This window comes from Cobetia sp. 5-25-4-2, assembly GCF_013374075.1.
GTDB classification, from domain to species: Bacteria; Pseudomonadota; Gammaproteobacteria; order Pseudomonadales; family Halomonadaceae; genus Cobetia; species Cobetia marina.
Window position 1 is genome coordinate 1 of sequence record NZ_BLWK01000009.1, and the last position, 56467, is coordinate 56467.

Here is a 56467-nt window from a genome sequence, read left to right on the forward strand (position 1 = left end):
CGAACTCGGAAGTGAAACCGCTTAGCGCCGATGGTAGTGTGGAGTTTCTCCATGTGAGAGTAGGTCATCGTCAGGCACTTATACTGAACCGCCCCTGCAGCCCAGCTGCAGGGGCGGTTCTCTTTGTGCGTAGGAAAAAGTGGTGCGCAGGAAAGTGATATGCAGATCGGGGTGGCGTGCACCCCGCTGAGTCATCCATACGAGAGTTCTGTCCCTGTCGCCTCGACGTGAAGCCCGATTCCTCCTGGAGTCGGGCTTTTTCGTGGGTTGACCTTGATTGTGCAAAGACGGTGCTTTGCCCCTCGTGGCATGAGCCGACGATCAAAATGCCGTAGTCTTTAGGCATATCTTTTTGATGACAGGGAAGGCAATGGACGAGTTGATCGTGGTCGGTGCCGTGTTTGCGGTTCTGGTCATCGGTGGGGCGCTGACGGGTTGGCTCAGTCTGCTCAAGATCAAGGGGCTGGAGCAGCGTGTTCTCAAGCTGGAAGCACAGCTGCGAGAGGTCGGGCCACAGCTTATACACAGCACCTCCAGGCGTCAGGGTGTGGATAAGTCGAATGATGGCTCTACCACGACTGACGATGCCGAGGGGGGCTTGTCACCTGATGGGAAGAAGGCCGCAGCGAGCCGAAGTCCTATTGACGAGGCATCCTCTCATCAGACGGATGCGGATGCAGGCGCCGCTCCCGTGAAGCTGCTCGAGTCGCTATGGACACGCTTGCTGCATGGCGCGTCTGGCAGGCCCAGGGGTGAGGGGCGTGAGACCGGCAGCACGGAGCGCGCCGGTGGCACCCCCATGGCGCGGAGCTTCGCGGTAATGCGCGAGCACTGGATGATACTTGTCGGTGCCCTGTCTCTGGTCATGGCGGGCGTGATGCTGGTGGGTTACTCCCTTGAGCAGGGGCTGCTGGGGCCGGGCATGCGACTGGCGCTGGGACTGGGCTTCGGTATCGGCATGATCGTGCTGGCTGAATGGCTACGTTGGCGCACGACGCAATCTCCCAGCTTGACCGGAGCCGTGAGCGGTGCGGGAAGTCTGGTCACCGCAGCAAGTCTATTGGCCGGTCACTACCTGCTGTCGTTGGCTTCTCCACTCGTCACCTTCGTGCTGTTGGCTCTGCTGAGTCTGTGGACGCTGGAGCGTGCCCGCCATCATGGCCCATGGCTGGCCGCGCTGGGCATGCTAGGTGGTTACGCCCTCCCGCTTGCCTTGCCCCTTCAGGCACAGTTGGGAGGAGCCGCCAGCCTGATGCTGCTGGGGCATCTAGGGGTCATCGCCCTGGCATGCCGCCTTCTGCACCGGAAGATCGGACTGAACTGGCTGTATTGGGGGGGATTGTGCGGTGCCTTGCTATGGTGGATGGCGCTGCTCCCCCTGGAGGCGGGAACTGTTGACCTGCGACCTGTCTCAGGCGAGCTGGAGCGCGGTCTTGCGGCTCTCTGGTTGTGCCTGTTGGCTATTGCGTACCTCCATACCTGGCGAGACGAGTCTGGACGATCCGAAGGCCAGGTGGTGGCAGATGGCGCGCAGGGTGGCGTGAGTGCCACGGGGGAGGCCATGCCCTGGTGGCCATGGCGTGCCTCCCCGCAGGTGCAGCGTCATTGGATCGCGGGTCTGCTGCTGGGGGCCGTCAATGCCATGAGCCTGTTGCTGCCCCATGTAGGGGGGCTGGAGGCTGCCAATGACATCGCGCCCGGTGACTGGTTGCCGAGTGTCCTGCTGCTGTGGGTCACGGGATGGACCGCACGACACATGGCGGCTAGCTGGTCGATGATGGTGGGGGCGGTAGCGTTCTGGTTGTTGGCATGGGGATGGGGCCCACTGACGGCGAGCGGGATCTGGGTGATGACAGGGCCGATGGCGCTGTGTGTTGGATTGGTTGGCCTTGCCTGCTGGAAACCGCAGGCCTCGCAGGCACCTGCCAAGCAGGCGCACATGCTGTCTGCCTGCTGGTGGGCCATGGCGACTCTGGTACCGCTGGTCGCGTGGGGGCTGGCCGTCTGGAACGGCACCATCCCTGTCGAGGCGGGGGGTGGAGCGGCCCCATGGCTGAACACCGCCATGCCACCCTTGATCTGGGGGCTGGTATGTTGGGTTGGCGCCAACCGTTTCCATTCGCGAGAAGGAGTGCGTCTGGCTGCCGGCTTGTGGCTGCCCGCTCAATTCGGGATTGCGCTGGCGCTGGTGATCGCGCTTGATGGACCATCGCTGACATTGGCGTTGGCATTGCAACTGCTTGGGTTGACGGGGTGTGAGTGGCGTTGGTGGCGACTCCAGGCTGATGAGGATGGCGCCGGACGCTCCCTGTTTGCCGAGTTGGCGCGCCTGCTTGCCTGGGGGGTGGCCCTGCGTCTGGCCTGGGGTGTCGTCACTGGCACGTATGACGACATCAGTCACTGGCCGTTGCAGGTCTTTCTGCCGGTGCTTGTCTGTGTCGCCCTCAGCAGTCATGGCATGCGACACCGCAAGTCTATCCAGCGCTGGCTGGAAGGGGTCGTGGTTCAGCTTGCGCTCGCCACGACAGTGCTGGAGATTCGTTATCTGCTGACAGACGGTCAGCCTTTCTCCGGCCCTCTTTCACTGGCGGAACTCTCCCTGCAGGTGTTGGCGCTCGCTGGTGTGGCGGCGGGCTATGCCTGGCGCGGGCGTGGTTCGGCGACGAATGTCGCGCTATACCGCCTGCTGGCCTCCGTCGTGGGCGGCCTGGCAGGAATCATCTGGCTTGCCGGCATCGTGCTGGCATTCAATCCGCTGTGGCAGGACGGTGATGTCGGTCGCTGGCCATTGTTGAACTGGCTATTGCCCGCTTATGCGCTGCCGGCGCTGGGAGCCGCCCTGGTATGGCGTCTTTCGCGGCATGCTGCCTTGCTGCGTCGTCTCTGCGAGGTGGTGGGGCTGCTGGCTGTCGGGCTATGGATCGGGCTCAGCTTGCGCCATGTCTGGCATGGTGGGGCGCTCGGGCTCTGGCACGGGGTCGAGCAGGCGGAGCTTTATGCCTATAGTCTCGCCTTGCTGGCCATTGCGGCGAGTCTCGTGATCGGCGGTGCCAGAATGGGGCAACCGCACTGGCAGCGCGTCGGACAGGGGCTGTTGGTCGTGACGATTCTCAAGGTCGGACTCTGGGACACGGCGACTCTGGATGGCCTGTGGCGAGTGGGGTCATGGCTCGGGCTTGGAACCGTGCTGATGCTGCTGTCAGCGTTATTCAAGCGCCTGGCAGGGGCCGGTACGCGAAGGGAGGAGCAGGAATGAGTGAAAAGCCCCCGAACTTTGGTCGTTGTTCTTGGCTCGCAAGCCCATGAATCCGATAGAATGTGCCCTTTTGCACAGGGACGCTCCCCGCATGACCATCCGTGATCTCATTCGCCTGCTCGGAGATGGTGACTACCACTCCGGAGAGGCCCTGGGCGAAGAGCTCGGGGTGTCGCGTACGGCGGTCTGGAAGCAGCTCAAGAAACTTGAGGCGCTTGATATCCCGCTTGAGGCTGTGAAGGGGTTGGGCTATCGACTGGCCAACCCTATCGAGTTGCTTGATGGACAGCGGATCATCGAAGCGCTGCCACGCGAGACTCGCAAGCATCTGAAGCGCCTGTTCATCGAGGAATCGCTGGATTCCACCAATACCTTCATCCGTGAGCGCTTTCGCCAGGGAGCGGGTCATGCAGAGGTCTGCCTGGCTGAGGTGCAGTCTGCCGGGCGGGGTCGTCGTGGTCGCGAGTGGCAGACGCCATGGGGCCGCAGCCTGGTCTTCTCACTTGGTTGGCGCTTCGAGTCAGGTGCCGCGTCACTGGAAGGCTTGAGCCTGGCGATCGGCGTGGTAGTCGCCGAGGTGCTGGAGGCGGATGGGTTGCCTGCGCGCCTGAAGTGGCCGAATGACGTCCTGCTTCAGATACAGAAGGACCAGCCGAAGATTGCCGGCATTCTGGTCGAGGTGACAGGTGATGTCTCCGGGCCTTGTGATGTCGTGATCGGTATCGGGTTGAACATCGAGTTGCCGGCGAGTCATCGCGAGGATATCGGGCAATCGGTCGCGGCGGTACGTGACATCATCCCGGGCGCTTCACGCAACGCTTATGCGGCTCGCCTGATGGAGTCGCTGCTGGCCCTGTTGCCTGAGTTCGAAGCTGAAGGGTTCTCTGCCTGGCAGCAGCGCTGGAATGAGCGCAATGCGTTCAAGGGGCGCGATGTGGTGATTCTGCGAGGCGACAAGCGGGAGGAAGCCATCGCTGAAGGTGTGGATATCAACGGAAATCTCGAGGTGCGCATGAATGGCGAAACCATCACACTCGCCGGTGGCGAGATCAGTCTGCGCGCTGTCTCATGATTCTGGATCTTGATATCGGCAACACCTTGTCCAAGTGGCGTCTCAAGGACACTGTCTCCAGCGAGATCCGCTCACGCGGCGCAGTATGGACACGTGAAGAGTGGCGTCCAGGGGAGGATATTCCCGATCTGGACGTCGTCACGGCAGTGCGCATTTCCAGCGTGGCGCGCAAGCAGGTATTGGATGAGACCGTCGAGCTGCTGCGCAAGCAGGTCGGGGCAGTGCATGTGGCACGCTCGACACGTGAGGCGCTGGGGGTCACCTGCGGGTATGAAGAGCCGCAGCGATTGGGGGTGGATCGCTGGCTTGGCGCGCTTGCCGGGCATCATCTGACCGGCGGATGTTGCAGTGTGGACTGTGGAAGCGCCATTACCGTGGACTTCGTGTTGCCGGGCGGGAAGCATCTCGGGGGCTATATCATTCCCGGGCTGCGCCTGATGAAGGAGAGTCTCAAGCTGGGGACGCGCAACGTGGCCATCGACCCGGACAGTGAGGTGGACAGCCTGCTGGCGCCGGGACGCAATACGGTGGAGGCGGTCAATCACGGGATCTACATGGCGGCGGTCAGTGCCGTCAATCGGTTGTATGCCGAGGTGTGTGATCGTGAGGGGGTCGCGCTGCCGCTGTTGCTGACCGGAGGGGATGCACGCGTGGTAGCGAGAGGCCTGCGGGTTCCTCATGCATTATGGCCGGACATGGTCTATGCCGGTCTCGAGGCGCTTTTCCCGCTGACAGCGGCGGAGCGTGCCGGACGCCTGTCAGGCGCGCCGGAGCAGCCGCGCGTTGCTGATCTGGAAAAACTTCGCTCAGGGCTTGCACTTACCCAGATGCTTTGACATACTACGCCCCGTTCTGAGGAGATACATTCCCTCAAGCGCTTGAAGTCAAAAGAAATCAAGCACTTGACAGCGTATCCCAAGCGACGTAAGATTTGTCGCCATAGAAGAGGTGGGGTTCCCGAGTGGCCAAAGGGAGCAGACTGTAAATCTGCCGCGAAAGCTTCGAAGGTTCGAATCCTTCCCCCACCACCAGATTCGCTCATGATGGCATGTTCATCTGGGCAGCAAGAGTTGGAAAGCGGGCATAGTTTAATGGTAGAACCTCAGCCTTCCAAGCTGATGACGCGGGTTCGATTCCCGCTGCCCGCTCCAGTTCATCTCGTCTGACGAGATTGCGCAAAGGTTTTGCTCGTGTAGCTCAGGGGTAGAGCACACCCTTGGTAAGGGTGAGGTCGGCGGTTCAAATCCGCCCACGAGCTCCATACAACGGAAAGGCGAGTCGCAGTTTGGCTCGTCTTTTTCGTTTCCGACGACCTCCCAGGTCGCGGTCAAAGATAAGGCTTGTCAGTATGGGTTGTCTCAGCTATGATGGCGCCCGCTGTTAATTCAGCCTTGTTTTTAGTCTCTGGAACACGCAAGTGTTACAGGCCAGTAGCTCAATTGGCAGAGCAGCGGTCTCCAAAACCGCAGGTTGGGGGTTCGATTCCCTCCTGGCCTGCCATCCTTCCCCAGGATGGTATTCGACTTCTTACCGATTCTCGATTCTAGCGATCGCTGCACCCTTGAGGAGTCTCTTTGATGAAACAGAACGCCGAGGTGCAGGAAGCGCGCCACGACGGATTCAAGTGGTCGGTCGTTGTCATTCTTCTTGTGCTGGCTGTTGCCGGCAACGCCTATTTTGCTGACCAAGCGCTGCTTTATCGCGTGCTTGGCGTCGTCGTGCTTGGCGTTGCAGCGGCTGCTCTGGCCATCACGACCAACAAGGGTCGTGATGTCGTCGAGCTGGCAAGCAGTGCGCGCCGCGAGATCCAGCGCGTCGTTTGGCCGACCCGACAGGAAACTGTCCAGACAACTGCCATCGTGCTGGGTGCCGTGCTTATCGTGGGCCTGTTGCTATGGCTCATCGATACCACCCTCGGCTGGCTGATGTCCGGCATCGTCAGTTAACGGAGTTTCCATGTCCAAGCGTTGGTACGTCATACACGCCTATTCCGGTTTCGAAAAGCAGGTCATGCGCTCCCTGAATGAGCGTGTGAAGCTGTATGCCATGGAAGAACACTTCGGTGAGATCCTGGTGCCTGTGGAAGAAATCGTCGAGATGCGTGACGGCAAGCGCCGCAAGAGTGAGCGCAAGTTCTATCCAGGCTACGTGCTGGTCGAGATGGACATGAATGATCAGTCCTGGCACCTGGTGAATGAAACCCCGCGCGTCATGGGGTTCATCGGTGGCACGCCGGAGAAGCCGGCTGCGATCACCCAGAAAGAAGCCGACGCCATGTTGCGTCGCGTTCAGGACGGTACTGACAAGCCGCGTCCGAAGACTCTCTTCGAGCCGGGCGAGACAGTGCGCGTCACCGACGGTCCTTTCGCCGATTTCAATGGCGTCGTCGAAGAAGTGAATTACGAAAAGAGCCGTCTGCAGGTCAGCGTGCTGATCTTCGGGCGTGCCACGCCAGTGGAGCTCGAGTTCTCGCAGGTCGAGAAGGACTGATCTCTGGATCACCTTTCCTGTCTGGATACGAGCATCACGGCAACACGACGGGTCGCCTGAGGCGGCCCGGTTTCACGGGGAGCCGCAAGGCGCTACCACCCAAAATGGAGTCCTATCATGGCCAAGAAAGTACAGGCTTACATCAAGCTGCAGGTCGCAGCCGGTAAAGCTAACCCGAGCCCGCCCGTGGGTCCTGCCCTCGGTCAGCACGGTGTCAACATCATGGAGTTCTGTAAAGCGTTCAACGCCGCTACCCAGAACGTCGAGCCGGGCCTCCCGACTCCTGTGGTCATCACCGTGTATTCCGACCGCAGCTTCACCTTCGTCACCAAGACGCCGCCTGCCGCCGTCCTGCTGCTGAAGGCTGCTGGTCTGAAGTCCGGTTCTGGCGAGCCGAACAAGAAGAAGGTCGGTACCGTGACTCGCGCTCAGCTCGAAGAGATCGCGACCACCAAGGAACCGGATCTGACAGCTTCCAATCTGGACGCTGCTGTTCGCACCATCGCCGGTACTGCCCGTAGCATGGGCCTGAACGTGGAGGGTCTTTGATCATGGCCAAGATTTCAAAGCGCGCCCAGGCGATCAACGCAAAAGTCGAAACCGGCAAGGTCTACAGCGTCGAAGAAGCTGTCGCCCTGCTGTCCGAGCTGTCCACCGTCAAGTTCAAGGAGACTGTTGAAGTCTCTCTGAACCTGGGTGTCGATCCGCGTAAATCCGACCAGGTCGTTCGCGGCGCTACCGTCATGCCGAACGGCACCGGTAACGACGTGCGTGTCGCTGTCTTCACCCAGGGCGCCAACGCTGAAGCAGCGAAGGAAGCCGGTGCAGACGTCGTCGGCATGGACGATCTTGCTGAGCAGGTCAAGAAAGGCGTGATGGACTTCGACGTCGTCATCGCTTCTCCGGACGCCATGCGCGTCGTCGGTCAGCTGGGTCAGATCCTCGGCCCGCGCGGCCTGATGCCGAACCCGAAAGTCGGTACCGTGACGCCGGACGTCGCGACTGCCGTGAAGAATGCCAAGGCAGGTCAGGTGCGTTTCCGTACTGACAAGAACGGTATCATTCACGCCGGTATCGGCAAGATCGACTTCAGTGCAGACGCGATTCAGGGTAACATCGACGCCCTGGTCGCCGAAGTGAAGAAGCTGAAGCCGAGCACTTCCAAAGGTATCTACCTGAAGAAGATCACCCTGTCCAGCACCATGGGCCCGGGTCTGACCGTCGATCACGCCAAGTACGCGTAAGGCAGTCACAGAATGTTTCACTTTGCGGTCCCCGTGCTCAGCCGCGGGGCGCCGTCAAAGACCGCAGGTGCCAGCCTTGTCGCTTCGGTGGCAGGGCTGGCTTAATCGTGACGTGATGCCTGCATCGCGCGCAGCCTGCGCAGATGGTGTCCCAGCCTCGCTGGTGGCAGCCATCCTCCAAGACTCTCCCGCGCAGTTCAGGTGAGAGAGATGGTAAACCACTGGGGAATTCGTTCCCCGGCACGAAATGGAGTCAACACCGTGGCTTTAGGTCTCGAAGACAAGAAGGCAATTGTTGCTGAGGTCAGCGAAACCGCCAAGGGTGCTCTCTCCGTAGTCGCTGCCGACTCTCGTGGTGTAACTGTTGGCGCAATGACCGAATTGCGCAAGCAGTGCCGCGAAGCGGGCGTCCAGCTGCGTGTTGTTCGCAACACCCTGGCTCGCCGTGCGCTGTCCGGTACCTCTTATGAGGTGCTGAACGAGTCCTTCGTCGGCCCGACCCTGCTTGCATTCTCCATGGAACACCCGGGCGCTGGCGCTCGTCTGTTCAAGGAATTTGCCAAGAAGGTCGAGGCATTCGAAGTCAAGGCACTGGCCTACGAAGGCGAGTTCATCCCGGCGGCCAACATCGACCGTCTGGCATCTCTGCCGACCCGCGACGAAGCACTGTCCAAGCTGCTGTCTGTCATGAAGGAAGCTTCTGCAGGCAAGCTGGTCCGTACTATCGCAGCACTGCGCGATCAGAAGCAGGAAGCCGAAGCCGCCGCGTAAGCGTCGCTTCTTCCTCCTGGCTGTCTCGTGCAGCCTGAATCGATTTCCGTTTGACCGAGCATCTTTGCTCCGCAAAGTTTAGGATTGCTAAAATGGCACTGACCAAAGAAGACATCATCAACGCCGTCGCTGACATGACCGTCATGGAAGTGGCTGAGCTGATCGAAGCAATGGAAGAGAAGTTCGGCGTTTCTGCCGCTGCCGCCGTCGTTGCTGGCCCGGCCGCTGCAGGTGAAGCCGCTGAAGAACAGACCGAGTTCGACATCGTTCTGACTGCTGCTGGTGACAAGAAAGTCAACGTCATCAAGGCTGTTCGCGAACTGACTGGCCTGGGCCTGAAAGAAGCCAAGGCAGCTGTTGACGGCGCTCCGGCCACCCTGAAAGAAGGCGTGAGCAAGGAAGACGCTGAAGAAGCGAAGAAGAAGCTGGAAGAAGCTGGCGCGTCCGTGGAACTCAAGTAACTCGTGTTCCAGGCTACGCACGCTGCGTAAGCTTCCTGGCTGGTGGCGGACTCCGCCACCAGCCTTTTTCTGTTGCAAGACGAATTATGACGGCGAGCCAGCCCGCAAGGGAGGCTTGCCGTCCGCGCCTGATGGACATCGCCGCGCCATCAGGTATGAGCCGACCACGCATCGGTCACCCAAGGTGAACAAGCTGGGGAATACAGATGGCTTACTCATACACTGAGAAAAAACGCATCCGCAAGGATTTTGGCAAACTGCCCCAAGTGATGGATGTGCCTTACCTGCTGGCCATCCAGCTTGATTCCTACCACGACTTTCTCCAGCAGGACAGGGCGCCAGAACAGCGCCTGGAAGTCGGCCTTCACGCTGCCTTCAAGTCCGTGTTCCCGATTGCCAGTTTCTCTGGCAACGCAGCGCTCGAGTATGTCAGCTACCGTTTCGGTACGCCGGCGTTCGACGTAAAGGAATGTCAGCTGCGCGGAGTGACCTACTCTGCACCGCTGCGCGTGAAAGTGCGCCTGATGATCTACGACAAGGAATCGTCCAACAAGGCGATCAAGGACATCAAGGAGCAGGAAGTCTACATGGGGGAAATCCCCCTGATGACAGAGAACGGTACCTTCGTCATCAATGGTACTGAACGTGTCATCGTGTCTCAGCTGCATCGCTCGCCGGGTGTGTTCTTCGATCACGACAAGGGCAAGAGCCACTCGTCCGGCAAGTTGCTGTACTCCGCACGTGTGATTCCTTACCGCGGTTCCTGGCTGGACTTCGAGTTTGACCCGAAGGACAACGTCTACGTCCGTATCGACCGTCGTCGCAAGCTGCCGGCCTCCGTGCTGCTGCGTGCCATGGGCATGACCAGCGAAGAGATCCTCGGTACCTTCTTCGATACCACCATGTACCACATCGAGCGCAGCGGCTTCTCCGTTGAGCTGGTGCCGTCACGCCTGCGTGGCGAGACTGCCGCCTTCGACATCAAGGATGCCGATGGCAGCGTGATCGTGGAAGAAGGTCGTCGCATCACCCAGAAGCACGTCCGTCAGATGGAAAACTCCGGCCTCGAGCGTCTCGAAGTGCCGATGGAGTACCTCTACGGCAAGGTGCTGGCCAAGGATCAGATCGATCCGGCCACCGGTGAGCTGGTGTGCGAATGCAACAGCGAGATCACCCCGGAACTGCTGGAGAAGATGGCTCAGGCCAAGATCACCCAGTTCGAGGTCATCTACACCAACGATCTGGATTGCGGTCCGTTCGTGTCTGACACATTGAAGCTGGATACCACGCGTAACCAGCTCGAGGCACTGGTCGAGATCTACCGCATGATGCGTCCGGGCGAGCCGCCCACCAAGGACGCGGCAGAATCACTGTTCCAGAACCTGTTCTTCAGCGAAGACCGCTACGACCTGTCGGGCGTGGGTCGCATGAAGTTCAACCGTCGCCTGCGTCGCGAAAGCGATACCGGCAGCGGCGTGCTCGATCAGGACGATATCCTGACCGTCATGCAGGAACTGATCAGCATCCGTAACGGCAATGGCGATGTCGATGACATCGACCACCTGGGCAACCGTCGTATTCGCTCTGTGGGCGAAATGGCGGAAAACCAGTTCCGTGTCGGTCTGGTCCGTGTCGAGCGTGCGGTCAAGGAGCGTCTCTCCATGGCCGAGAGCGAAGGCCTGATGCCGCAGGATCTCATCAACGCCAAGCCGGTTGCGGCGGCGGTGAAGGAATTCTTCGGTTCCAGCCAGCTCTCCCAGTTCATGGATCAGAACAACCCGCTGTCCGAAGTGACGCACAAGCGCCGTGTCTCCGCGCTTGGTCCGGGTGGTCTGACCCGTGAGCGCGCCGGCTTCGAAGTTCGTGACGTTCACGCCACGCACTACGGCCGTCTGTGCCCGATCGAGACGCCGGAAGGCCCGAACATCGGTCTGATCAACTCCTTGGCGACCTACTCCAAGACCAACAGCTATGGCTTCCTCGAGACGCCGTACCGCAAGGTCGTGGATTGTCAGGTCACCGACGACGTCGTCGATCTGTCCGCGATCGAGGAAGGCGATTTCATCATCGCCCAGGCCTCCGCGACCGTCGACGAGAACAACCGTCTGGTCGACGACCTGGTTCAGGTACGTCACCGCGGCGAGACTACCTTCATGGCGCCGGAAAAGGTCACCATGATGGACGTGTCTCCGCGTCAGGTCGTCTCCGTCGCTGCGGCATTGATCCCGTTCCTCGAGCACGATGATGCCAACCGCGCCCTGATGGGTGCGAACATGCAGCGTCAGGCCGTTCCGACCCTGAAGGCTGACAAGCCGCTGGTCGGTACCGGCATGGAGCGCTTCGTGGCGCGTGACTCCGGCGTCTGCGCCGTGGCACGTCGTGGCGGCGTCATCGACTCCGTCGATGCCAAGCGTATCGTCGTGCGTGTGCGGGAAGAAGAGATCATCGGCGGTGAAGCCGGCGTTGATATCTACAACCTGACCAAGTACGTCCGCTCGAACCAGAACACCTGTCAGAACCAGCGTCCGATCGTGCGCCCGGGCGACGAAGTCGCCATCGGCGATATCCTGGCCGACGGCCCGTCCGTCGACATGGGGGATCTGGCACTGGGTCAGAACATGCGTCTGGCGTTCATGCCCTGGAACGGCTTCAACTTCGAGGACTCCATCCTGTTCTCGGAGCGTGTGGTGCAGGAAGATCGCTTCACCACCATCCACATCCAGGAACTGACCTGTGTCGCGCGTGACACCAAGCTCGGGCCGGAAGAAATCACGTCCGATATCCCGAACGTCGGCGAGTCCGCACTCTCCAAGCTGGATGAGTCCGGTGTCGTCTACATCGGTGCCGAGCTGAACCCGGGCGACATCCTGGTCGGCAAGGTCACGCCGAAGGGCGAGACCCAGCTGACGCCGGAAGAGAAGCTGCTGCGTGCCATCTTCGGCGAGAAGGCGTCCGACGTGAAGGACACCTCTCTGCGTGCCCCGACCGGCATGAAGGCTACCGTCATCGACGTTCAGGTCTTCACCCGTGACGGCGTCGAGAAGGATCAGCGTGCGCTTTCCATCGAGCAGATGCAGCTGGCCGAGGTCCGCAAGGACCTGCAGGAAACCTACCGCATCGCGGAAGAGGCGACCTTCGAGCGTCTGCAGCGCAACCTGGTCGGTCAGGCGGTCAACGGTGGTCCGAAGCTCAAGAAGGGCGACGTGCTGACCGATGACTACCTCGAGGCCCTGCCGCGTCAGGAGTGGTTCAAGCTGCGTCTGCAGGACGAATCTCTCAATGAGCTGCTAGCCCAGGCCGATGAGCAGCTCGAGATCCGTCGTCGCGAGATGGACGAGCGCTTCGAAGACAAGAAGCGCAAGCTCACCCAGGGCGATGATCTGGCACCGGGCGTGCTCAAGATCGTCAAGGTATACGTCGCCGTGAAGCGCCGTATCCAGCCGGGTGACAAGATGGCCGGTCGTCACGGTAACAAGGGTGTCATCTCCGCGATCATGCCGGTGGAAGACATGCCGTTCGATGGTTACGGCGAGCCGGTAGATGTCGTGCTGAACCCGCTGGGTGTTCCGTCGCGCATGAACGTCGGTCAGATCCTCGAGACCCACCTCGGCATGGCCGCGCGTGGTCTGGGCGTGAAGATCGAGCACATGCTGCGCGAAGAGCGTGCCGAGCAGGTCAAGCAGATCCGCGAGTTCCTCGACAAGGTGTACAACACCGTCGGTGGCCGTCAGGAAGACCTCTCCGTGCTCAGCGATGACGAGATCATCACCATGGCGCACAACCTGAAGAAGGGCGTGCCGATGGCGACGCCGGTCTTCGATGGCGCCAAGGAACACGAGATCAAGCAGTTGCTCACGCTGGCCGGTATCCCCGATTCCGGACAGATGGACCTCTACGATGGCCGCACCGGCGAGAAGTTCGATCGCAAGGTGACCGTCGGTTACATGTACATGCTCAAGCTCAACCACCTGGTGGATGACAAGATGCATGCGCGTTCGACCGGCTCCTACTCCCTCGTCACGCAGCAGCCGCTGGGTGGTAAGGCGCAGTTTGGTGGTCAGCGCTTCGGTGAGATGGAGGTCTGGGCCCTCGAGGCGTACGGCGCTGCCTACACCCTCCAGGAGATGCTCACGGTCAAGTCCGATGACGTGGAAGGCCGTACCAAGATGTACAAGAGCATCGTAGATGGCGATCACACCATGCAGGCGGGCATGCCCGAATCCTTCAACGTGCTGGTGAAGGAAATCCGCTCGCTGGGTATCGACATGGAGCTGGAAGGCTGACGCCGAAAAGCCACAAGTATTGACGGTCCGCAAAGCCTGGTGTCAGCAGCCAGGCTTTGCCCATGACAACTCCGCAACGGAGCGACCCATGAAAGATTTGGTGAAAGTTCTCAAATCGCAGGCGCAGTCCGAAGAATTCGACGCCATCAAGATTACCCTGGCGTCTCCGGACATGATTCGCTCGTGGTCTTTTGGTGAAGTGAAGAAGCCTGAAACCATCAACTACCGGACATTCAAGCCGGAACGTGATGGTCTTTTCTGTGCCAAGATCTTTGGCCCGGTGAAGGACTACGAGTGCCTGTGTGGCAAGTACAAGCGGATGAAGCATCGTGGCATCATCTGTGAGAAGTGTGGCGTTGAAGTGACCAAGGCGGCAGTGCGTCGTGAGCGTATGGCTCACATCGAACTGGCCAGCCCGGTCGCGCACATCTGGTTCCTGAAGTCGCTGCCGTCCCGTATCGGCATGCTGCTCGACATGACTCTGCGTGATATCGAGCGTGTGCTGTACTTCGAAAGCTTCGTGGTCATCGATCCGGGCATGACGACCCTCGAGAAGGGTCATCTGCTCAACGATGAGCAGTACTTCGAGGCGCTGGAAGAATTCGGCGATGACTTCGATGCCCGCATGGGTGCCGAGGCCATCAAGGCGCTGCTCGAGGACATCGAGCTGGAAGAAGAGGTCGAGCGCCTGCGCGAAGAGATTCCGCAGACCAACTCCGAGACCAAGATCAAGAAGCTGTCCAAGCGCCTCAAGCTGCTGGAAGCCTTCTACTATTCCGGCAACAAGCCGGGCTGGATGATCATGGAAGTGCTGCCAGTGCTGCCGCCGGACCTGCGTCCGCTGGTACCGCTGGACGGCGGCCGCTTCGCGACCTCGGATCTGAACGATCTGTATCGCCGCGTGATCAACCGCAACAACCGCCTCAAGCGTCTGCTCGACCTCAATGCGCCGGACATCATCGTGCGCAACGAGAAGCGCATGCTTCAGGAATCCGTGGATGCTCTGCTCGACAACGGTCGTCGCGGTCGCGCCATCACCGGTTCCAACAAGCGTCCGCTGAAGTCACTGGCCGACATGATCAAGGGCAAGCAGGGTCGTTTCCGTCAGAACCTGCTGGGCAAGCGTGTCGACTACTCCGGTCGTTCCGTCATCACCGTCGGCCCGACCCTGCGTCTGCACCAGTGTGGTCTGCCGAAGAAGATGGCGCTTGAGCTGTTCAAGCCGTTCATCTACGCCAAGCTGCAGGCCTCCGGTCACGCCAGCACCATCAAGGCCGCCAAGAAGATGGTCGAGCGTGAAGCCCCGGAAGTCTGGGATTTCCTCGCCGACGTCATCCGCGAGCACCCGGTGCTGCTGAACCGTGCCCCGACTCTGCACCGTCTGGGTATCCAGGCGTTCGAGCCGCTGCTGATCGAAGGCAAGGCCATCCAGCTGCACCCGCTGGTCTGCGCGGCGTACAACGCCGACTTCGATGGTGACCAGATGGCCGTCCACGTACCGCTGACGCTGGAAGCCCAGCTGGAAGCGCGTGCGTTGATGATGTCGACCAACAACGTGCTGTCGCCGGCCAACGGCGAGCCGATCATCGTGCCGTCCCAGGACGTCGTGCTGGGTCTGTACTACATGACCCGCGAGAAGATCGGTGCCAAGGGTGAGGGCATGGCCTTCGCGAACCTGGGTGAAGTCGAGCGCGCCTTCGGCACGCACAGCGCTCACCTGCACGCGATGGTCAAGGTCCGTCTGACCGAGACGCTCAAGGATGAAGAATCCGGCGAGCTGTACGAGAAGACGTCCCTGCACGACACCACCATCGGTCGCGCATTGCTGTTCCGCATTCTGCCGAAGGGCATGCCGTTCGAGCTGATCAACCAGGTGATGAAGAAGAAAGCCATCTCCGGTCTGATCAACGAGGCGTACCGTCGCGTCGGTCTGAAGGACACCGTCATCTTCGCTGACCAGCTGATGTACACCGGCTTCCGTCTCGCGACCTGGTCCGGCGCCTCCATCGGCGTCAACGACTTCGTCATTCCGGACGCGAAGAAGGTCATCATCGACGCGGCCGAAGACGAAGTGAAAGAGATCGAAGACCAGTTCTCCTCCGGTCTCGTGACCGCGGGCGAGAAATACAACAAGGTCATCGATATCTGGGCGCGTGCCAACGACCGTGTCGCCAAGGAGATGATGGCGGGTATCTCGAAAGAGACCGTCGTCAACTGGAAGGGCGAAGTGGTCAACGGCGAAGACGGCAAGCCGATGGAGCAGGAGTCGTTCAACAGCGTCTTCATCATGGCTGACTCCGGTGCTCGTGGTTCCGCGGCCCAGATTCGTCAGCTGGCCGGCATGCGTGGCCTGATGGCCAAGCCGGATGGCTCGATCATCGAGACGCCGATCACCGCCAACTTCCGTGAAGGTCTGAACGTACTCCAGTACTTCATCTCCACCCACGGTGCCCGTAAGGGTCTGGCGGATACGGCACTGAAGACCGCCAACTCCGGTTACCTGACGCGTCGTCTGGTCGATGTTGCCCAGGATCTGGTCATCACCGAAGCGGATTGTGGCACTCAGGAAGGTCTGATCCTGCACCCGGTCATCGAAGGCGGTGACATCATCGTCCCGCTGTCTCAGCGTGTGTTGGGTCGTGTCGTGGCACAGGATGTCGTCGATCCGGTCTCTGATGAGGTCCTGATCGCACGCGGCACCCTGCTGGATGAAGCCTGGTGTGCACAGCTCGATACCATGGGCGTCGATGAGATCATCGTGCGTACCACCATCGGCTGTGAAACCGTGCACGGTGTCTGCTCGGCCTGTTATGGCCGTGATCTGGCGCGTGGCCATCAGGTCAACGTCGGTGAAGCCATCGGTGTCATCGCGGCACAGTCCATCGGTGAGCCGGGTACCCAGCTGACCATGCGTACCTTCCACATCGGTGGTGCCGCCTCGCGTGCTTCTGCCGTGGATAGCGTCCAGGTCAAGCACGGCGGCCACGTGCGTCTGCACAACATCAAGTCGGTCGAGCGCGCGGATGGCAAGCTGATCGTCGTCTCGCGTTCCAGTGCGCTGGCTGTCGCTGACGATCACGGTCGTGAGCGTGAGTTCTACAAGCTGCCGTATGGTGCCGAGCTGTCCGTACGTGACGGTGACAAGGTCGAGTCCGGTCAGTCCGTCGCCAAGTGGGATCCGCACACTCACCCGATCGTCGCCGAAGTGGCGGGTCAGGTGCAGTTCACGGACATGGAAGATGGTCAGACCATCAACCGTACCACCGACGAGATGACAGGCCTGTCCTCCATCGAAGTCATCGAGAGCGCCTCGCGTCCGTCCGCGGCACGTGACAAGCGCCCGATGATCATGCTGGTGGATTCCAGTGGCAAGCACGTGACACTGCCGGGCTCCAACACGCCGGTCCAGTACCTGCTGCCGGGCAATGCCGTCGTGTCCGCCGAGAATGGCGCAGCCGTCGGTGTGGGTGACGTCATCGCACGTATCCCGATGGAAGCGTCCGGTAACAAGGACATCACCGGTGGTCTGCCGCGCGTTGCCGACCTGTTCGAAGCACGTCGTCCGAAGGAACCGGCCATCCTGGCCGAGATCTCCGGTACCGTGACCTTCGGCAAGGAAACCAAGGGCAAGCGTCGCCTGACCATCACGCCGGCCGAAGGTGACCCGTTCGAGCTGTTGATCCCGAAATGGCGCCAGATCAGCGTCTTCGAAGGGGAAACGGTCGAGAAGGGTGAGGTCATCTCCGATGGCCCGAGCAATCCGCACGATATCCTGCGTCTGCTCGGCGTCGCGGAAATGACCAAGTACATCACCACCGAAGTCCAGGAGGTCTATCGCCTCCAGGGTGTCGGCATCAACGACAAGCACATCGAAGTCATCGTGCGTCAGATGCTGCGCAAGGTGGAGATCACCGATTCCGGCGATTCCAGCTTCATCACCGGCGACCAGGTGGAATACGCCCGTGTCGTCGAAGAGAACATGCGTCTCGAGGCCGAAGGCAAGTTCCCGGCCAAGTTCGACCGCATCCTGCTCGGTATCACCAAGGCGAGCCTGGCGACAGAATCGTTCATCTCGGCGGCCTCCTTCCAGGAGACCACACGAGTTCTGACCGAAGCCTCTGTCACCGGCAAGCGCGATTATCTCCGTGGTCTGAAGGAGAACGTCGTGGTGGGTCGCCTGATCCCGGCGGGTACTGGCCTGGCTTATCACGATGAGCGTCGCCGCCGTCGTGATGGCCTGCCGCTCGCACCGGCCCCGTCGGCACAGGACGTCGAGCAGGAGCTGGGTGCCCAGCTGACCGCTCTCGACGCGGACGACGACGACCTCTGAGGTCTTGAGCCCCGCCGTCAGCGACGGCGGGGTTGACGCCCTTGTGGCCCAAGCCCTAGAATATGCAGCCTTTAACAGTAGGGCAGGTGCATCCTGTCCGATTGTTGGAAGGCAGTACAACCCATTGGAGCAAGCAAATGGCAACCGTAAACCAGCTCGTGCGCAAGCCGCGCAAGCGTCAGGCGTCCAAGAGTGACGTCCCTGCGCTGCAGGCATGCCCGCAGAAGCGTGGCGTGTGTACTCGCGTATACACCACTACCCCGAAGAAGCCGAACTCCGCACTCCGTAAGGTCTGCCGTGTTCGCCTGACCAACGGCTTCGAAGTCTCTTCCTACATCGGCGGTGAAGGTCACAACCTTCAGGAACACTCTGTTGTTCTGATCCGTGGCGGTCGTGTGAAGGATTTGCCGGGTGTCCGTTACCACACCGTTCGTGGTGCACTGGATACCTCTGGCGTGCAGAACCGTAAGCAGGGCCGTTCCAAGTACGGCGCCAAGCGTCCGAAGGCGTAATTCAAAGTTTAATATCGGTCTGATAAGAGTAAGGTCGGGTGTCGCGTTCATCGCGAGGCATCCCGGGTTTACCTGAAGGACCCTTCTACTGAGGGCTTATCATGCCTAGAAGACGTGTAGCAGCTAAGCGCGAAATCCTGCCGGATCCGAAGTTCGGAAGCGAGCGCCTGGCCAAGTTCATGAACCACCTGATGATCAGCGGCAAGAAGTCTGCAGCCGAGCGCATCGTTTACGGTGCCCTCGACCGTGTTGCCGAACGCTCCAATGATGAGCCGCTGGATCTCTTCGACAAGGCGTTGGAAGCCATCCAGCCGATGGTTGAGGTGAAGTCCCGTCGTGTCGGTGGTGCTACCTACCAGGTGCCGGTCGAAGTTCGTCCGTCCCGTCGCCAGGCACTGGCCATGCGTTGGCTGGTGGACGCTGCGCGCAAGCGCGGCGAAAAGACCATGGTGCAGCGCCTCTCTGGCGAGATCCTGGATGCCGCTGAAGGCAAGGGTTCTGCTGTGAAGAAGCGTGAAGACGTGCACCGCATGGCAGAAGCCAACAAGGCCTTCTCCCACTACCGCTTCTAAACAACGGGGATACTCACCGTGGCACGCAAGACTCCACTTAAGCGTTACCGCAACATCGGTATCTGTGCCCACGTCGACGCCGGTAAGACTACCACTACCGAGCGCGTCCTGTTCTACACCGGCCTGTCCCACAAGGTCGGCGAAGTCCACGATGGTGCTGCCACCATGGACTGGATGGAGCAGGAACAGGAACGTGGCATCACGATCACCTCTGCGGCGACCACCTGCTTCTGGCAGGGCATGAACAAGCAGTTCGACGAGCACCGTATCAACATCATCGATACTCCGGGGCACGTTGACTTCACTGTTGAAGTCGAGCGTTCACTGCGTGTTCTCGATGGCGCGGTCGTGGTGCTGTGTGGTTCTTCCGGTGTCCAGCCGCAGACAGAGACTGTCTGGCGTCAGGCCAACCGTTACGAAGTTCCGCGCATGATCTTCGTCAACAAGATGGACCGCGCTGGCGCGGACTTCTTCATGGTCGTCGAACAGGTGCGCAAGCGCCTGGGCGCGAACGCCGTGCCGATCCAGATCAACTGGGGCGCGGAAGACGAGTTCAAGGGCGTCATCGACCTGATCAAGATGAAGGCGATCGTCTGGGACGAAGACAATCACGGCATGAACTATGAGCTGATCGACATTCCGGCTGAGCTGCAAGACACAGCTGCCGAATGGCGTGAGCACATGCTCGAGTCTGCTGCTGAAGCGTCCGAAGAACTGATGGACAAGTACCTTGAAGAAGGCGACCTGACCGAGGAAGAAGTCAAGGCTGCGCTGCGTCAGCGTACCCTGGCCAACGAAATCTGCCTCGTGACCTGTGGTTCTGCCTTCAAGAACAAGGGTGTCCAGGCGGTTCTGGATGCGGTCATCGAATACATGCCGTCTCCGCTTGAAGTCAAGGCCATCGAAGGTGAGCTTGACGACAAGGACGGTACCATCGAGACCCGCGAAGCTGACGACAAGGCTCCGTTCGCGGCGCTGGCGTTCAAGATCGCGACCGACCCGTTCGTGGGTACCCTGACCTTCATCCGCGTCTACTCGGGCGTGCTGAAGTCTGGCGATGGCGTCTTCAACTCCGTCAAGAGCAAGAAGGAGCGTGTCGGTCGTATCGTCCAGATGCACTCCAACTCTCGTGAGGAGATCAAGGAAGTCTATGCTGGCGATATCGCCGCATGTATCGGTCTGAAAGACGTGACCACCGGGGATACCCTGTGTGATCCGGACAACAAGATCGTGCTTGAGCGCATGGAATTCCCTGAGCCGGTCATCTCCGTCGCCGTCGAGCCGAAGTCCAAGGCCGACCAGGAAAAGATGGGTGTCGCACTGGGCAAGCTGGCCCAGGAAGATCCGTCCTTCCGCGTCGAGACCGACGAAGAGTCTGGCCAGACCATCATCTCCGGTATGGGTGAGCTTCACCTGGACATCCTCGTTGACCGCATGCGTCGCGAGTTCAATGTCGAGGCGAACATCGGCAAGCCGCAGGTGGCTTACCGTGAGACCATCCGCACCAAGGTCGAGCAGGAAGGCAAGTTCGTTCGTCAGTCCGGTGGTCGTGGTCAGTTCGGTCACGTCTGGCTTCGCATTGAGCCTCTGACTGCAGAGGACAAGGGCGACGACGAAGAAATGACCTTCAAGTTCGAGTCCGAGATCGTCGGTGGTGCGGTTCCGAAGGAATACGTGCCGGCCGTCGAGAAGGGTGCCGCTGAGCAGCTCAAGAATGGTGTCATCGCCGGTTATCCGATGATCGACGTCAAGGTCACGCTGTTCGATGGTTCCTACCACGACGTCGACTCCAACGAGACCGCGTTCAAGGTTGCCTCTTCCATGGCGATCAAGGCCGGTGCCCCGAAAGCGGGTGCAGTGCTGCTTGAGCCGCTCATGAAAGTCGAAGTCGTCACGCCTGAAGATTTCATGGGTGACGTCATGGGCGACCTGAACCGTCGTCGTGGCCTCGTTCAGGGCATGGATGATTCTTCCACTGGCAAGATCATCAATGCACTGGTGCCGCTGGGTGAGATGTTCGGTTATGCGACCGACCTGCGCTCACAGACCCAGGGCCGCGCAAGCTACTCCATGGAGTTTGCGAAATACGACGAAGCGCCGAACAGCATCGTCGAAGCCGTCATCAACCAGAAGTAACCGATTAGCTAACGAAAGAGGTTATAGCAGTGGCTAAGGAAAAATTTGAGCGTTCGAAGCCGCACGTCAACGTCGGCACCATTGGTCACGTCGATCACGGCAAGACCACTCTGACTGCGGCACTGACTCGTGTCTCTGCAGAAGTTTTCGGTGGTGACGCGCGTGCGTTTGACTCCATCGATAACGCCCCGGAAGAGCGTGAGCGTGGTATCACCATCTCCACCGCTCACGTGGAATACCAGTCCGAAGTGCGTCACTACGCGCACGTCGACTGCCCGGGTCACGCTGACTACGTCAAGAACATGATCACCGGTGCTGCCCAGATGGACGGCGCTATCCTGGTCTGTTCCGCAGCTGACGGCCCCATGCCGCAGACTCGCGAGCACATCCTGCTGTCCCGTCAGGTCGGCGTTCCGTTCATCGTTGTCTTCCTGAACAAGGCTGACATGGTCGATGACGAAGAACTGCTCGAGCTGGTCGAGATGGAAGTGCGCGAACTCCTGAGCGAGTACGACTTCCCGGGTGACGACACTCCGATCGTCATCGGTTCTGCTCTGATGGCTCTGGAAGGCAAGGACGACAACGGCATGGGTACTACCGCCGTTGCCAACCTGATCAAGGCCCTGGATGCGTACATCCCGGAGCCGGAGCGTGCTATCGACCAGCCGTTCCTGATGCCGATCGAAGACGTCTTCTCCATCTCTGGCCGTGGTACCGTCGTGACTGGCCGCATCGAGCGTGGTCTGGTCAAGACTGGCGAAGAGATCGAGATCATCGGCGTGCGTGACACCACCAAGACTACCGTTACCGGTGTCGAGATGTTCCGCAAGCTGTTGGACGAAGGTCGTGCTGGTGAGAACGTCGGCGCTCTGCTGCGTGGCACCAAGCGTGATGACGTCGAGCGTGGCCAGGTTCTGGCCAAGCCGGGCTCCATCAAGCCGCACACCAAGTTCGAAGCAGAAGTCTACGTTCTGTCCAAGGAAGAAGGCGGTCGTCACACTCCGTTCTTCAAGGGCTATCGTCCGCAGTTCTACTTCCGTACCACTGACATCACTGGTACCTGTGAGCTGCCGGAAGGCGTCGAGATGGTCATGCCGGGCGACAACGTCCAGATGGTCGTGTCTCTGATCGCTCCGATCGCCATGGAAGATGGTCTGCGCTTCGCTATCCGTGAAGGCGGTCGTACCGTCGGCGCTGGCGTCGTGGCCAAGATTGTCGAGTAAGGTTCTCCTTACCTGACACAGAAGGGGGCCCTGTTGGGCCCCCTTTTCTCGCATGTTTGACACCTGATGTCAGTCTGCCTATAATGCGCATCCTTTGAATGCGTGGGTGACGGCCTACGCCGTCGACATCCATTGGAGTTTTGGGCAATGCAAAACCAGAAGATTCGCATCCGGTTGAAAGCATTCGACCACCGTCTGATCGACCAGTCCTCTGCAGAGATCGTTGAAACTGCAAAGCGTACCGGTGCTCAGGTTCGTGGCCCGATCCCGCTGCCGACCCGTCGCGAGCGTTACACCATCCTGGTCTCTCCGCACGTCAACAAGGACGCGCGTGACCAGTATGAGATTCGTACCCACAAGCGCGTTCTCGACATCGTCGAGCCGACAGAGAAGACTGTCGACGCGCTGATGAAGCTTGACCTGGCCGCCGGTGTGGACGTCCAGATCAAGGTTGACTGATACCTCACTAGTCACTGCGGCCCAGCGCTCTCAATGATGGAGCAGCAGCCGCCACGCCGGGATGGCGTCATACAATGTGCTAGTGGAATGCTCTGGAAAGGGCAGCCATAGCGGGTGACAGCCCCGTACACTAAAGGAGACTGAACATGTCTATCGGTTTAGTCGGTAAGAAGGCCGGGATGACCCGCGTCTTCACCGAAGCTGGCGCATCCGTGCCGGTTACCGTGATTGAAGTTGAGCCGAACCGCATCGTGACCATCAAGTCCGTCGAGACTGATGGCTACAATGCGATTCAGGTGACAACTGGTTCCCGCAAGGCCAAGCACCTCACCAAGGCAACTGCTGGTCAGTATGCCAAGGCGGGTGTTGAGGCTGGTCGTTCCCTGATGGAGTTCCGCCTGGAAGAAGGCGATGAAGCTCCTGCAGTGGGCGGCGAACTCACCGTATCCCTCTTTGAAGCTGGTCAGAAGATTGACGTGACTGGCACCTCCAAGGGTAAAGGTTTCCAGGGCGCAGTTAAGCGCTGGAACTTCCGCACCCAAGACGCTACCCACGGTAACTCACTGTCGCACCGCGCGCCGGGTTCCATCGGTAACTGTCAGACCCCGGGCCGCGTCTTCAAAGGTAAGAAGATGGCTGGCCAGATGGGCAACGTCCGTTCCACCGTCCAGAGCCTGGAAGTGGTCCGCGTCGACGCTGAGCGCAATCTTCTGTTGGTCAAGGGTGCCGTTCCAGGTGCTCCGGGCGGCGAAGTGATCGTGCGTTCCGCTGTGAAAGCTCGCTGAGGGGAATTAACCGATGAATCTTAATCTTGCAGGTGCAGGCGGCGCAGTAGACGTCTCCGATGCTACCTTTGGTAAGGACTTCAACGAGGCTCTGGTTCACCAGGTCGTCACCGCCTATCTGGCTGGTGCGCGTCAGGGTACCGTGGCTCAGAAGACCCGTTCTGACGTGTCCGGCGGTGGCAAGAAGCCGTGGCGTCAGAAAGGTACTGGCCGCGCTCGTGCCGGTACCATCCGTTCCCCGCTGTGGCGTTCTGGCGGTGTGACCTTTGCAGCGCGTCCGCAGGACCACTCGCACAAGGTCAACCGCAAGATGTATCGCGCTGCCATGCGTTCCATCCTGTCCGAGCTGGTCCGTCAGGATCGCCTGGTCGCGGTCGACGCAATCACTGTCGATGCTCCGAAGACCAAGCTGCTGATCGCCAAGCTCCAGGAACTGGGCCTTGAGAAAGCGCTGATCGTCACAGAAGAGCAGGACGTCAATCTGTACCTGGCTGCGCGCAACATCCCGTATGTTGACGTCGTCAATGTCGCTGGCGCTGACCCGGTCAGCCTCGTCGGTTACGACAAGGTGCTGATGACTGTCGCTGCCCTGCGCAAGTTCGAGGAGAACCTGGGATGAATCAGGAACGCGTATTCAAGGTCCTGCTTGGTCCTCACATGACCGAGAAGGCCGCGGTCGCTGCCGAGAACAACCAGTACGTGTTCAAGGTTGCCAGCGACGCGACAAAGCCCGAAATCAAGAAAGCCGTCGAAGAGCTGTTTGGCAAGAAAGTCGATCGTGTTCAGGTTCTGAACATGAAAGGCAAGACCAAGCGCACCGCTCGCGGTGTTGGTCGTCGCGCTGGTTATCGCAAGGCCTATGTAACTCTGGCCGCCGGCGAGACCATCGAAGACTTCTCTGGCGCCGAGTAAGGCAGGAGTACGGAACATGGCAATTGTTAAGACAAAACCTACCTCCGCCGGTCGCCGCCACCTGGTAAAAGTCGTCAATGACGAACTTTTCAAAGGTCGCGCGTACGCTCCGCTGCTTGAAAAGCAGTCAAAGTCCGGTGGTCGTAACAATAATGGTCGCATCACTACTCGCCACATCGGCGGTGGTCATCGTCACCATTACCGTCTGGTCGACTTCAAGCGCAACAAGGATGGCATTCCGGCCATCGTCGAGCGCCTGGAATACGATCCGAACCGTAGCGCGAACATCGCGCTGGTGAAGTACCTCGACGGCGAACGTCGCTACATCATTGCACCGAAAGGTGTCTCTGCTGGCGACCGTCTCGAGTCCGGTGTCAACGCACCGATCAAGAAAGGCAACGCTCTGCCGCTGCGCAATGTCCCGGTGGGTTCCACCGTTCACTGTGTAGAGCTGAAGCCGGGCAAGGGCGCTCAGATCGCTCGTAGTGCAGGTACCAGTGCCCAGGTCGTGGCACGTGACGGTAACTACACCACGCTGCGTCTGCGCTCTGGCGAGATGCGTAAGGTGCTGTCCGAATGCCGTGCAACACTCGGCGAAGTGGGCAACTCCGAGCACAGCCTCCGTCAACTGGGCAAGGCCGGTGCTAAGCGTTGGAGAGGCGTGCGCCCGACCGTTCGCGGTGTCGCGATGAACCCTGTCGATCACCCGCATGGTGGTGGTGAAGGTCGTACCTCTGGTGGCCGTCACCCGGTCAGCCCGTGGGGCGTCCCGACCAAGGGTCACAAGACTCGCAAGAACAAGCGCACCGATAAGCTTATCGTCCGTCGCCGCAAGGCCAAGTAACAGATATTGAGAGGTAACGGCTGTGCCACGTTCACTGAAGAAAGGTCCATTTATTGACCTTCATCTGCTGAAGAAGGTTGAGACAGCAGTGGAAAAGAACGACCGCAAACCGATCAAGACCTGGTCGCGTCGTTCCATGATCCTGCCGAACATGGTCGGGCTCACCATTGCCGTCCATAACGGTCGCCAGCATGTCCCGGTTCTCGTTTCTGAGGAAATGGTCGGTCACAAGCTCGGCGAGTTTGCTGCCACCCGCACATACCGCGGGCACGCTGCAGATAAAAAAGCCAAACGGTAAGCCAGAGAGGATTTAAGAGATGGAAGTAGCTGCTAAGCTGCGCGGCGCTCGTTTATCCGCCCAGAAGGCCCGTTTGGTGGCTGACCAGGTGCGCGGTAAGCCGGTCGCCGAGGCGCTGAATCTGCTCGCTTTCTCACCGAAGAAGGCCGCGAAGATTGTTCGCAAGGTTCTGCAGTCCGCGATCGCGAATGCGGAAGAAAACAACGGCATGGACATTGACGAGCTTCGCGTCTCGACTATCTGTGTCGACGAGGGCATGACGCTCAAGCGCATCCAGCCACGTGCCAAAGGCCGTGCGGATCGCATCTTGAAGCGCACTTGTCATATCACCGTCAAGGTAGCCGAGAAGTAGGAGACGACCAATGGGTCAGAAAGTTAATCCGACAGGTTTCCGACTGGGTATTGTCAAGGATCATACCTCTGTCTGGTACGCCGAAGGCGCTACCTATGCCGACAAACTGAACAACGATCTGCAGGTGCGTGGATTCCTGGAAGAGCGTCTGAAAAGCGCTTCCGTGAGCCGCATCAGCATCGAGCGTCCGGCAAACAACGCCCGTATTACCATTCACACTGCCCGTCCGGGTATCGTGATCGGTAAGAAAGGTGAAGATGTCGATCGCCTTCGTCGTGAAGTTTCCGAGATGATGGGCGTTCCCGTCCACATCAACATCGAGGAGATTCGCAAGCCGGAACTCGATGCCAAGCTGGTCGCTGCCAATGTGGCAGGTCAGCTCGAGCGTCGTGTCATGTTCCGTCGTGCGATGAAGCGTGCTGTGCAGAACGCAATGCGTCTGGGCGCCAAGGGCATCAAGATTCAGCTCTCCGGTCGTCTCGGCGGTGCCGAAATCGCCCGTACCGAATGGTACCGCGAAGGCCGCGTTCCGCTTCACACCCTGCGTGCTGACATTGATTACTCCACCTTCGAAGCTCACACCACCTACGGCATCATTGGTGTCAAGGTCTGGATCTTCAAAGGCGAGATCCTCGGTGGCATCGAAGAGGTGCGAGCCAAGGCGAAGCAGCCCGCGTCCGCACCCAAGAAGAAAGGCAAGTAAGGGGGTAATCGATGTTACAGCCCAAGCGTATGAAATTCCGCAAGATGCAGAAAGGTCGCAATCGTGGCCTGGCGCATCGCGGAAGCAAGGTAAGCTTTGGTGAGTTTGGCCTGAAAGCCACCGGCCGTGGTCGTATCACCGCTCGTCAGATCGAAGCTGGCCGTCGTGCCATCACTCGTCACGTCAAGCGTGGCGGTAAGATCTGGATCCGCGTCTTCCCAGACAAGCCGATTTCCAACAAGCCGTTGGAAGTTCGTATGGGTAAAGGTAAGGGTTCTGTCGAGTACTGGGTCGCACAGATCCAGCCCGGCAAGGTCCTTTACGAGATCGAAGGTGTATCCGAAGAGCTGGCCCGTGAAGCATTCAGTCTGGCCGCTATGAAGATGCCGATCTCCACCACCTTTGTTAAGCGGACGGTGATGTGATGAAAGCCCAAGAACTCCGTGAAAAGTCAGTCGAGGCGCTCCAGGAGCAGTTGTTCGAACTGCTGCGTGAGCAATTCAATCTGCGCATGCAGAAGGCTACCGGTCAGCTGAGCCAGGTTCACCTGCTCAAGCAGACTCGTCGCCAAATTGCTCAGGTTAAGACTGTGCTCAACCAGAAGTCAGGTGAGTAAAATGGCCGAAGAAACTAAAGCACGCACACTCACCGGCAAGGTGGTGAGTGACAAGATGGAAAAATCCATCGTTGTCATGGTCGAGCGCCGTGAGCGTCACCCGATCTATGGCAAGTACCTGAGACGCTCCACCAAGCTGCACGCCCATGATGAGGCGAATCAGGCTCGGATCGGTGACACCGTCTCTATCGCCGAGACTCGTCCGCTGTCCAAGAAGAAAGCCTGGACCCTGGTCGAGGTGGTTGAACAGGCCAAGGGTTGATCCCTAGGCCAGTTCCCACCAGGCAGTCAGATTAGGTTTGGAGAAAACCGATGATTCAGACTCAGACAATGCTGGATGTCGCCGACAACAGTGGCGCGCGCCGGGTGCAATGCATCAAGGTGCTGGGTGGTTCACACCGCCGTTACGCTCGTGTTGGAGACATCATCAAGGTCACCGTCAAAGAAGCTATCCCGCGTGGCAAGGTCAAGAAAGGCCAAGTCATGAAGGCAGTGGTCGTTCGTACCAAAGCCGGTGTCCGTCGTAATGACGGTTCCGTGATCCGCTTCGACGGTAATGCGGCCGTTCTGTTGAATAACACCAACGAACAGCCGATCGGTACCCGTATCTTCGGCCCGGTTACCCGTGAACTTCGCAGTGAGAAGTTCATGAAGATCATTTCCCTGGCGCCCGAAGTGCTGTAAGGAGCGGAAGCGGATATGCAAAAGATCAAACGTGACGATGAAGTCATCGTCATCGCCGGGAAGGACAAGGGCAAGCGCGGTACCATCAGCAAGGTGCTGAAAGGTGAGCGTCTGCTAGTGTCCGGTGTGAACATGATCAAGCGTCACACCAAGCCCAACCCGATGCTGGGCACCCAGGGGGGTATCGTCGAGCGCGAGGCTCCGATTCACGCGTCCAACGTGGCCATCTTCAACCAGGAGACCGGCAAGGCGGATCGTGTCGGTATCCAGGTTCAGGAAGACGGTACTAAGGTACGCATCTTTAAGTCGACTCAGAAGCTGATCGACGCCTAACGCGAGTCGGGTACAACATGGCGAACTTGAAAGAACGTTATCAGAACGAAGTGGCCGCCCAGCTTAAAGAGCAGTTCGGCTACGCCAACGTGATGCAGGTGCCGCGTATCACCAAGGTGACCCTGAACATGGGCATCGGTGAAGCCACCGCTGACAAGAAGCTGATCGACAACGCGTTTGCCGATCTCCAGATGCTGTCTGGTCAGAAGCCGATCATCACCAAGGCACGCAAGTCCATCGCTGGCTTCAAGGTCCGCGAAGGATGGCCGATCGGTGTCAAGGTGACCCTGCGCAGCGATCGTATGTGGGACTTCCTGGACCGTCTCGTGAACGTGGCTATCCCGCGCGTTCGTGACTTCCGCGGTCTGAACCCGAAGTCCTTCGATGGCCGTGGAAACTACTCCATGGGTGTGCGTGAGCAGATCATCTTCCCGGAGATCGAGTATGATAAGATCGACCGGATTCGTGGCCTGGACATCACCATCACCACTAGCGCCAACACCGATGATGAAGGTCGTGCGTTGCTGGGCGCGCTGAACTTCCCGTTCAAGAAATAAGGGTGGATCATGGCAAAGAAAAGCATGGTTGAGCGTGAGCTCAAGCGCACCAAGCTGGTCGCAAAGTACGCCGCCAAGCGCGACGCACTGAAGACCATCATCAATGACGTCAACGCTTCTGAAGAAGAGCGCTTCGACGCACAGCTGAAACTGCAGCAGCTGCCGCGTGATGCCAGCCCGGTCCGTCAGCGTAACCGCTGCCGTATCACTGGCCGTCCGCACGGCTACTACAACAAGTTCGGCCTGAGCCGCAACAAGCTGCGTGAAGCCGCTATGCGTGGTGACGTGCCTGGTCTGACCAAGTCCAGCTGGTAACACCACTGCAAGAATTCAGGAGCGCAACGTAAATGAGCATGCAAGACACTCTGGCGGATATGTTCACTCGTATCCGCAATGCGCAGATGGCCACCAAGGAGACGGTTACCATGCCGTCTTCCAAGCTCAAGGTTGAAGTGGCCCGCGTATTGAAGGAAGAGGGTTACATTTCCGAGTTTGCTGTCGCAGAAGGCGCGAAGCCGGAACTGACCGTGACCCTCAAGTACTTTGAAGGCAAGGCGGTTATCGAGAACATCAAGCGTGTTTCCAAGCCGTCCCTGCGCCAGTACAAAGGCAAGGGCGAGCTGCCGAAAGTCGCAGATGGCCTGGGTATTGCGATCGTTTCCACCTCCCGGGGCGTGATGACCGATCGTGCGGCCCGTCAAGCTGGTGTCGGCGGCGAAGTCCTCTGCACCGTATTCTAGGAGTTTGGAATGTCCCGCGTAGCCAAGTATCCGGTTAAATTGCCGAACGGCGTCGAGGCAAAACTCGATGGCGACAAGCTGACCGTGAAGGGCAGCAATGGCCAGCTGGAACTGACCGTCCACCAGGACGTGGTCATCAACCTGGAAGAAGGTCAGATGACCTTCGCCCCGGCTGAGACTGCCAAGAACTGGGCAATGGTTGGTACCACACGTGCTCTGGTCAACAACATGGTGTCTGGTGTTTCCGAAGGCTTCACCAAGTCTCTGGAAATCAATGGTGTGGGTTATCGTGCCCAGGCCAAAGGCCAGACAATCAACCTGACACTGGGCTTCTCACACCCGGTCGACTATGAACTGCCGGCAAGTGTTACGGCTGAAACGCCGAAGAACACTCAGATCGTCCTGAAATCTGCTGACAAGCAGGCTTTGGGTCAGGTCGCCGCAGAGATTCGCGCGTTCCGTCCGCCGGAGCCCTACAAGGGCAAAGGTATTCGGTACAGCGACGAAGTCGTCCGTCGTAAAGAAGCCAAGAAGAAGTAAGGCAGGGTTATGAACGCGAAGAAAGAATCTCGTCTCCGTCGTGCCCGCCGCGCTCGTGCGAAAATCCGCGAGCTGGGCGTGTTTCGCCTGTGCGTGAACCGCACCCCGCGTCACATCTACGCGCAGATCATCTCGCCGGATGGCGGCCAGGTCCTGGCCACCGCATCCACGCTCGACAAGAGCCTGCGCGAAGGTTCTACCGGTAACTCGGACTCCGCCGCCAAGGTGGGTGCTCTGATTGCCGAGCGCGCGAAGGAAGCGGGTATCAAGCAAGTGGCTTTCGATCGCTCCGGGTACAAGTACCACGGTCGCGTGAAGGCCCTGGCCGATGCCGCACGTGAAGGCGGCCTGGAATTCTAAAGGGTTTTACGATGGCGAATATCGAACAGAAGGGCGGTGACCTGCAAGAGAAGCTCGTGCAGATCAACCGCGTCGCCAAGGTAGTCAAGGGCGGCCGTATCTTCGGTTTCACCGCTCTGACTGTCGTTGGTGACGGCAATGGTCGTGTTGGCTTCGGTCGTGGCAAGGCGCGTGAAGTGCCGGTCGCGATCCAGAAGGCAATGGACCAAGCTCGTCGCAACATGATCAAGGTTGACCTGAAGGGCCACACCCTGCAGTACCCGGTGAAGGCTCGTCACGGCGCATCCAAGATCTACATGCAGCCAGCATCCGAAGGTACCGGCATCATTGCCGGCGGTGCGATGCGTTCCGTGCTCGAACTGGCAGGCGTCCATGACGTCCTGGCCAAGTGCTACGGTTCCACCAATCCGGTCAACGTGGTGCGCGCGACCATCAACGGTCTCGCTGCCATGAAATCTCCGGAAGACATCGCCGCCAAGCGTGGCCTGTCTGTCGACAAGATTGCGGGGTAAGGCACCATGGCAGCTAAGATCACGGTAACCCAGATCCGCAGCACCATCGGCGTCCTCGAAAAGCACAAGGCCACCATGAAAGGCCTTGGGCTGCGTCGCATCGGTCACACTGTCGAGCTGGAAGACACCCCCGCGGTACGCGGCATGATCAACAAGGTTCATTACCTTGTCCGTGTTGAGGGAGAGTAATCCATGAAATTGAATACCCTGAGTCCGGCCCCGGGCTCCAAGCACGCTGCAAAGCGTGTCGGTCGTGGTATCGGCTCCGGTCTTGGTAAGACCGGCGGTCGTGGCCACAAGGGCCAGAAGTCCCGTTCCGGTGGCAGCGTCAAGCCGGGCTTCGAAGGCGGTCAGATGCCTATGCAGCGTCGCCTGCCGAAGTTTGGTTTCACTTCCGCGAAATCTCTGGTTTCCGAAGAAGTGCGCCTGAGCGAGCTGGCACTGGTAGACGGTGATATCGTCGACCTCGAAACGCTGAAGAAGGCCAACGTGCTTCGTGATTCCACGAAGTTCGCGAAGGTCATGCTCTCCGGCGAACTGGACAAGGCAGTCACGGTCCGCGGCATCAAGGTCACCAAGGGTGCCCGTGCTGCGATCGAAGCTGCCGGTGGCAAGGTAGAGGACTAAATGGCTAAGTCAGGAAACGTACCGGCGATGCAGGGAAGTGGGTTGAGCGAACTCTGGGCGCGTTTGCGCTTCGTGTTCATCGCCATCGTGGTGTACCGAATCGGTGCACACATCCCCGTTCCCGGTATCAATCCTGACCAGCTTGCTGCCTTGTTCAGGGAAAACCAGGGCACCATCCTGAGCATGTTCAACATGTTCTCCGGTGGTGCACTGGAGCGAATGAGTATCTTCGCGTTGGGCATCATGCCCTACATATCCGCGTCGATCATCATGCAGCTCCTGACGGTGGTCTCGCCTCAGCTAGAGCAGTTGAAGAAGGAAGGTGAGGCCGGTCGTCGCAAGATCAGCCAGTACACGCGCTACGGCACGGTCGTACTGGCCCTGGTCCAATCGATCGGCATGGCAGTCGGACTGGTCGGAAACGGTGTCGCCTATTCCGCTGACTTCAGCTTCTACTTCACCGCCGTGAGTACGTTCGTGGCTGGTGCAGTGTTCCTGATGTGGCTGGGAGAGCAGATCACCGAGAAGGGTATCGGCAACGGGATCTCACTGATCATCTTTGCTGGTATTGTCGCCGGGCTGCCGAGTGCCATCGGCCAGTCTTTCGAACTGGCGCGCAATGATGGTGCCTGGAATGTGCTTCCGCTGCTGGCGCTGACGCTGCTCGCAGTCGTTACCGTTGCCTTTGTGGTGTTCATCGAACGCGGTCAACGCCGCATCACGGTGAACTATCCGCGCCGTCAGGTGGGCAACAAGATGTATGCCGGTCAGAGCAGCTACTTGCCGATGAAGGTCAACATGGCCGGGGTCATCCCGCCGATCTTCGCGTCAAGCATCCTGCTGTTCCCTGCATCGATGGGCCAATGGTTTGGCCAGAGTGAAAGCATGCAATGGTTGCAGACGGCTTCTCAGGCTCTCGGGCCGGGCCAGCCACTGTACATCTTGCTTTTCGCTGCCGCTGTAGTATTCTTCTGCTTCTTCTACACGGCGCTGGTCTTCAATCCCAAGGATGTTGCTGACAACCTCAAGAAGTCAGGAGCTTTCCTGCCGGGGATTCGCCCAGGCGAACAGACGGCCCGTTACATCGATAAGGTGATGACTCGCCTGACGCTGTTCGGCGCCCTCTACATCACCCTCGTCTCCCTGATGCCGCAATTCCTCGTTGTCGCCTGGCAGGTTCCGTTCTATTTCGGCGGTACCTCTCTGCTCATCGTGGTTGTGGTGGTCATGGACTTCATGGCCCAGGTGCAGTCGCATCTGATGTCAAATCAGTATGCGTCGGTGATGAAGAAGGCCAACCTCAAAGGCTATGGCAGCGGTGGCATGATGCGCTGATTGCGCAGCCCCTGTTAGCAAACTGGAGAGAACGATGAAAGTTCGAGCTTCCGTCAAGAAAATTTGCCGTAACTGCAAGATCATTCGGCGTCGTGGCGCAGTGCGGGTCATCTGCACTGAGCCGCGCCACAAGCAGCGTCAGGGTTAATCCCTCGACCCCGCTTAGCTGAATACAAGCTCGGGTGCTGGCATACCCCCTTGTTCCCAACGGGATCAAGGGGTATGCTATTGCGCCCTTTGTGGATGTAAAATCCGCCGCTAACCTTTCGGAGAAAACTGATGGCCCGTATTGCTGGCGTCAATATCCCGGACAACAAGCACGCGGCGATCTCGCTGACTTATATCTTCGGGATTGGCCGTACGCGTGCACAGCAGATCTGCGCCGCTCTCGGTTTAGAACCGAGCGTCAAGATCGCTGATCTGTCTGTTGAACAACTGGACCTGGTTCGTGCCGAGGTGGGTAAGTACACCGTCGAAGGCGACCTGCGTCGTGAGATCACGCTGAACATCAAGCGTCTCATGGACCTCGGTTGCTATCGTGGCCTGCGCCATCGTCGTGGTCTTCCGTTGCGCGGTCAGCGCACCAAGACCAACGCACGTACACGCAAAGGTCCGCGTAAACCGATTCGCAAGTAAACGAACTGGCGTTTAGACAGGAAACATCTAATGGCTAACCCGAGTAAGCGCAAGAAGGTTAAAAAGCAGGTAGTGGATGCCATCGCGCATATCCATGCCTCTTTTAACAACACTATCGTGACGATCACAGACCGCCAGGGCAATGCTCTCTCCTGGGCAACTGCCGGTGGTTCGGGTTTTCGTGGTTCTCGCAAGAGCACCCCGTTCGCTGCGCAAGTCGCAAGTGAACGTGCAGCGACCGCTGCAGCCGAATATGGTGTGAAGAACGTCGACGTGCTGGTCAAGGGCCCGGGTCCGGGTCGTGAGTCCGCCGTGCGTGCTCTCAATGCCGCAGGCTTCCGCGTGCAAAGCATCACCGACGTGACCCCCATCCCGCATAATGGGTGCCGTCCGCCGAAGAAACGCCGCGTTTAAGGAGACAGACTCATGGCTCGTTATATTGGACCGAAGTGCAAACTGTCTCGTCGTGAAGGCACCGACCTCTTCCTGAAGAGTGGCGTGACTCCGTTCGAGAAGAAGTGCAAATCCGAACAACCCCCGGGTGTTCATGGCCAGCGCCGTCAACGTCTTTCAGACTACGGCCTGCAGTTGCGTGAAAAGCAGAAGGTTCGTCGCATGTACGGCGTTCTGGAAAAGCAATTCCGCAATTACTACAAAGAAGCCGCTCGCGTGAAAGGCGCGACTGGTGAGGTTCTGCTCCAGCTCCTCGAGGCTCGCCTCGACAACGTCGTCTACCGCATGGGCTTCGGCTCCACGCGTTCCGAGGCACGTCAGCTGGTCAGCCACAAGGCGATCGCCGTGAACGGCCGTACCGTCAACGTCGCTTCCTTCAATGTGAAGGCCGGTGATGTGGTTACCGTTCGTGAGAAGGCCAAGAACCAGGCTCGCATCCAGCAGTCTCTGGCACTCGCTGCCAACCGCGGTGATGTCTCCTGGGTCGACGTCGACTCCAAGAAGATGGAAGGCACTTTCAAGGCTGTCCCCGAGCGTGGCGACCTGTCTGCCGATATCAACGAAAACCTGATCGTCGAGCTGTACTCCAAGTAATGTGATGCCGGGCTGATTCGTCGGCCCGGCTGGAGTACCCAGATTATCCGTTTGGCAGCCTTAAAGGTGTTCTTATGCAGCGCTCAGTGACAGAGTTTCTCCGTCCTCGCGATATCAAGGTCGAGGAAGTCAGCGCCCATCATGCGCGGATCGTCCTCGAGCCCTTCGAGCGTGGTTTCGGCCACACCCTGGGGAATGCTCTGCGTCGCATCCTGCTGTCTTCCATGCCCGGCTGTGCCGTCGTGGAAGCTGAGATCGAAGGCGTTCTGCACGAGTACAGCGCCATTGAAGGGGTACAGGAGGATGTCATCGAAATCCTGCTGAACCTCAAGGACGTGGCCATCAAGATGCATGGTCGCGACGAAGCTGTGCTGGCGCTGAACAAGAAGGGCCCGGGCATCGTGACTGCTGGCGACATCGCCGGTGACCATGATCTCGAAATCGTGAATCCGGATCACGTCATCGCTCACCTGAATGATGGTGGCGAGCTGAAGATGCAACTCAAGATCGCTCGTGGCCGCGGCTACGAACCGGCTGACGCGCGTCTCTCTGCAGATGACGAATCACGTGCCATTGGCCGTCTCCAGCTGGATGCGACCTTCACGCCGGTTCGCCGGGTCTCCTATGCTGTCGAGGCGGCGCGTGTTGAACAGCGCACCAACCTTGACAAGCTGGTGATTGACCTGGAAACCGACGGCACGCTGGATCCGGAAGAAGCGATCCGCCGCTCCGCAACCATCTTGCAGGAGCAGCTGGCCGCCTTCGTTGATCTGGAAGCAGACAAGGAACAGGAAGTCGAAGAAGAGGAAGATCAAATCGATCCGATCCTTCTCCGTCCCGTAGACGATCTTGAGCTGACCGTTCGCAGTGCGAACTGTCTCAAGGCCGAGAATATCTATTACATCGGTGATCTCATTCAGCGCACCGAAGTTGAGCTGCTGAAGACCCCGAATCTCGGCAAGAAGTCCTTGAATGAAATCAAGGACGTGCTGTCCGCGCGTGGTCTGTCCCTCGGCATGCGGTTGGAAAACTGGCCGCCCGCAAGCCTGAAGGACGACAAGGCTTCCGCTTAAGGAAGCCCGGTCGGCTCAAGCCCCAGACTGGTAAGGAATCACAACCATGCGTCATCGTAAGAGTGGTCGTCACCTGAACCGTACCAGCTCTCACCGTGAAGCCATGTTCAAGAACATGTGCATCTCTCTGGTAGAGCACGAAGTCATCAAGACTACCCTGCCGAAAGCCAAGGAACTGCGTCGTCATATCGAGCCGCTGATCACCCTGGCCAAGCAGGATTCCGTTGCGAACCGTCGTTTGGCGTTCTCTCGTACCGGTTCCAAGGAAGCGGTCGGCAAGCTCTTCAATGAGCTCGGCCCGCGCTACACCACCCGTCCGGGCGGTTACCTGCGCATCCTGAAGTGTGGCTATCGTGCCGGTGACAATGCCCCGATGGCATTCGTCGAGCTGGTCGATCGTCCGGCTGCCTCCGAGGCAGCGGGCGAAGAGTAAGCTTCGGCTTGCTTCGTCCACAAGAAAAGGCCAACCCTTCGGGGTTGGCCTTTTTTTATGCCTGATAGACAGGCCTGTCGGTTGGGCAGCCCATGCGGCCAGGCGTCATGGGCAAGCCCTGACTCGTCACGTTCCGCAAGGAAACGGTACGAAGGAGTCAGGGGTGTCGCTGGGGCACCTGACGAAGGTCAGTTGCTGGTTTCTGCCTTCTTCTTGCTGCCGGGCTTTCCGCCATTGGACGGCTTGCTGTCCGCTGACGTGTCTTGAGCGCCTGTCTTGGCGTTGGAGGCTCTCTGGCGCTTCAGCAGCGGTGCCAGGAAGCGACCGGTATGCGAGACCTCCTGCGTTGCCAGTTGCTCCGGTGTCCCCTCGGCGATGATCTGGCCCCCGCCTGAGCCGCCTTCCGGCCCCAGATCGATCAACCAGTCAGCGGTCTTGATCACATCTAGGTTGTGCTCGATGACGACGACGGTGTTGCCGTGATCGCGCAGGCGGTGAAGGACCACCAGCAGTTGTCGGATATCCTCGAAGTGCAGGCCGGTGGTCGGCTCATCGAGGATGTAGAGCGTCTTGCCGGTGTCCCGCTTGGCCAGCTCGCGCGCCAGCTTGACGCGTTGGGCTTCCCCGCCGGAGAGCGTGGTCGCGCTCTGACCGAGGCGGACATAGGACAGGCCGACATCCATCAGTGTCTGCAGTCGACGCGCGATGGCGGGCACCGGCGAGAAGAACTCCAGTGCCTCCTCGATGGTCATCTCCAGCACTTCATGGATGTTCTTGCCCTTGTACTGGACCTCGAGCGTCTCACGGTTGTAGCGCTTGCCCTTGCAGACATCGCAGGGCACGTACATGTCAGGCAGGAAGTGCATCTCGACCTTGATCAGGCCGTCGCCCTGACAGGCTTCGCAGCGCCCACCCTTGACGTTGAAGCTGAAGCGGCCCGGCTTGTAGCCGCGGGCGCGCGCTTCCTGGGTCCCGGAGAACAGCTCGCGGATCGGCGTGAAGATCCCGGTATAGGTGGCGGGGTTGGAGCGAGGTGTACGCCCGATGGGGCTCTGATCGATGTCCACCATCTTGTCGAACAGATCCAGCCCCTCGATCTTGCCGTAGGGCGCCGGGGTCAGCGTGGTCGCACGATTGAGCTCACGTGCGGCCAGCGGCATCAGCGTGGCGTTGATCAGTGTCGACTTGCCTGAGCCGGAGACGCCGGTGATGCAGGTCAGCAGGCCTGTCGGCAGCGTCAGCGTCACGTTTTGCAGGTTGTTGCCGGTGGCACCTGTCAGGCGCAGCACCTTTTCGGGATTGGCGGGCAGGCGATACGGCGGCACGGCGATCTCACGCTCGCCACTCAGGTACTGTCCGGTCAATGAGCCGGGCGTCGCCTCGATCTGCGCCGGGGTGCCCTGGGCGACGATCTCGCCGCCGTGCACGCCAGCCCCGGGGCCGATATCGAGTACGTGGTCCGCGGCACGGATGGCATCTTCATCATGCTCGACCACGATCACGGTGTTGCCCAGATCACGCAGGTGAATCAGTGTCTTGAGCAGGCGATCATTGTCACGCTGATGCAGGCCGATGGAGGGCTCATCGAGGATGTACATCACGCCGACCAGGCCGGCGCCGATCTGGCTGGCAAGACGGATGCGCTGTGCCTCACCCCCGGAAAGGGTGTCGGCGCTGCGCTCCAGCGTCAGATAGTCGAGGCCGACATTGACGAGGAACTCGAGGCGCGCCTGGATCTCGTTGACGATCTTGGCAGCGATCTCGCCCTTGCGCCCGGGCAGGCTCAGCTTGCCGAACTCTTCCCACGCTTCGCCGATCGGCTGGCGCACGACCTCGGCGAGGGTGCGATTGTCGACGTAGACATTGCGTGCCTCGCGGCGCAGACGCGAGCCATCGCAGCTCGGGCAGGGTTGAACGGCCAGATAGCGGGCGAGATCCTCGCGCACCATGTTGGATTCGGTCTCACGGTAGCGCCGCTCCATGTTGGGCAGTACGCCCTCGAAGGGATGTTCGCGCGTCACCTTGCGGCCGCGGTCATTGACGTAGCTGAACGCGATATCCTCACGTCCGCTGCCATTGAGCACGGCATCACGCGCTTCATCACTGAGCGATTCCCAGGCGGCTTCCAGAGCGAAACCATAGTGCTCGGCGACGGCCTGCAGCTGGCTGAAGTAATAGACGCTGCGACGGTCCCAGCCCTTGATCACGCCTTCGGCCAGCGACAGCTCCGGATGGCTGATCAGCTTCTCCGGGTCGAAGTATTGCTTCACCCCGAGACCGTCACAGGTCGGGCAGGCGCCAGCCGGGTTGTTGAAGGAGAACAGGCGTGGCTCCAGCTCGGCCAGGGCATAGCCACACACCGGGCAGGCGAAGCGCGAGGAGAACACCAGGTCTTCCTGTTCGCCGTCCATGAAGTGCAGCCGTGCGCTGCCATCGGCCAGGTTCAGTGCGGTCTCGAAGGACTCGGCCAGACGCTGCTTGAGGTCCTCGCGCACCTTGAAGCGATCGACGACGACGTCGATATCATGCTTCTTGTTCTTCTCCAGCGGCTTGAGGTCATCCAGCTCGACGATGAGGCCATCGATACGCGCGCGGACGAAGCCCTGGGCGCGCAGCTCGGAAAGCAGTTGCAGGTGCTCGCCCTTGCGCCCGCTGACTACCGGTGCCAGCAGCATCAGTTTGCTGCCCTCGGGCAGGGCCAGCGCCTGATCGACCATCTGCGAGATGGTCTGGGCTTCCAGATCGATGTCGTGGTCCGGGCAACGCGGCGTACCGGCGCGAGCGTACAGAAGGCGCAGGTAGTCGTAGATCTCGGTAATGGTACCGACGGTGGAGCGGGGGTTGTGCGATGTCGATTTCTGCTCGATGGAAATCGCCGGTGACAGACCCTCGATGTGGTCGATATCCGGTTTTTCCATCATCGACAGAAACTGGCGAGCATAGGTGGACAGTGATTCGACGTAGCGCCGCTGTCCCTCGGCATAGAGTGTGTCAAAGGCAAGTGACGACTTGCCGGAACCGGAGAGCCCGGTCACCACGATCAGCTTGTCACGCGGCAGTTCGACATCGATGTTCTTGAGGTTGTGGGTGCGCGCACCCCTGACCTGAATCCTGTCCATTGCCACCTCGGGCTGCGTCGATAAAAGCAACGATTATAAGGCGCGGGCGAAACGCCCGGCAAAGGCTGCATGCTTTCAAAGCCGACAGGCGAGCCTTAGAATGTGCAGTCCATCGGTGATCAGCACCCATGGAGTCTACTCTCTGGCGACCCGCGTGGTCGGCCTCCCTTTCTTGACTGTCCTGCTCCGGAGCCCGCCGCCATCCATGAAGACCTCTCGACTGCTAGCGCCGGAACGTCGCGCCATCGTCGGCCTTGCCAGCCTGTATGCCACCCGCATGCTCGGGCTGTTCATGGTGTTGCCGGTGCTGGCGCTCTACACCCGTGATCTGGCTGGCGCGACGCCGACGCTGGTCGGCGTCGCGTTGGGCGGGTATGGCCTGACCCAGGCACTGCTGCAGATCCCCTTCGGCTGGTTGTCCGATCGCCTCGGGCGCAAGGCCGTGATCGGCTTCGGACTCGGGCTGTTCATCCTTGGCTCGTTGGTCGCGGCAAATGCCGACAGCATCGAGATGATCATCCTTGGTCGTTGCCTGCAGGGCAGCGGTGCCGTGGCAGGTGCGATCATGGCGCTGCTGGCCGATCAGACGCGAGAGGAGGTGCGCACGATGGCGATGGCCTCCATCGGCATGTCGATCGGCGTCGCCTTCGCGCTGGCGATGGTCGCGGGACCCCTGGCCGCGGATGCGTTCGGACTTTCGGGCGTCTTCTGGCTGACGGCCATCATGGCCGTGGCGAGCGTGTTCGTACTCTGGAAACTGGTGCCTGCTGCACCCAGGCGTCAGCATCAAGATGTGGGGCTTGATCGTCGCCAGCTCAAGGGCATTCTTGCGAATTCCGCATTGTTGCGCATGGATGTGTCGATCTTTGCGCTGCACATGATCCTCACGGCCTGTTTCGTGGCCATTCCGCAGCAGCTGGTCAACTTCGGCATCGCGCCCGCCCATCATGGCTGGGTCTATCTGCCCTTGATGGGCCTGGCGTTTGTCGCCATGCTTCCGCTGGTCATCGTGGCCGAGAAGTACCGCCGCATGAAGCCGGTCTTCCTGGGCGCCGTGGCGACCATCGCGACAAGCCTGTTGCTGCTGGGGGTGGATGGCATCGAGCACGCAGGTCTCGTGCCCTTCCTTGGCCTGCTGTGGCTGTTCTTCGTGGCCTTCAATCTGCTGGAAGCCACCTTGCCGTCGATGATCTCCAAGCTGGCGCCGGCCGGTGCCAAGGGCACCGCGATGGGGGTGTATTCGACCAGCCAGTTCCTCGGTGCCTTCGTGGGGGGTGTCGGCGGCGGCTGGCTGACGGGCCAGTTCGGACTGAGTGGCGTCTTCTTCGGCATGGGGTTGCTGGCGCTGCTGTGGCTGGCCGTAGTCTGGAACATGCAGCCGCCGCGACATCTTGGCAGTGAAGTGGTCGGCCTGTCGCCAGAAGCCGCGAGGCTTCCGGCCGTCGAGTTGCAGACGCGCCTGCTGGCCATTGCCGGCGTGGAAGAAGCTCTGGTCGTGCGTGAGGAACAGGTCGCCTATCTGAAGGTCACACGCGATACACTGGATGACAAGGCGCTGGCGACTTTCACTCGCCAGCGTGATGGCGAAACTCCGGCAGGTGCCGAGGCACCTGCCAGCTGAACCTTGACACTGGCAGATCACTGTCAGTGCACTCGATACCTTCGCCGGTGCCTGATGTGCACCGGTCTATTTTCAGGAGTAATCTTCATGGCTCGCGGCGTAAACAAGGTCATTCTGATCGGTAATCTCGGTCAGGATCCGGAAGTCCGTTTCACTCCGTCCGGTAGTGCGGTGTGCAACCTCAACCTCGCCACCACGGATACCTGGAATGACCGTCAGAGCGGTCAGCGTCAGGAACGTACCGAATGGCACCGTGTGGTGATGTTCAACAAGCTGGCGGAAATCGCTCAGCAATACGTCAAGAAAGGCTCACGCCTCTATATCGAAGGTCGTCTGCAGACGCGCAAGTGGCAGGATCAGAACGGCAACGACCGCTACAGCACCGAAATCGTCGCCAATGACATGCAGATGCTGGATACCCGTGGTGAAGGCGGCGGCGGTGGCGGCTTCAGTGGCGGCGGTCGTCCCCAGCAGGCACCTCAGCAAGGTGGTCAGTATGGTGGTCAGCAGCAGGCCGCGGCAGCTCCGCAGCAGGGTGGCCAGTTCGGCGGCCAGCCGCCGGCACCGCAGCAGGGTGGCAACTTCGGTGGTCAGCCGCCGGCGCCGCACACTCCGCCTCCGGCTCAGCAGCCCGCTCACCAGCCTCCTCAGCAGAACTCGCAGAACAACAATTTCGGCGCGCCGCCGGCTGGCAGCTTTGACGATTTCGATGATGAGATTCCGTTCTGATCATCAGCTCCATGGTCTATCCATATTGCCTCGAACCCCCGCTCTGCGGGGGTTTTTCGTTTCTGGAGGCAAAGGAAACCTCTCGAGGTATCGAGGGTACTGCGTGAGAGGGCGGGGAGGTTTTCAGGCATCCCCCTCCATCTGCCAGGATATCGGCCGATACATCCAAAGTCGCTCTGCGAGCGTAAGGGGGTATGCCCCGAGTCCGATGATCGGGCCATTACGCTGTCGTCTCGCTTGAGGACACTGAGCGTGGAGGAAAAAATCAGGCAGTTCCGTACCTTGCAGGTAAACTATCGTTTCAAGTGTATGTCCACTTTCAGCTCGTTCCCCTTGGCAGGCCCCCGATGATTGAGGTCATTCATGCATGGTAGCTATTCCCCCTCACTGGTATTGCTTTCCATTCTGGTCGCGGTACTGGCATCTCATGCTGCCTTGCAGCTGATTCGGCAGGTCGCGCTGTCGGTGTCGCGTGCCAGTCGCCTGGGGTGGCTGCTGGGTGGGGCTCTGGCGATGGGCCTGGGCATCTGGTCAATGCATTTCATCGGCATGCTGGCCTATGACATCGGTACGTCGGTCACCTATGAGTGGGGCTTGACGCTACTCTCGATGATGGTGGCCGTGCTCTCTTCCGGACTGGCGCTGTGGGCCAACACGCTGTCGCGCTTGACGCTGCCATGGCTGTTTGGCAGCGGGGCGGTGATGGGGGGCGGGATCGCTTCGATGCACTATCTCGGCATGGCGGCGATGCAGATGCCGATGGCGTATCGCTACGATGCCCCGTTGTTGGGACTGTCGATTCTGGTGGCCGTCATCGCCTCGACGGCTGCGCTGTGGCTTGGAGGGCTCTTTCTGCATCAACGCCGCCCGCGTCGCAGTTATCAGGCCCTTGCTGCGTTGCTGATGGGGGGAGCGATCGCAGGGATGCACTATCTGGGCATGGCGGCGATGGAAGTGGTGCCTGACTCGGTGATGCCGGCTCCCCCGCTTCGTTCGGGGGAAGGGCAGCATGTCTGGCTGGCAGTGATACTCGGGGTTGCCTCACTGGCCGTGCTGGGACTGACGTTGCTGGCGCTGAAGGCAGAAAGTCGTGTGCGGCGCAGTCGACACTATCGGGCGCGGTTGAGCGGTCTGCTGGAGTACCGCACCCGGGAATTGCGTCACGAACGGGATCAGGTAACCGTGATGCTGGATTCCATCGATGAAGGGGTGATCAGCCTTGATCGGGAGGGAATGATCCGCCACATCAATCCCATCGCGGCAGAATTGTGTGGCTGGGATCCCGCGCTGGCCCGGGGCCGCCCCTGGGCGCGCATTCTGCAATTGCGCCATGAGGGTTCGCTCCACATGATGGATACCCACCTGGATGTCGTGCTCAGCCGCGGGGAGGTCGTGCACATGGCGAACCAGACCCTGCTGGTCGCCAGGGATGGCAGTGAGTGTGCGATAGAGCTCAAGGCGTCTCCGGTACGCGCTCGCAATGATGAGGTGGAAGGTGCCGTGCTGGTCTTCCGTGACATCAGTTATCGCCAGGCGATGATTCGTCGGCTCGATTTCCAGGCCCATCATGACAGCCTGACGGGGCTGCAGAACCGCAGTGCCTTCGATGATGCTCTGGGGGCCTCGCTGGAAGACGGCGATCTGCATCAATTGCTGTATCTGGATCTCGACTTCTTCAAGGTCATCAACGACACCTGCGGTCATGCGGCGGGGGATACCGTGCTGCGCGAGATTGCGCATCTGATGCGCGAGCAGATCCGGGATTCTGATGTGCTCGCCCGTCTGGGAGGCGATGAATTCGCGGTCATCCTCTACCGATGCAATCGTGAACAGGCACTGGAGCGCGCCTCGAGACTCTGCTCGACCATCGCGGATTATCGTTATCTCGAGGATGGGCGTCAGTTCCAGCTGGGTGTCAGCATCGGCCTGGCGTCCATCACGGGGAGTGCACCGGCCACGGAAGTGCTGCGTCAGGCCGACGCGGCCTGTTACATGGCCAAGCAGAATGGTCGCAACCAGGTGCATGCCTATCATGAGGAAGATGCCGGGCTCGAGCGTGCCCAGCGCGAGCTCCAATGGTTGCCTCTGTTGCAGGAAGCGCTGGAGAAACGCTTCTTCACGCTCTATATCCAGCCGATTGAATCGTTGTGCCGCCCTTCCAGTGGGCCTTACTACGAAGTATTGCTGCGCTACGTCAATGCCGAGGGCGAGCATATGACCCCGGCCCACTTCATGGGCACTGCCGAGCGCTTCGGGCTGATGCCTGCCATTGATGTCTGGGTCGTCACTGAAGCGCTGCAGGTACTGAAATCCAATGACGGGCGCATTGAAGAAGACGCCATCCTGGCCATCAACCTCTCGGGGCAAAGCCTGAGTGACATGCCATTGCGCGATCAGCTGATCACCATGATCGAGGAGAGTGGCGTGGCGCCTGAGCGATTGTGCTTCGAGATCACCGAGACGGCCGCCATCAGCAATCTGGCGCAAGCACGCGAATTCATTCGTGGCATTCGTCGCCTTGGCTGCAGCTTCTCGCTGGACGATTTCGGCAGCGGAATGTCCTCTTTCGCCTATCTCAAGGAGTTGCCCGTCAATCAGCTCAAGATCGATGGCGCCTTCGTGCGCAATCTGACCCGTGACAGCCTGGACGCTGCCATCGTCTCGGCCATCTGCCGCATCTGTGCCCAGATGGGCATCGTCACCATCGCCGAATACGTGGAGCGACGTGACTTGCTGCCGGCACTTGAGCAGATCGGTGTCGATCTCGTTCAGGGCTATGGTATCGGTCGCCCCCAGCCGCTGGGAGGGGTGCTGCTCACTTCTGGTCCCCGGCGCGACAACGGGCCTGCAGCCAGCCTGCAAGGTTGATAGAATGTCGCCTTTGCATCGGCACGCTTCGTGCCGATGCGTCTGTTTGCCGGAGTGTGCCTGTGAAACTCTTGCTGCTGGATGCCGGGCATTGCCTGAGCCTCGGCCTGGCCCGAGTGGCCAACACCCGTACGGATCTCGAGCTTCAAGTGCTCGATGCCGTGCGTATCGACGCCAGTGATATTCGCTCGCATCGCGCGGACGTGGTGATCGTGCCTCCCTTCGTCAGTCCTGCGGACTCGGCACCGGCAGACGTCACGGCGCATGCCGAGCACGTGGAAGCCGTGCTGGCGGCCTGTGTCGAGACAGACACGCCGCTGGTGTGGTGCGTGGCGGACCAGATGTTCGAGCAGGGCGGGGAAGGCTTGCTCGATGAGGAAGAGGTGCCATCCCCCATCGATACGGCATTGCGTCGGGTCATCGCCACGGGCGACCGTATCCGCGCCGAATTGCCGAGCCATCTGATCGTGCGTCTCGGGCCGTTGTTCGGCCCCGATGGCCGTGATGCCTGGCTGCCGACGCTGATCGAGTCGTTGCTCGCGGGTCAGGAAGTCCGGGCTGCGGAAGACGTCATCCTGTGCCCGACCAGTGTCGACGCCGTGGCCATGGCGCTGGTCGGCATGCTGCAACAGCAACGTTGCGGTGCGGGTTCCTGGGGCGCCTATCATCTGGCGGGTACCGAGCCTGTCAGCAGTTACGCCTTCATCAGCGTGGTGCGGACTCAGCTGATCACTCGGCTCGAGGGGATCGGGGAGGAGGTATCACCCGGCCCGATCAAGGCGTTGACGCTCAACTCGGGAACTCCGCTGCGCCGAGTGCTCAACTGTCGACGAGTGCTGGAGACCTTCGGGGTGCATCAGAAACCCTGGCGGCTGGAGCTGTCCCGCCTGCTGGACGATTGGGTGGCACAGCGCACCCCGGTGACCTCACCTCAAGAGGATGTCTGACGTGCGGAGATCTTTACTGTGAATGCACTGCGTAGTGTGTTGTTTTACTTCGGTTATTTCATGGCGTTGCTGCTCAGTGCCCTGGTGCTGGTACCCGTGGCAGCCTGCTTGCCGCTCAAGGCACGTTATCGCGTTCTGCATAGTTACAACCACCTTGTGCTCTGGTGGTTCCGTCTCACCTGTGGCGTCAGGGTAGAGGTCAGCGGACGTGAGCAGCTGCCCGAAGGGGCATGCGTTCTGCTCTCCAACCACCAGAGTGAGTGGGAAACCATCTATCTGCAGGTGGTCAAGCGGCCGCTGTGCACCGTGCTCAAGCAGGAGTTGCTCAAGATTCCCGTCTTCGGTTGGGGGCTCAAGCTGCTTGAGCCGATTCCGCTGGACCGCAAGCAGCCCGCCAAGGCGCTCAAGCAGGTGTTGAGCGTGGGAACGCAGCGGCTCAAGGATGGCTTCACGGTGCTGATCTTCCCGGAAGGGACGCGCCTGGCACCGGGGACGCGCAAGAAATTCAATAAGTCAGGTGCCGCGATTGCCTGTCGTGCTGGAGTGCCGGTCGTCCCGGTGGCCCACAATGCAGGCGAGATCTGGCCCAATGACAGCTGGATCAAGCGTTCTGGCACCCTGCATGTCGTCTTCGGGCCTGCGATCGAGACCACCGGCCGCAAGCCGGATGCGGTGATCGCGGATGTCGAGGGGTGGGTGGAAGACACCTTGCAGCGGATATCCCGCACTCCACGTCCGCCACTCGAGGAAAAGGCACCGGCAGACAGCGTGGGCGTCTGAGCGCTCCGATTGGAGGAAGTCGGGCGGTGAAGTGATGTGAAAGCCAGCCGATAGCTCGCTACCAGCAAAAAGGCCGCCCCATGGGGCGGCCTTTTCGTGTCATGCATCACCGGTCAGAGATTCATGATCTCAGTCCTGGAAGCGCTCCAGGATCAGACAGGCGTTGGTGCCACCGAAGCCGAAGCTGTTGGAGAGCACACGCTCGATCTTCACGCCATCACGGCGAGTGGTGACGATATCGAGGCCGTCGGCGCGTTCATCCAGTTCGCTGACGTTGGCGGAGGCGGCAATGAAGTCGTTCTCCATCATCAGCAGCGAGTAGATGGCTTCCTGCACGCCAGTGGCGCCCAGAGAGTGGCCGGTCAGCGACTTGGTGGAGCTCATCGCCGGGCTGTCCGCACCGAAGACTTCCTGGATGGCCTTGAGTTCGGCGACATCACCCACTGGCGTCGAGGTGCCGTGAGTGTTGATGTAGTCGATCTTGCCATTCACGGTTGCCATCGCCTGACGCATGCAGCGTGCGGCGCCTTCACCGGACGGTGCCACCATGTCGTGGCCGTCTGACGTTGCGCCGTAGCCTGTCACTTCGGCGTAGATCTTGGCGCCACGTGCCTTGGCATGCTCCAGCTCTTCCAGTACCAGCATGCCGCCACCGCCAGCGATGACGAAGCCGTCACGGGTGGTGTCGTACGGACGAGACGCGGTTTCCGGCGAGTCGTTGTAACTGGTGGAGAGCGCGCCCATGGCATCGAACAGGCAGGACAGTGTCCAGTGTTCTTCTTCACCGCCGCCAGCGAAGACCACGTCCTGCTTGTTCAGCTGGATCTGCTCGACAGCGCTGCCGATGCAGTGAGCCGATGTCGCACAGGCCGAGGAGATCGAGTAGTTGATGCCCTTGATCTTGAACGGCGTGGCCAGGCACGCGGAGACGGTGGAGCCCATGGTGCGGGTGACGCGGTACGGTCCGACGCGGCGCAGGCCCTTGGCACGCATGATGTCAGCGGCCTCGACCTGGTTGGCGGAAGATGCGCCACCGGAACCGGCGATCAGGCCGGTACGCTCGTTGGAGACCTGCTCCGGGCTCAGGCCGGAATCAGCGATCGCCTGCTCCATGGAGATGTAGGCATACGCCGCGGCATCTCCCATGAAGCGCAGTTGCTTGCGATCGATATGGTCTTCGAGGTTGATGTCGACTACGCCCGCGACCTGGCTGCGGAAGCCAAGCTCGGCGTATTCCTCTTTGCGGCGGATACCGGAACGTCCCTCTTGGAGGGATTCCAGGACCTGCTGGCGATCATTGCCCAGGCAGGAAACAATGCCCAGCCCGGTGACTACCACTCTACGCATGGGAGCCTCCCGTTCAGAAGTTCGCAGTGGAGGTGAACAGACCGACGCGCAGGTCGTTGGCCTGATAGATGTCGCGGCCATCAACGGTGACTGTGCCATCGGCGATGCCGAGGATCAGCTTGCGAGTGATGACCCGCTTGATGTTGATGGTGTAGGTCACCTTCTTGGCGGTCGGCAGGACCTGACCGGAGAATTTCACTTCTCCGCAGCCCAGCGCACGACCGCGGCCCGGGTTGCCAAGCCAGCCGAGGTGGAATCCGACCAGTTGCCACATGGCATCGAGGCCCAGGCAGCCCGGCATGACCGGATCGCCCGGGAAGTGGCAGTCGAAGAACCACAGGTCCGGAGTGATATCGAGCTCAGCGATCAACTGCCCCTTGCCGTGGCTACCGCCTTCCTCACTGATGTGAGTGATGCGATCCAGCATCAGCATGTTGGGAGCAGGCAGTTGCGCATTGCCCGGGCCGAAGAGTTCGCCCTGGCCGCAGGCCAGCAGCTCGTCGCGAGTAAAGGAGTGTTGCTTGGTCACTGAGTCATTCCGAGTAGCGGGATGGTTATGCCGTACGGGGCGTAACAACGCCCGAATGGGGCTAGTCTAATGGCTGGCCCCACTGAATGCACGTGGGGGGCAGACTAAAGGGCACCATGGGGCGGTGCAAATATCTGCTTCAGCTTTTGGCGTGCCAGTCGATAAGACGATGGGTGTCAGCGGGCTGGCATGACATTTCCGTGGAGAATGGGCAGCATTGGTGCGCGGGCCAGCCTGGCTGTGAAGTGGCCATTTGCATGATGAAACCGTGTAGTGGATATCGTCATCTCGACCGAGGGTCCGGTATGTGGCCGAATGCTTCCTTCAATCGCCCCCTCATCTGGGGGGGAGTCATTGCTCTGTGCCTGATGCCGTGGCTGCCAGGCCTCGAACTGCGACTGTGCGCGCTGATACCGGTCACCCTGGCAGGCGCGGACATCCTGCGGTTGATGCGCCGACTGCATCTGCGGCGCGAGTTGCTGGAGGCGGCCGTGCACCTCAGCAGCGATGGACTCCTGATCAGTGATAGTCAGAACAAGGTATTGGCGGTGAATGCCGCCTTCAGTCGGATCACCGGCTACGCGCCGGAGGAGATCATCGGGCGCAACCCTTCCCTGCTGTCCTCGGGCCGCCATGACGAGGACTTCTATCGCCGCTATTGGCAGGCCCTGGCGGTGCATGGCTATTGGGAGGGCGAGGTCTGGAACCGGCGCAAGCAGGGCGATGAGTACCCTGAGTGGCTGAGGGCGCGACGCATGGAGCGCGCGGGAGAGGTGTTCCACATCGCGCTGTTCTCGGATATCTCGCGCCATAAGGCGCGGGAGGAAGACCTGCAGCGCATCGGGCTGGAGGACACTCTGACCGGCCTGCCCAATCGACGTCGTCTGAGTGACCTGATGGTGAGTCGTCTGGGCAGCTTGCGGGCCGGGGAAGCCCTGGACCTGGCGCTGATCGACATCGACGCCCTCAAGAGCATCAACGACTCGCTGGGCACCGAGGGGGGAGACCGTCTGCTCAAGCTGTTCGCGCGGCGCCTCACGGAGCTGGCACGCGGCGGTGTCGCAGGACGCATCGGCGGTGACGAGTTCGTGATTCTGCGAACCACGGCGGGGGGAGACCACGGTGAGTGGATCGAAGAGCTGCGCTCGACGCTGACCCAGCCACTGGAAGTGGACGATCAGATTCTCCACCTGGCGCTCTCGATCGGCAGCTGTCGTGCACCGGAGGACGGGCGTGATCCCGAAGTGGTGATGCAGCGCCTGGAAAGCGCGCTCTACGCCGCCAAGCGCCACGGTCGCAATATCGACATGCGCTTCCAGCCGGCGCTGGACTCCGGTGCCGATCTCCAGTTGGGACTGGCCAACGATCTACGGGCAGCGCTCGAGAGCCATGGCCAGTTGCAGCTGCACTACCAGTGTCAGCATCAGGCCAGTACCGGCAAGGTGAGCAGTGTCGAGGCGCTGCTGCGCTGGCAGCATCCATTGCGTGGGCCGGTGTCGCCTGCTGACTTCGTCCCGCTGGCCGAGCGCCATGGCCTGATGCTGACACTGGGCAACTGGGTGCTGCGCGAGGCCGTGCAGCAGCAGGCGAACTGGCGACGTGCGGGACACCGCCTGTGCATCTGGGTGAATGTCTCGGCACTGCAGCTGATACAGGGCAATTTCGAGGCCTCGCTGGCCGCGCTGCTGCTGGAGTATGACGTGCCGGCGGACAGTATCGGCCTGGAATTGACCGAATCGGTGTTGCTGGATGAGCGCGCCGGTGACATCTCGCGCCGGCTGGCGACCCTGCGCAGCAGAGGCCACCAGATCGCGGTGGATGATTTCGGGACCGGCTATTCGTCGCTGTCCTATCTGAAGGATCTGCCAGTGGACAAGCTCAAGCTGGATCGGGCCTTCATTCGCAGCTTGCCGGGGGAGCGCTCCGATGCGGCCATCACCATGGCGGTATTGGCGATGGCCAAGGGGCTGGGCATGGAGATGATCGCGGAGGGTGTCGAGACGGCAGAGCAGCGTGAGTACCTGGTATCGCACGGTTGTGGCTGGATTCAGGGCTTCTACTTCTCCCGTCCCGCGCCGGCGGCGGACGTCATCGAGCGCCTCAATGGCTATGAATCCGGCCAGTTGTCCATGGCCATGGCCTGAAGCCGCCTCGATGCACGGACATCATGTGCCTGGCTGGGCCAGCTTCCAGCGCGAGATGGCCAGGCATAGCCCGCCCCAGATGAGGGCCTGTGCCGGCAACAGCCAATCGGCGAGCGTGACGTCAGCGAGCTGAGCGCCGCCGTAATAGGACAGGGGCGCGCTTGTCGCCCCGCCGATGGCGGCGAGCCATGGGCGCTGCCATAGCCAGTGCAATGCATGATGTACGGTACTGGCGAACAGCGGCCACAGGCACCACATCCACACGGGCAGCGGCAGCCAGTGTGTCCAGTCCGGCGCGGTGGCTGGCAGCGAGTAGCCACCGGCCAGGGTCAGGCCGCCGTCCACCACCATGCCCAGTGCCAGAAAGCCCCCCAGCCATCGCAGCTCTCGTACGCGCCGGGCCTGTGGGACGACCCAGCCCAGATGCGCGGCCAGAATGAGCGGGGTGACCAGCAGTGCGCCCCAGGCGCCCCCCAGCACGCAACTGAACCAGCCAAGCTGAAACAGCCCGGCATTCAGCAGTGGGGTGATGCGTGGAGAGAGCACGTTCAGGCGTTCCAGTCCTTGAGTCCCATCTGCACCGGGCGCGCGCCCGGGCCTCCCAGCAGCAGCTGACAGGTGCCGATGGTGCGCTCCCGGAAGCCCCCTTCACAGTAGGCCAGGTAGTAGCGCCACATCCGCACGAAGCGTTCGTCATACCCCTGTGCATAGACATCGTCGAGGCGTGCCTCGAAACGCTGCCCCCACGCCTTGAGCGTGGCCGCGTAATGCAGGCCGATATCCTCGAGTGTCAGCAGGTTCAGCTGGGTATCACGTTGCATGGCACCCAGTATGGCGCCATGTGAGGGCAGGAAGCCGCCCGGGAAGATGTAGCGCTTGATGAAATCCATCTCGCGGCTGGCGGCCGCGAAACGCTGATCACGGATCGTGATGGCCTGCAGGGCGATCAGGCCTTCGGGCTTGAGGAGTCGCTCGAGAGTCTTCAGGTAGGTCGGCAGATACTGATGCCCGACCGCCTCGATCATCTCCACCGAGACGATACGGTCGAAGCGGCCCTCGAGGGCACGATAATCCTGCTTGAGCAGCGTGATGCGATCTTCCAGTCCTTCCTCGGCGATGCGTGCCGCCGTGTAGGCATGCTGCTCATCGGAGATGGTAGTGGTGGTCACGTGACAGCCGCGCGTTCGGGCAGCATGGATGGCAAGGCCGCCCCAGCCGGTACCGATCTCCAGCAGATGATGCTGTGGTCCCAGCTCCAGCAGGTCGAACAGTCGCTCCAGCTTGTGCGTCGAGGCTTCCTCGAGGTCTGCCTGGGGATGCGGAAAGACCGCCGCGGAGTACATGCGGTGCTCGCGATCGAGGAACAGCGCGAAGAGGTCGTTGCCAAGATCGTAGTGCGCCGAGATATTGCGCTTCGAGCCCGCCAGGGTATTGCGCGCCAGCGCGTAGGCGACACTCAGCGCCCACTTGGAAAGGCGCGAGGTCCCGCTGTCCACCGAGTCATTGACCTGTTCCAGATTGAAGGCGAACAGACGTACCAGCCCCACCAGATCATCCGTCTCCCACTGACCATCCATGTAGGCTTCCGCCGCCGCGACGGTGCCCCCCAGTGCCATGCGCCGCCAGGCGCGCGAATCGTGGATGCGCAGCGTGATGTCACGTGGTCCCCCTTGCCCCAGTACATGGCGCTCACGACCTTCCAGCACGGTCAGGCTGCCGCCCTCGAGTCTGTCGAGCATGCGCAGCAGCCGAGGGCGCAGCAGGCGGGTCAGGCGGTCATCGTGACGGGGGATTGCCACCGGACTGGGGGGAACGGGTTCAAACTGGCTCATGGTGATGTCCTCATGACGGATGCCGAGTCTCTGGCTGAGGGCGCGGATGATCGAAGATCGGCACGCGCTTGAGCGCCAGACGCAGCGCCTCGTAATGGATGCCTGCCACGGTCTTGAGCGTCATCCACGGGAAGCGCAGCAGCAGGCGGGTCATGGCGCGTGGAGTCGCAGGTTCCAGATGCAGGCTCAGACTGGCATCGAAGAGTGATTCCCCGGGCTTGCGTGTCACTTCCTCGCCCAGTGGATGATTTTCCATGTGCAACAGGAGCTCATCGTTGCTGGGGTCATTGAAGCGCCAGTGATAGCGCATGCCCATCGGCATGAAGGGAGAGACATGCAGGCGCTTGTCGAAATGCGCCGAATGCATGCGCCGTCGCGAATCGGTGCGCGAGGCATACAGCACACGCTCGCCCCAGGGAATGTTGGTCACCTCACCGAGCACGGCGCCCAGCTGGCCCGTCGCGTGGTAGAGGTAATAGAGTCGGATCGGGTTGAAGCCCACCCCGAAATGCCGCAGCTGGGTCAGCAGGAAGATGCGGCCTTGCGGCAGGGGCGCATGATCGCCCGCCATGGCGAGCTCGCGTCGACAAGCCTCATGGACACGCTCGATCAATGGACCATCCGTCAGACCGTGCAGGGCTGCCGGGAGATGGTCGCGCTCGCGAAAGGCCAGCGGTGCCGCCCGGCTGGCGCTTGCCAGACGCCGGCCTGCCATCAGGTCCGGCAGCTCATCCAGCGCCAGCCACGCCATCGCGACGCGATAGCGAAAGGCATGCTGGCGCGGCGCATGGCGACGATGGCGCAGCGTGCCGTAGCCGATACGGCTGGCGGGCGCCTTCAATCGTCTGCCTCGCGGGCACCCAGTGCCTCGGCGACGCGCAATGCACTCCACACGCCATCTTCATGGAAGCCGTTGCGCCACCAGGCACCACAGAAATGGGTGCGTCCCACCGGGCCACCGGGCCGCGGCGAGACACCGGAGATCTCCATGAAGCGCTGCTTGGCGGCCTCGGCCTCAAGCGTGAAGCGCGGGTGATCATAGGCGTAACGGCCCAGTACGAGGGCGGGGTCGATGGCATCGCTGTCGTTGAGCGTGATGCAGAAGGTCTCTCGAGGCGGATAGTCGCGCTCATCGAGGCGCTGCAGGATGTTCATGTCGTAGGTGACGCTGGCTCGCTGGGCGTCATCCCGGCCATCGAGACGGTAGTTCCAGCTCGCCCAGGCCTCACGGCGCCTGGGCAGCAGGGAGGTGTCGGTGTGCATCACCACGTCATTGCGCTGGGTCGTGATCGCCGAGAGCACGTCCTGCTCACAGGCGCTGGCGTCTTTCAGCAGAGCCAGTGCCTGAGGCGCATGACAGGCCAGCACCACCTGATCGAAGCGTTCGCAGCGCCCATCGACGTGCTCCAGTGTCACGCCGTCGACATCGCGCCGTATCTGGCGGATCTCGCTGTTGAGGTGAATGCGCTCGGCATAGCCCTCGGTCAGTGGGGCGATGTAGCTGCGTGACCCACCGATCAGCGTGAACCACTGGGGACGATCGTTGATCGACAGCAGGCCGTGATGGCGGAAGAAGCGCACGAAGAACTGCAGCGGGAAGCGCTCGATGTCCGCGATGCTGGCGGACCAGATCGCCGCGCCCATCGGCAGCAGATAATGCTCACGAAACACCTGCGAGTAGCCGTTGGCGTCGAGATAGCTGCCCAGGGTCGCGTCCTCGGCGAGCCTGCCGCTGTCCAGGTCCGCCGCGGCCTGCTGATTGAAGCGCAGGATGTCACGCAGCAGTCGATAGAAGCGCGGACGCAGCAGGTTGCGTTTCTGGGCGAACAACGACAGCAGCGTATGGCCGTTGTACTCGAAGTCCTCGGCGGTGGTGTGTACCGAGAAGCTCATCTCGGTGGGCTGGTAGGCGACATCGAGACGCTCCAGCAGGCGCTGGAAGTGGGGATAGGTGCGGTCGTTGAAGACGATGAATCCGGTATCGATGGCCCATTCGCTGCCATCGACTGTCTGCACGTCCATGGTCGCAGTATGGCCGCCGAGACGCTCGGCCGACTCGAAGACATGCACCTCGTGGTGACGACTGAGGTAGTAGGCCGCTGCCATGCCGCTGATGCCGCTGCCGATGACGGCGATCCGCTGGCGGGGAAGAGGAGCTGTTGCCTGTGACGTCGTTGTATTCATGCCACTCCAGAGAAGGAAGACCTGCGATCAAGAAACATGCTGTTCGTGGCAGGCATCCGCCTGCCTGATGTCGGTCAATCTCGCGTCATGCGCAGTCCGATCTGGCGGCGCAATGTCGGCGGTAGAATGCCCAGCAGCTTCACCAGCAGCGTGAAGCGCCTGGGGAAGTGGATATCGAGCCGGTGACGCGCCAGCCCTGACACGATCGCCTCGACGGCCTGATCGACCGTGACCTGCATCGGCATCGGGAAGTCATTGCGCTCGGTCAGCGGTGTCTTGACGAAGCCCGGATGAATCACGCTGACATCGATCCCCTGAGCATCCAGGTCCAGCCGCAGCGACTCGAGGAAGTAGCTCACTGCAGCCTTGGAAGCCCCATAGGCTTCGGCGCGTGGCAGCGGCAGGTAGGCCGAGGCACTCGACACCGCCGCCAGCTGTGGCCGCTCTCCCCCCTGCGCGGCAGCCGTGCGAAGCAGGGGCAGCGCGCTCTCGATCACATCCACGGCTGCCTGGAAATTGGTGGCGAAGACTCGGTGAACCAGATCGGCCTCGAAATCACGTGCATCCAGATATTCGCAGGTACCTGCGTTGAGGAGCATCAGGTCGAGTCCACCGAAGTCTTCCTCGATCTGTCGTGCAGCCGTGCGGATGGCATCACGGTCGGTGAGATCCAGCGTGATCACCAGTGCATCACCGGGGCCTTGTTCGGCGTCGGCCGCGATGGCCTTCAGCTTGTCGGTGGAGCGTGCGCTCAGCACGACACGATGCCCATCGGCCAGCAGGCGACGCGCCAGTCCTTCACCGATCCCGGAGCTGGCACCGGTCAACCAGATGCGCTTGCGTGTCGTGGCTGGGGGCCTGGCTTGACTGGGCATTCTCTCTCCTTGGCGTGTTCGCCTGTCGCGATGAGCGCACCGCTTGACTGTCGGTGGGGGGATGTCATCTGCGTGCCTGGGGGCACATCAGTCCATGCGTCGCTTGAGCAGCCTGATCACCTTGCCCAGCAACGGCACCTGCTCGTAGAGCAGCTCGCCGGCATCGAAGAAGTCACGGTGCCGACATACCTTGCCGTGTCGGAATTCGAGGCGTGAGGCACCTTCCACCACGATATCGCTGCCGCCGTTCAGGCGCGGATGGCGATAGGTCATCGTCCAGCTCAACCATGCCAGTCCCTGCTCCGCGCTCTCCCACGTGTCCGGTGCCTCAAGCGACGTGGCCGCCGGCTCTGGCCGAGTCGGGCCCAGCGGATGATGAAACACGAAATCAATCGATGAGACATTCGTGTACAACCCTGAGAAATACTGGTTGAGCGCTTCGAGGCCCTGAACTTCGTGCAGAGGATCGCGAAAAACGACATCGTCACTATAGACTGATTTCAGCAGCTCTGTAGAGGTTTTGTCCAGCTTTTCGTAAAGGCGACAGACCCGAACCAGCGCCGGGCTCATCTCGGGGGGCAGCGATTGCATGGCTGTGCTCCTGACGTCGAGACAATGAAAAAGCGGCCCGCTGGAGATCAGCAGGCCGCCTGGCAGGGTCATTCGCTTCTGGTGAGCGCCTTGAAGGCATCGAGGGCTCGCTGGCGGGCGGCCTTGTGGTCGACGATCGGGCGCGGGTAGCCACAGGCATGGCAGTCGTCAGCCGTGGGCTGGTGACGACGCTTGGCGGGAAGGTCGGCCAGCTCAGGCACGAAGCTTGCGATGAAGTCGCCGTCCTTGTCGAAGCGTTGCCCCTGGGTGGTGGGGTTGAAGATGCGGAAATAGGGCGCGGCATCGGTGCCGGTCGAGGCGGCCCACTGCCAGCCGCCATTGTTGGCCCCCAATTCACCATCCACCAGGTGCGCCAGGAAGTAGGCCTCACCACGGCGCCAGTCGATCAACAGGTGCTTGGTGAGGAACATGGCCGTCACCATGCGCAGGCGATTGTGCATCCAGCCGGTCTCGACCAGCTGGCGCATGGCGGCATCGACGATGGGGTAGCCGGTACGCCCTTCGCACCAGGCGGCGAAGCCTGCGTCATCATCGCGCCATTGCAGGGCTTCGGTATGGCGCTGGAAGGGACGGTGGCGATTGACGCGCGGAAAGCCGACCAGGATGTGCTGGTAGAACTCGCGCCAGATCAGCTCGTTGACCCAGGTGGTCAGGCCGACATCACCGTCGGCGAGACTGCCGTTT

At 60.6% G+C, this 56467-nt stretch carries 59 protein-coding genes and 4 tRNA genes (1 of these 63 cut by a window edge); 53 read left to right on the plus strand and 10 right to left on the minus strand.

Features of this window, described 5'->3' with window-relative positions; all coding sequences use genetic code 11:
• The first annotated feature begins 370 nt into the window (after positions 1 to 370).
• The 47 genes from HXS65_RS15450 to rplQ all read left to right on the plus strand — a co-directional run bounded on the left by HXS65_RS15450 (position 371) and on the right by rplQ (position 36196).
• Positions 371 to 3256, plus strand: a complete 2886-nt coding sequence (locus tag HXS65_RS15450) for a DUF2339 domain-containing protein (RefSeq protein WP_176494328.1) — start codon at positions 371 to 373, stop codon at positions 3254 to 3256.
• Positions 3257 to 3347: 91 nt separating this feature from the next.
• Complete coding sequence (locus tag HXS65_RS15455; RefSeq protein ID WP_176494329.1) at positions 3348 to 4328, plus strand: biotin--[acetyl-CoA-carboxylase] ligase; 981 nt, start codon at positions 3348 to 3350, stop codon at positions 4326 to 4328.
• The gene (locus HXS65_RS15460) at positions 4325 to 5164 is read left to right on the plus strand and encodes a type III pantothenate kinase (RefSeq protein ID WP_077373339.1); all 840 of its coding nucleotides are present in this window, start codon (positions 4325 to 4327) and stop codon (positions 5162 to 5164) included. The genes HXS65_RS15455 and HXS65_RS15460 overlap by 4 nt, the downstream gene beginning before the upstream one ends.
• Before the next feature lie 111 nt (positions 5165 to 5275).
• Positions 5276 to 5359: transfer RNA gene (locus HXS65_RS15465), tRNA-Tyr, on the plus strand.
• Between the two features lie 46 nt (positions 5360 to 5405).
• Positions 5406 to 5479: transfer RNA gene (locus tag HXS65_RS15470), tRNA-Gly, on the plus strand.
• Between the two features lie 35 nt (positions 5480 to 5514).
• A tRNA-Thr gene (locus HXS65_RS15475) sits at positions 5515 to 5589 on the plus strand.
• Between the two features lie 163 nt (positions 5590 to 5752).
• A tRNA-Trp gene (locus HXS65_RS15480) sits at positions 5753 to 5828 on the plus strand.
• 77 nt (positions 5829 to 5905) lie between these two features.
• Entirely contained in the window at positions 5906 to 6274 is a 369-nt protein-coding gene (secE, locus tag HXS65_RS15485) for a preprotein translocase subunit SecE (RefSeq protein ID WP_043334897.1), read from the plus strand.
• Positions 6275 to 6284: 10 nt separating this feature from the next.
• Positions 6285 to 6818: a transcription termination/antitermination protein NusG gene (gene nusG, locus HXS65_RS15490; protein WP_065392619.1), complete on the plus strand. Its 534-nt coding sequence runs from the start codon at positions 6285 to 6287 to the stop codon at positions 6816 to 6818.
• Positions 6819 to 6935: 117 nt separating this feature from the next.
• On the plus strand, positions 6936 to 7367 hold the full coding sequence (gene rplK / locus HXS65_RS15495) for a 50S ribosomal protein L11 (RefSeq protein WP_043334893.1): 432 nt from the start codon (positions 6936 to 6938) through the stop codon (positions 7365 to 7367).
• 2 nt (positions 7368 to 7369) lie between these two features.
• Entirely contained in the window at positions 7370 to 8062 is a 693-nt protein-coding gene (rplA, locus tag HXS65_RS15500; RefSeq protein WP_176494359.1) for a 50S ribosomal protein L1, read from the plus strand.
• A 261-nt stretch (positions 8063 to 8323) separates the two neighbouring features.
• Entirely contained in the window at positions 8324 to 8833 is a 510-nt protein-coding gene (gene rplJ, locus HXS65_RS15505) for a 50S ribosomal protein L10 (RefSeq protein WP_065392618.1), read from the plus strand.
• A 92-nt stretch (positions 8834 to 8925) separates the two neighbouring features.
• Positions 8926 to 9294 (plus strand): 50S ribosomal protein L7/L12, encoded by a 369-nt coding sequence (gene rplL / locus HXS65_RS15510; protein WP_043334886.1) that lies wholly within the window; start codon positions 8926 to 8928, stop codon positions 9292 to 9294.
• 206 nt (positions 9295 to 9500) lie between these two features.
• Complete coding sequence (gene rpoB, locus HXS65_RS15515; protein WP_077373342.1) at positions 9501 to 13577, plus strand: DNA-directed RNA polymerase subunit beta; 4077 nt, start codon at positions 9501 to 9503, stop codon at positions 13575 to 13577.
• 88 nt (positions 13578 to 13665) lie between these two features.
• Positions 13666 to 17907, plus strand: a complete 4242-nt coding sequence (gene rpoC / locus HXS65_RS15520; protein WP_077373345.1) for a DNA-directed RNA polymerase subunit beta' — start codon at positions 13666 to 13668, stop codon at positions 17905 to 17907.
• A gap of 137 nt (positions 17908 to 18044) precedes the next feature.
• On the plus strand, positions 18045 to 18419 hold the full coding sequence (gene rpsL, locus HXS65_RS15525) for a 30S ribosomal protein S12 (protein WP_077373348.1): 375 nt from the start codon (positions 18045 to 18047) through the stop codon (positions 18417 to 18419).
• Positions 18420 to 18520: 101 nt separating this feature from the next.
• Positions 18521 to 18991, plus strand: coding sequence for a 30S ribosomal protein S7 (gene rpsG / locus HXS65_RS15530; RefSeq protein WP_043334878.1), 471 nt, complete (start codon positions 18521 to 18523; stop codon positions 18989 to 18991).
• Positions 18992 to 19009: 18 nt separating this feature from the next.
• A complete protein-coding gene (fusA, locus tag HXS65_RS15535) occupies positions 19010 to 21127 on the plus strand; it encodes an elongation factor G (RefSeq protein ID WP_065392571.1) in 2118 nt (705 codons plus the stop codon).
• Between the two features lie 29 nt (positions 21128 to 21156).
• Positions 21157 to 22350 (plus strand): elongation factor Tu, encoded by a 1194-nt coding sequence (tuf, locus tag HXS65_RS15540; protein WP_065392570.1) that lies wholly within the window; start codon positions 21157 to 21159, stop codon positions 22348 to 22350.
• 147 nt (positions 22351 to 22497) lie between these two features.
• The gene (gene rpsJ, locus HXS65_RS15545; RefSeq protein WP_024950650.1) at positions 22498 to 22809 is read left to right on the plus strand and encodes a 30S ribosomal protein S10; all 312 of its coding nucleotides are present in this window, start codon (positions 22498 to 22500) and stop codon (positions 22807 to 22809) included.
• Between the two features lie 146 nt (positions 22810 to 22955).
• Entirely contained in the window at positions 22956 to 23594 is a 639-nt protein-coding gene (gene rplC / locus HXS65_RS15550; protein ID WP_065392569.1) for a 50S ribosomal protein L3, read from the plus strand.
• A 13-nt stretch (positions 23595 to 23607) separates the two neighbouring features.
• Complete coding sequence (gene rplD, locus HXS65_RS15555) at positions 23608 to 24213, plus strand: 50S ribosomal protein L4 (protein WP_065392568.1); 606 nt, start codon at positions 23608 to 23610, stop codon at positions 24211 to 24213.
• A complete protein-coding gene (gene rplW / locus HXS65_RS15560) occupies positions 24210 to 24506 on the plus strand; it encodes a 50S ribosomal protein L23 (RefSeq protein ID WP_065392567.1) in 297 nt (98 codons plus the stop codon). Before rplD ends, rplW begins: the two co-directional genes overlap by 4 nt.
• 16 nt (positions 24507 to 24522) lie before the next feature.
• Complete coding sequence (rplB, locus tag HXS65_RS15565) at positions 24523 to 25350, plus strand: 50S ribosomal protein L2 (RefSeq protein WP_043334862.1); 828 nt, start codon at positions 24523 to 24525, stop codon at positions 25348 to 25350.
• Between the two features lie 22 nt (positions 25351 to 25372).
• Positions 25373 to 25648 (plus strand): 30S ribosomal protein S19, encoded by a 276-nt coding sequence (gene rpsS / locus HXS65_RS15570; RefSeq protein ID WP_024950655.1) that lies wholly within the window; start codon positions 25373 to 25375, stop codon positions 25646 to 25648.
• 19 nt (positions 25649 to 25667) lie between these two features.
• Positions 25668 to 26000: a 50S ribosomal protein L22 gene (rplV, locus tag HXS65_RS15575; protein WP_043334859.1), complete on the plus strand. Its 333-nt coding sequence runs from the start codon at positions 25668 to 25670 to the stop codon at positions 25998 to 26000.
• Between the two features lie 10 nt (positions 26001 to 26010).
• Complete coding sequence (rpsC, locus tag HXS65_RS15580; protein ID WP_043334856.1) at positions 26011 to 26703, plus strand: 30S ribosomal protein S3; 693 nt, start codon at positions 26011 to 26013, stop codon at positions 26701 to 26703.
• Positions 26704 to 26714: 11 nt separating this feature from the next.
• Positions 26715 to 27128 carry a 50S ribosomal protein L16 gene (rplP, locus tag HXS65_RS15585; protein WP_043334854.1) on the plus strand — a complete coding sequence of 138 codons (414 nt, stop codon included), beginning with the start codon at positions 26715 to 26717 and terminating at the stop codon, positions 27126 to 27128.
• On the plus strand, positions 27128 to 27319 hold the full coding sequence (gene rpmC / locus HXS65_RS15590; protein WP_024950659.1) for a 50S ribosomal protein L29: 192 nt from the start codon (positions 27128 to 27130) through the stop codon (positions 27317 to 27319). Before rplP ends, rpmC begins: the two co-directional genes overlap by 1 nt.
• A 1-nt stretch (position 27320) precedes the next feature.
• Positions 27321 to 27581, plus strand: coding sequence for a 30S ribosomal protein S17 (gene rpsQ / locus HXS65_RS15595; protein ID WP_043334852.1), 261 nt, complete (start codon positions 27321 to 27323; stop codon positions 27579 to 27581).
• 50 nt (positions 27582 to 27631) lie between these two features.
• The gene (gene rplN, locus HXS65_RS15600) at positions 27632 to 28003 is read left to right on the plus strand and encodes a 50S ribosomal protein L14 (RefSeq protein ID WP_043334850.1); all 372 of its coding nucleotides are present in this window, start codon (positions 27632 to 27634) and stop codon (positions 28001 to 28003) included.
• Positions 28004 to 28018: 15 nt separating this feature from the next.
• Positions 28019 to 28336 carry a 50S ribosomal protein L24 gene (gene rplX / locus HXS65_RS15605; RefSeq protein WP_043334846.1) on the plus strand — a complete coding sequence of 106 codons (318 nt, stop codon included), beginning with the start codon at positions 28019 to 28021 and terminating at the stop codon, positions 28334 to 28336.
• A 17-nt stretch (positions 28337 to 28353) separates the two neighbouring features.
• Entirely contained in the window at positions 28354 to 28893 is a 540-nt protein-coding gene (gene rplE / locus HXS65_RS15610; protein ID WP_065392566.1) for a 50S ribosomal protein L5, read from the plus strand.
• Between the two features lie 9 nt (positions 28894 to 28902).
• Positions 28903 to 29208 carry a 30S ribosomal protein S14 gene (rpsN, locus tag HXS65_RS15615; RefSeq protein ID WP_043334842.1) on the plus strand — a complete coding sequence of 102 codons (306 nt, stop codon included), beginning with the start codon at positions 28903 to 28905 and terminating at the stop codon, positions 29206 to 29208.
• Positions 29209 to 29240: 32 nt separating this feature from the next.
• Entirely contained in the window at positions 29241 to 29633 is a 393-nt protein-coding gene (rpsH, locus tag HXS65_RS15620; protein WP_065392565.1) for a 30S ribosomal protein S8, read from the plus strand.
• Between the two features lie 9 nt (positions 29634 to 29642).
• Positions 29643 to 30173, plus strand: a complete 531-nt coding sequence (rplF, locus tag HXS65_RS15625) for a 50S ribosomal protein L6 (RefSeq protein WP_065392564.1) — start codon at positions 29643 to 29645, stop codon at positions 30171 to 30173.
• A gap of 9 nt (positions 30174 to 30182) precedes the next feature.
• The gene (gene rplR, locus HXS65_RS15630) at positions 30183 to 30533 is read left to right on the plus strand and encodes a 50S ribosomal protein L18 (RefSeq protein ID WP_024950667.1); all 351 of its coding nucleotides are present in this window, start codon (positions 30183 to 30185) and stop codon (positions 30531 to 30533) included.
• Between the two features lie 11 nt (positions 30534 to 30544).
• The gene (gene rpsE, locus HXS65_RS15635) at positions 30545 to 31045 is read left to right on the plus strand and encodes a 30S ribosomal protein S5 (RefSeq protein ID WP_054556902.1); all 501 of its coding nucleotides are present in this window, start codon (positions 30545 to 30547) and stop codon (positions 31043 to 31045) included.
• Positions 31046 to 31051: 6 nt separating this feature from the next.
• Positions 31052 to 31234 carry a 50S ribosomal protein L30 gene (rpmD, locus tag HXS65_RS15640; RefSeq protein ID WP_024950669.1) on the plus strand — a complete coding sequence of 61 codons (183 nt, stop codon included), beginning with the start codon at positions 31052 to 31054 and terminating at the stop codon, positions 31232 to 31234.
• Positions 31235 to 31237: 3 nt separating this feature from the next.
• Entirely contained in the window at positions 31238 to 31672 is a 435-nt protein-coding gene (gene rplO, locus HXS65_RS15645; protein WP_065392563.1) for a 50S ribosomal protein L15, read from the plus strand.
• Entirely contained in the window at positions 31673 to 33007 is a 1335-nt protein-coding gene (secY, locus tag HXS65_RS15650) for a preprotein translocase subunit SecY (protein ID WP_065392562.1), read from the plus strand.
• Between the two features lie 34 nt (positions 33008 to 33041).
• On the plus strand, positions 33042 to 33155 hold the full coding sequence (gene rpmJ / locus HXS65_RS15655) for a 50S ribosomal protein L36 (protein WP_077373351.1): 114 nt from the start codon (positions 33042 to 33044) through the stop codon (positions 33153 to 33155).
• A gap of 131 nt (positions 33156 to 33286) precedes the next feature.
• Positions 33287 to 33643: a 30S ribosomal protein S13 gene (gene rpsM / locus HXS65_RS15660; RefSeq protein WP_024950672.1), complete on the plus strand. Its 357-nt coding sequence runs from the start codon at positions 33287 to 33289 to the stop codon at positions 33641 to 33643.
• Positions 33644 to 33673: 30 nt separating this feature from the next.
• Positions 33674 to 34057, plus strand: a complete 384-nt coding sequence (gene rpsK, locus HXS65_RS15665; RefSeq protein WP_043334827.1) for a 30S ribosomal protein S11 — start codon at positions 33674 to 33676, stop codon at positions 34055 to 34057.
• 12 nt (positions 34058 to 34069) lie between these two features.
• The gene (rpsD, locus tag HXS65_RS15670) at positions 34070 to 34690 is read left to right on the plus strand and encodes a 30S ribosomal protein S4 (RefSeq protein WP_065392561.1); all 621 of its coding nucleotides are present in this window, start codon (positions 34070 to 34072) and stop codon (positions 34688 to 34690) included.
• Between the two features lie 74 nt (positions 34691 to 34764).
• Positions 34765 to 35763: a DNA-directed RNA polymerase subunit alpha gene (locus HXS65_RS15675; RefSeq protein WP_065392560.1), complete on the plus strand. Its 999-nt coding sequence runs from the start codon at positions 34765 to 34767 to the stop codon at positions 35761 to 35763.
• Positions 35764 to 35809: 46 nt separating this feature from the next.
• Positions 35810 to 36196, plus strand: coding sequence for a 50S ribosomal protein L17 (gene rplQ, locus HXS65_RS15680; protein ID WP_065392559.1), 387 nt, complete (start codon positions 35810 to 35812; stop codon positions 36194 to 36196).
• Positions 36197 to 36384: 188 nt separating this feature from the next.
• On the opposite strand, the gene uvrA is transcribed toward rplQ, so the two are convergent.
• Complete coding sequence (gene uvrA, locus HXS65_RS15685; protein WP_136939721.1) at positions 36385 to 39315, minus strand: excinuclease ABC subunit UvrA; 2931 nt, start codon at positions 39313 to 39315, stop codon at positions 36385 to 36387.
• A 205-nt stretch (positions 39316 to 39520) separates the two neighbouring features.
• On the opposite strand from uvrA, the gene HXS65_RS15690 reads away from it, so the two are divergent.
• From HXS65_RS15690 to HXS65_RS15710, 5 genes are all read left to right on the plus strand, one after another.
• Positions 39521 to 40936: an MFS transporter gene (locus tag HXS65_RS15690; protein WP_077373357.1), complete on the plus strand. Its 1416-nt coding sequence runs from the start codon at positions 39521 to 39523 to the stop codon at positions 40934 to 40936.
• A gap of 87 nt (positions 40937 to 41023) precedes the next feature.
• Positions 41024 to 41665 carry a single-stranded DNA-binding protein gene (locus HXS65_RS15695; protein ID WP_077373360.1) on the plus strand — a complete coding sequence of 214 codons (642 nt, stop codon included), beginning with the start codon at positions 41024 to 41026 and terminating at the stop codon, positions 41663 to 41665.
• Between the two features lie 363 nt (positions 41666 to 42028).
• Positions 42029 to 44533 carry a bifunctional diguanylate cyclase/phosphodiesterase gene (locus HXS65_RS15700; protein WP_176494330.1) on the plus strand — a complete coding sequence of 835 codons (2505 nt, stop codon included), beginning with the start codon at positions 42029 to 42031 and terminating at the stop codon, positions 44531 to 44533.
• Between the two features lie 62 nt (positions 44534 to 44595).
• Positions 44596 to 45480 carry a sugar nucleotide-binding protein gene (locus HXS65_RS15705; protein WP_077373366.1) on the plus strand — a complete coding sequence of 295 codons (885 nt, stop codon included), beginning with the start codon at positions 44596 to 44598 and terminating at the stop codon, positions 45478 to 45480.
• Between the two features lie 60 nt (positions 45481 to 45540).
• Entirely contained in the window at positions 45541 to 46260 is a 720-nt protein-coding gene (locus HXS65_RS15710) for a 1-acyl-sn-glycerol-3-phosphate acyltransferase (protein WP_077373500.1), read from the plus strand.
• Between the two features lie 129 nt (positions 46261 to 46389).
• Here the strand turns inward: HXS65_RS15710 and fabB are convergent, their stop codons facing one another.
• Entirely contained in the window at positions 46390 to 47607 is a 1218-nt protein-coding gene (gene fabB / locus HXS65_RS15715) for a beta-ketoacyl-ACP synthase I (protein ID WP_077373369.1), read from the minus strand.
• Between the two features lie 13 nt (positions 47608 to 47620).
• Positions 47621 to 48136, minus strand: coding sequence for a 3-hydroxyacyl-[acyl-carrier-protein] dehydratase FabA (gene fabA / locus HXS65_RS15720; protein ID WP_077373372.1), 516 nt, complete (start codon positions 48134 to 48136; stop codon positions 47621 to 47623).
• 305 nt (positions 48137 to 48441) lie between these two features.
• On the opposite strand from fabA, the gene HXS65_RS15725 reads away from it, so the two are divergent.
• Positions 48442 to 50280, plus strand: coding sequence for a bifunctional diguanylate cyclase/phosphodiesterase (locus tag HXS65_RS15725; RefSeq protein ID WP_176494331.1), 1839 nt, complete (start codon positions 48442 to 48444; stop codon positions 50278 to 50280).
• Between the two features lie 21 nt (positions 50281 to 50301).
• On the opposite strand, the gene HXS65_RS15730 is transcribed toward HXS65_RS15725, so the two are convergent.
• From HXS65_RS15730 to phrB, 7 genes are all read right to left on the minus strand, one after another.
• Positions 50302 to 50826 (minus strand): DUF2878 domain-containing protein, encoded by a 525-nt coding sequence (locus HXS65_RS15730; RefSeq protein ID WP_176494332.1) that lies wholly within the window; start codon positions 50824 to 50826, stop codon positions 50302 to 50304.
• Between the two features lie 2 nt (positions 50827 to 50828).
• Positions 50829 to 52112, minus strand: a complete 1284-nt coding sequence (locus tag HXS65_RS15735) for a cyclopropane-fatty-acyl-phospholipid synthase family protein (RefSeq protein ID WP_176494333.1) — start codon at positions 52110 to 52112, stop codon at positions 50829 to 50831.
• Between the two features lie 10 nt (positions 52113 to 52122).
• Positions 52123 to 52953, minus strand: a complete 831-nt coding sequence (locus tag HXS65_RS15740) for a DUF1365 domain-containing protein (protein ID WP_077373383.1) — start codon at positions 52951 to 52953, stop codon at positions 52123 to 52125.
• Positions 52950 to 54296, minus strand: coding sequence for an NAD(P)/FAD-dependent oxidoreductase (locus HXS65_RS15745; protein ID WP_176494334.1), 1347 nt, complete (start codon positions 54294 to 54296; stop codon positions 52950 to 52952). The genes HXS65_RS15740 and HXS65_RS15745 overlap by 4 nt, the downstream gene beginning before the upstream one ends.
• 74 nt (positions 54297 to 54370) lie before the next feature.
• Positions 54371 to 55171 carry an SDR family oxidoreductase gene (locus HXS65_RS15750; protein WP_084207751.1) on the minus strand — a complete coding sequence of 267 codons (801 nt, stop codon included), beginning with the start codon at positions 55169 to 55171 and terminating at the stop codon, positions 54371 to 54373.
• A gap of 87 nt (positions 55172 to 55258) precedes the next feature.
• Positions 55259 to 55762 (minus strand): nuclear transport factor 2 family protein, encoded by a 504-nt coding sequence (locus HXS65_RS15755; RefSeq protein ID WP_255304532.1) that lies wholly within the window; start codon positions 55760 to 55762, stop codon positions 55259 to 55261.
• Between the two features lie 68 nt (positions 55763 to 55830).
• Positions 55831 to 56467, minus strand: partial view of a deoxyribodipyrimidine photo-lyase gene (gene phrB, locus HXS65_RS15760; protein ID WP_176494335.1) — the end only. The gene runs 914 nt beyond the window's last position; the window shows 637 of its 1551 coding nt (coding positions 915-1551); its start codon lies beyond the right edge, outside the window — the gene reads right to left on this strand; the stop codon is at positions 55831 to 55833.

Coding starts and splice junctions, on each gene's coding strand:
- HXS65_RS15450 (WP_176494328.1), top strand. CDS start 371: ATGGACGAGTTGATCGTGGTCGGTGCCGTGTTTGCGGTTCTGGTCATC.
- HXS65_RS15455 (WP_176494329.1), top strand. CDS start 3,348: ATGACCATCCGTGATCTCATTCGCCTGCTCGGAGATGGTGACTACCAC.
- HXS65_RS15460 (WP_077373339.1), top strand. CDS start 4,325: ATGATTCTGGATCTTGATATCGGCAACACCTTGTCCAAGTGGCGTCTC.
- secE (WP_043334897.1), top strand. CDS start 5,906: ATGAAACAGAACGCCGAGGTGCAGGAAGCGCGCCACGACGGATTCAAG.
- nusG (WP_065392619.1), top strand. CDS start 6,285: ATGTCCAAGCGTTGGTACGTCATACACGCCTATTCCGGTTTCGAAAAG.
- rplK (WP_043334893.1), top strand. CDS start 6,936: ATGGCCAAGAAAGTACAGGCTTACATCAAGCTGCAGGTCGCAGCCGGT.
- rplA (WP_176494359.1), top strand. CDS start 7,370: ATGGCCAAGATTTCAAAGCGCGCCCAGGCGATCAACGCAAAAGTCGAA.
- rplL (WP_043334886.1), top strand. CDS start 8,926: ATGGCACTGACCAAAGAAGACATCATCAACGCCGTCGCTGACATGACC.
- rpoB (WP_077373342.1), top strand. CDS start 9,501: ATGGCTTACTCATACACTGAGAAAAAACGCATCCGCAAGGATTTTGGC.
- rpoC (WP_077373345.1), top strand. CDS start 13,666: ATGAAAGATTTGGTGAAAGTTCTCAAATCGCAGGCGCAGTCCGAAGAA.
- rpsL (WP_077373348.1), top strand. CDS start 18,045: ATGGCAACCGTAAACCAGCTCGTGCGCAAGCCGCGCAAGCGTCAGGCG.
- rpsG (WP_043334878.1), top strand. CDS start 18,521: ATGCCTAGAAGACGTGTAGCAGCTAAGCGCGAAATCCTGCCGGATCCG.
- rpsJ (WP_024950650.1), top strand. CDS start 22,498: ATGCAAAACCAGAAGATTCGCATCCGGTTGAAAGCATTCGACCACCGT.
- rplC (WP_065392569.1), top strand. CDS start 22,956: ATGTCTATCGGTTTAGTCGGTAAGAAGGCCGGGATGACCCGCGTCTTC.
- rplD (WP_065392568.1), top strand. CDS start 23,608: ATGAATCTTAATCTTGCAGGTGCAGGCGGCGCAGTAGACGTCTCCGAT.
- rplW (WP_065392567.1), top strand. CDS start 24,210: ATGAATCAGGAACGCGTATTCAAGGTCCTGCTTGGTCCTCACATGACC.
- rplB (WP_043334862.1), top strand. CDS start 24,523: ATGGCAATTGTTAAGACAAAACCTACCTCCGCCGGTCGCCGCCACCTG.
- rplV (WP_043334859.1), top strand. CDS start 25,668: ATGGAAGTAGCTGCTAAGCTGCGCGGCGCTCGTTTATCCGCCCAGAAG.
- rpsC (WP_043334856.1), top strand. CDS start 26,011: ATGGGTCAGAAAGTTAATCCGACAGGTTTCCGACTGGGTATTGTCAAG.
- rplP (WP_043334854.1), top strand. CDS start 26,715: ATGTTACAGCCCAAGCGTATGAAATTCCGCAAGATGCAGAAAGGTCGC.
- rpmC (WP_024950659.1), top strand. CDS start 27,128: ATGAAAGCCCAAGAACTCCGTGAAAAGTCAGTCGAGGCGCTCCAGGAG.
- rpsQ (WP_043334852.1), top strand. CDS start 27,321: ATGGCCGAAGAAACTAAAGCACGCACACTCACCGGCAAGGTGGTGAGT.
- rplN (WP_043334850.1), top strand. CDS start 27,632: ATGATTCAGACTCAGACAATGCTGGATGTCGCCGACAACAGTGGCGCG.
- rplX (WP_043334846.1), top strand. CDS start 28,019: ATGCAAAAGATCAAACGTGACGATGAAGTCATCGTCATCGCCGGGAAG.
- rplE (WP_065392566.1), top strand. CDS start 28,354: ATGGCGAACTTGAAAGAACGTTATCAGAACGAAGTGGCCGCCCAGCTT.
- rpsN (WP_043334842.1), top strand. CDS start 28,903: ATGGCAAAGAAAAGCATGGTTGAGCGTGAGCTCAAGCGCACCAAGCTG.
- rpsH (WP_065392565.1), top strand. CDS start 29,241: ATGAGCATGCAAGACACTCTGGCGGATATGTTCACTCGTATCCGCAAT.
- rplF (WP_065392564.1), top strand. CDS start 29,643: ATGTCCCGCGTAGCCAAGTATCCGGTTAAATTGCCGAACGGCGTCGAG.
- rplR (WP_024950667.1), top strand. CDS start 30,183: ATGAACGCGAAGAAAGAATCTCGTCTCCGTCGTGCCCGCCGCGCTCGT.
- rpsE (WP_054556902.1), top strand. CDS start 30,545: ATGGCGAATATCGAACAGAAGGGCGGTGACCTGCAAGAGAAGCTCGTG.
- rpmD (WP_024950669.1), top strand. CDS start 31,052: ATGGCAGCTAAGATCACGGTAACCCAGATCCGCAGCACCATCGGCGTC.
- rplO (WP_065392563.1), top strand. CDS start 31,238: ATGAAATTGAATACCCTGAGTCCGGCCCCGGGCTCCAAGCACGCTGCA.
- secY (WP_065392562.1), top strand. CDS start 31,673: ATGGCTAAGTCAGGAAACGTACCGGCGATGCAGGGAAGTGGGTTGAGC.
- rpmJ (WP_077373351.1), top strand. CDS start 33,042: ATGAAAGTTCGAGCTTCCGTCAAGAAAATTTGCCGTAACTGCAAGATC.
- rpsM (WP_024950672.1), top strand. CDS start 33,287: ATGGCCCGTATTGCTGGCGTCAATATCCCGGACAACAAGCACGCGGCG.
- rpsK (WP_043334827.1), top strand. CDS start 33,674: ATGGCTAACCCGAGTAAGCGCAAGAAGGTTAAAAAGCAGGTAGTGGAT.
- rpsD (WP_065392561.1), top strand. CDS start 34,070: ATGGCTCGTTATATTGGACCGAAGTGCAAACTGTCTCGTCGTGAAGGC.
- HXS65_RS15675 (WP_065392560.1), top strand. CDS start 34,765: ATGCAGCGCTCAGTGACAGAGTTTCTCCGTCCTCGCGATATCAAGGTC.
- rplQ (WP_065392559.1), top strand. CDS start 35,810: ATGCGTCATCGTAAGAGTGGTCGTCACCTGAACCGTACCAGCTCTCAC.
- uvrA (WP_136939721.1), bottom strand. CDS start 39,315: ATGGACAGGATTCAGGTCAGGGGTGCGCGCACCCACAACCTCAAGAAC.
- HXS65_RS15690 (WP_077373357.1), top strand. CDS start 39,521: ATGAAGACCTCTCGACTGCTAGCGCCGGAACGTCGCGCCATCGTCGGC.
- HXS65_RS15695 (WP_077373360.1), top strand. CDS start 41,024: ATGGCTCGCGGCGTAAACAAGGTCATTCTGATCGGTAATCTCGGTCAG.
- HXS65_RS15700 (WP_176494330.1), top strand. CDS start 42,029: ATGCATGGTAGCTATTCCCCCTCACTGGTATTGCTTTCCATTCTGGTC.
- HXS65_RS15710 (WP_077373500.1), top strand. CDS start 45,541: ATGGCGTTGCTGCTCAGTGCCCTGGTGCTGGTACCCGTGGCAGCCTGC.
- fabB (WP_077373369.1), bottom strand. CDS start 47,607: ATGCGTAGAGTGGTAGTCACCGGGCTGGGCATTGTTTCCTGCCTGGGC.
- HXS65_RS15725 (WP_176494331.1), top strand. CDS start 48,442: ATGTGGCCGAATGCTTCCTTCAATCGCCCCCTCATCTGGGGGGGAGTC.
- HXS65_RS15735 (WP_176494333.1), bottom strand. CDS start 52,112: ATGAGCCAGTTTGAACCCGTTCCCCCCAGTCCGGTGGCAATCCCCCGT.
- HXS65_RS15745 (WP_176494334.1), bottom strand. CDS start 54,296: ATGAATACAACGACGTCACAGGCAACAGCTCCTCTTCCCCGCCAGCGG.
- HXS65_RS15750 (WP_084207751.1), bottom strand. CDS start 55,171: ATGCCCAGTCAAGCCAGGCCCCCAGCCACGACACGCAAGCGCATCTGG.
- HXS65_RS15755 (WP_255304532.1), bottom strand. CDS start 55,762: ATGCAATCGCTGCCCCCCGAGATGAGCCCGGCGCTGGTTCGGGTCTGT.